This is a genomic window from Streptococcus sp. CL5.50, from assembly GCF_049738015.1.
Classification (GTDB): domain Bacteria; phylum Bacillota; class Bacilli; order Lactobacillales; family Streptococcaceae; genus Streptococcus; species Streptococcus mitis_CA.
Window position 1 is genome coordinate 1 of sequence record NZ_JBKOTR010000013.1, and the last position, 45,328, is coordinate 45,328.

46 protein-coding genes and 1 pseudogene are annotated in these 45,328 nt (G+C 39.0%); 7 read left to right on the plus strand and 40 right to left on the minus strand.

From position 1 onward, the window contains the following. Window positions 1-640: 640 nt before the first annotated feature. On the plus strand, window positions 641-1,711 hold the full coding sequence (gene xerS, locus ACLNCV_RS08150) for a tyrosine recombinase XerS (protein WP_084926368.1): 1,071 nt from the start codon (window positions 641-643) through the stop codon (window positions 1,709-1,711). A 207-nt stretch (window positions 1,712-1,918) separates the two neighbouring features. Here xerS and pdrM read toward each other — a convergent pair whose 3' ends face one another. The 11 genes from pdrM to dhaK form a co-directional block, all read right to left on the minus strand. Beyond that, window positions 1,919-3,277: a sodium-coupled multidrug efflux MATE transporter PdrM gene (gene pdrM / locus ACLNCV_RS08155; protein ID WP_424845077.1), complete on the minus strand. Its 1,359-nt coding sequence runs from the start codon at window positions 3,275-3,277 to the stop codon at window positions 1,919-1,921. Between the two features lie 41 nt (window positions 3,278-3,318). Next, the gene (locus tag ACLNCV_RS08160; protein WP_424845078.1) at window positions 3,319-4,587 is read right to left on the minus strand and encodes a dihydroorotase; all 1,269 of its coding nucleotides are present in this window, start codon (window positions 4,585-4,587) and stop codon (window positions 3,319-3,321) included. Window positions 4,588-4,599: 12 nt separating this feature from the next. Then, window positions 4,600-5,064 carry an NUDIX hydrolase gene (locus ACLNCV_RS08165; protein ID WP_001135768.1) on the minus strand — a complete coding sequence of 155 codons (465 nt, stop codon included), beginning with the start codon at window positions 5,062-5,064 and terminating at the stop codon, window positions 4,600-4,602. Window positions 5,065-5,073: 9 nt separating this feature from the next. After that, window positions 5,074-5,727: a uracil-DNA glycosylase gene (locus ACLNCV_RS08170; RefSeq protein ID WP_153210383.1), complete on the minus strand. Its 654-nt coding sequence runs from the start codon at window positions 5,725-5,727 to the stop codon at window positions 5,074-5,076. A gap of 61 nt (window positions 5,728-5,788) precedes the next feature. Beyond that, the gene (locus ACLNCV_RS08175) at window positions 5,789-6,481 is read right to left on the minus strand and encodes a YjjG family noncanonical pyrimidine nucleotidase (protein ID WP_049544589.1); all 693 of its coding nucleotides are present in this window, start codon (window positions 6,479-6,481) and stop codon (window positions 5,789-5,791) included. Between the two features lie 124 nt (window positions 6,482-6,605). Further along, complete coding sequence (locus ACLNCV_RS08180; protein WP_084888092.1) at window positions 6,606-6,824, minus strand: hypothetical protein; 219 nt, start codon at window positions 6,822-6,824, stop codon at window positions 6,606-6,608. Between the two features lie 59 nt (window positions 6,825-6,883). After that, entirely contained in the window at window positions 6,884-7,096 is a 213-nt protein-coding gene (locus tag ACLNCV_RS08185; protein WP_033628842.1) for a hypothetical protein, read from the minus strand. Window positions 7,097-7,605: 509 nt separating this feature from the next. After that, complete coding sequence (locus ACLNCV_RS08190) at window positions 7,606-8,337, minus strand: hypothetical protein (RefSeq protein WP_261117362.1); 732 nt, start codon at window positions 8,335-8,337, stop codon at window positions 7,606-7,608. Window positions 8,338-9,087: 750 nt separating this feature from the next. Then, entirely contained in the window at window positions 9,088-9,462 is a 375-nt protein-coding gene (gene dhaM / locus ACLNCV_RS08195) for a dihydroxyacetone kinase phosphoryl donor subunit DhaM (protein WP_045611539.1), read from the minus strand. Then, on the minus strand, window positions 9,462-10,037 hold the full coding sequence (gene dhaL / locus ACLNCV_RS08200; RefSeq protein ID WP_045611538.1) for a dihydroxyacetone kinase subunit DhaL: 576 nt from the start codon (window positions 10,035-10,037) through the stop codon (window positions 9,462-9,464). Before dhaL ends, dhaM begins: the two co-directional genes overlap by 1 nt. Before the next feature lie 21 nt (window positions 10,038-10,058). Beyond that, a complete protein-coding gene (gene dhaK, locus ACLNCV_RS08205) occupies window positions 10,059-11,048 on the minus strand; it encodes a dihydroxyacetone kinase subunit DhaK (RefSeq protein ID WP_261126507.1) in 990 nt (329 codons plus the stop codon). 153 nt (window positions 11,049-11,201) lie between these two features. Here dhaK and dhaS point away from each other — a divergent pair, with 153 nt between their 5' ends. Next, on the plus strand, window positions 11,202-11,732 hold the full coding sequence (gene dhaS / locus ACLNCV_RS08210; RefSeq protein WP_000168606.1) for a dihydroxyacetone kinase transcriptional activator DhaS: 531 nt from the start codon (window positions 11,202-11,204) through the stop codon (window positions 11,730-11,732). Then, window positions 11,729-12,718: a DhaKLM operon coactivator DhaQ gene (dhaQ, locus tag ACLNCV_RS08215; RefSeq protein WP_261126506.1), complete on the plus strand. Its 990-nt coding sequence runs from the start codon at window positions 11,729-11,731 to the stop codon at window positions 12,716-12,718. Before dhaS ends, dhaQ begins: the two co-directional genes overlap by 4 nt. 159 nt (window positions 12,719-12,877) lie before the next feature. Here the strand turns inward: dhaQ and ACLNCV_RS08220 are convergent. The 5 genes and pseudogenes from ACLNCV_RS08220 to ACLNCV_RS08240 form a co-directional block, all read right to left on the minus strand. Then, window positions 12,878-13,225 (minus strand): annotated as a pseudogene (locus ACLNCV_RS08220) (hypothetical protein); the annotation flags it as partial. A 63-nt stretch (window positions 13,226-13,288) separates the two neighbouring features. Then, on the minus strand, window positions 13,289-15,040 hold the full coding sequence (locus tag ACLNCV_RS08225; protein WP_424845079.1) for an LPXTG cell wall anchor domain-containing protein: 1,752 nt from the start codon (window positions 15,038-15,040) through the stop codon (window positions 13,289-13,291). Window positions 15,041-15,245: 205 nt separating this feature from the next. After that, complete coding sequence (locus ACLNCV_RS08230; protein WP_004254496.1) at window positions 15,246-15,743, minus strand: YkgJ family cysteine cluster protein; 498 nt, start codon at window positions 15,741-15,743, stop codon at window positions 15,246-15,248. Window positions 15,744-15,875: 132 nt separating this feature from the next. Further along, window positions 15,876-17,609 (minus strand): phosphoenolpyruvate--protein phosphotransferase, encoded by a 1,734-nt coding sequence (ptsP, locus tag ACLNCV_RS08235; RefSeq protein WP_025171156.1) that lies wholly within the window; start codon window positions 17,607-17,609, stop codon window positions 15,876-15,878. Window positions 17,610-17,614: 5 nt separating this feature from the next. After that, window positions 17,615-17,878 carry a phosphocarrier protein HPr gene (locus ACLNCV_RS08240; RefSeq protein ID WP_000146947.1) on the minus strand — a complete coding sequence of 88 codons (264 nt, stop codon included), beginning with the start codon at window positions 17,876-17,878 and terminating at the stop codon, window positions 17,615-17,617. A 350-nt stretch (window positions 17,879-18,228) separates the two neighbouring features. Between ACLNCV_RS08240 and nrdH the strand changes: the two genes are divergently transcribed. The 4 genes from nrdH to ACLNCV_RS08260 all read left to right on the plus strand — a co-directional run bounded on the left by nrdH (window position 18,229) and on the right by ACLNCV_RS08260 (window position 22,753). Beyond that, window positions 18,229-18,447 (plus strand): glutaredoxin-like protein NrdH, encoded by a 219-nt coding sequence (gene nrdH / locus ACLNCV_RS08245; RefSeq protein ID WP_000259240.1) that lies wholly within the window; start codon window positions 18,229-18,231, stop codon window positions 18,445-18,447. Window positions 18,448-18,527: 80 nt separating this feature from the next. Next, window positions 18,528-20,687: a class 1b ribonucleoside-diphosphate reductase subunit alpha gene (nrdE, locus tag ACLNCV_RS08250; RefSeq protein WP_261126504.1), complete on the plus strand. Its 2,160-nt coding sequence runs from the start codon at window positions 18,528-18,530 to the stop codon at window positions 20,685-20,687. A 192-nt stretch (window positions 20,688-20,879) separates the two neighbouring features. Continuing rightward, entirely contained in the window at window positions 20,880-21,842 is a 963-nt protein-coding gene (nrdF, locus tag ACLNCV_RS08255; RefSeq protein WP_000451364.1) for a class 1b ribonucleoside-diphosphate reductase subunit beta, read from the plus strand. A 143-nt stretch (window positions 21,843-21,985) separates the two neighbouring features. Then, the gene (locus ACLNCV_RS08260; RefSeq protein WP_261126503.1) at window positions 21,986-22,753 is read left to right on the plus strand and encodes a DeoR/GlpR family DNA-binding transcription regulator; all 768 of its coding nucleotides are present in this window, start codon (window positions 21,986-21,988) and stop codon (window positions 22,751-22,753) included. Window positions 22,754-22,857: 104 nt separating this feature from the next. Here the strand turns inward: ACLNCV_RS08260 and ACLNCV_RS08265 are convergent, their stop codons facing one another. The 24 genes from ACLNCV_RS08265 to ACLNCV_RS08380 form a co-directional block, all read right to left on the minus strand. Beyond that, entirely contained in the window at window positions 22,858-23,115 is a 258-nt protein-coding gene (locus ACLNCV_RS08265; RefSeq protein ID WP_424845080.1) for a DUF3884 family protein, read from the minus strand. Between the two features lie 41 nt (window positions 23,116-23,156). Continuing rightward, a complete protein-coding gene (lacG, locus tag ACLNCV_RS08270) occupies window positions 23,157-24,563 on the minus strand; it encodes a 6-phospho-beta-galactosidase (protein WP_261126501.1) in 1,407 nt (468 codons plus the stop codon). Between the two features lie 338 nt (window positions 24,564-24,901). After that, a complete protein-coding gene (locus tag ACLNCV_RS08275; RefSeq protein WP_261126497.1) occupies window positions 24,902-26,593 on the minus strand; it encodes a lactose-specific PTS transporter subunit EIIC in 1,692 nt (563 codons plus the stop codon). Next, window positions 26,593-26,910, minus strand: a complete 318-nt coding sequence (locus ACLNCV_RS08280; protein ID WP_001078331.1) for a PTS lactose/cellobiose transporter subunit IIA — start codon at window positions 26,908-26,910, stop codon at window positions 26,593-26,595. The genes ACLNCV_RS08275 and ACLNCV_RS08280 overlap by 1 nt, the downstream gene beginning before the upstream one ends. Before the next feature lie 34 nt (window positions 26,911-26,944). Further along, on the minus strand, window positions 26,945-27,781 hold the full coding sequence (locus ACLNCV_RS08285) for a transcription antiterminator (RefSeq protein WP_261029195.1): 837 nt from the start codon (window positions 27,779-27,781) through the stop codon (window positions 26,945-26,947). A gap of 233 nt (window positions 27,782-28,014) precedes the next feature. Then, window positions 28,015-28,995: a tagatose-bisphosphate aldolase gene (gene lacD / locus ACLNCV_RS08290; RefSeq protein WP_001229114.1), complete on the minus strand. Its 981-nt coding sequence runs from the start codon at window positions 28,993-28,995 to the stop codon at window positions 28,015-28,017. A gap of 1 nt (window position 28,996) precedes the next feature. Then, window positions 28,997-29,926, minus strand: a complete 930-nt coding sequence (locus ACLNCV_RS08295) for a tagatose-6-phosphate kinase (protein WP_261126495.1) — start codon at window positions 29,924-29,926, stop codon at window positions 28,997-28,999. 10 nt (window positions 29,927-29,936) lie between these two features. Beyond that, window positions 29,937-30,452 carry a galactose-6-phosphate isomerase subunit LacB gene (gene lacB, locus ACLNCV_RS08300; protein ID WP_001216913.1) on the minus strand — a complete coding sequence of 172 codons (516 nt, stop codon included), beginning with the start codon at window positions 30,450-30,452 and terminating at the stop codon, window positions 29,937-29,939. A 30-nt stretch (window positions 30,453-30,482) separates the two neighbouring features. Next, on the minus strand, window positions 30,483-30,908 hold the full coding sequence (lacA, locus tag ACLNCV_RS08305; protein ID WP_000029277.1) for a galactose-6-phosphate isomerase subunit LacA: 426 nt from the start codon (window positions 30,906-30,908) through the stop codon (window positions 30,483-30,485). A 283-nt stretch (window positions 30,909-31,191) separates the two neighbouring features. Beyond that, a complete protein-coding gene (locus tag ACLNCV_RS08310; protein WP_084926385.1) occupies window positions 31,192-32,088 on the minus strand; it encodes an aldose 1-epimerase family protein in 897 nt (298 codons plus the stop codon). A gap of 101 nt (window positions 32,089-32,189) precedes the next feature. Continuing rightward, complete coding sequence (locus ACLNCV_RS08315) at window positions 32,190-33,665, minus strand: PTS galactitol transporter subunit IIC (RefSeq protein WP_000382513.1); 1,476 nt, start codon at window positions 33,663-33,665, stop codon at window positions 32,190-32,192. A 47-nt stretch (window positions 33,666-33,712) separates the two neighbouring features. After that, window positions 33,713-34,018, minus strand: coding sequence for a PTS sugar transporter subunit IIB (locus ACLNCV_RS08320; protein WP_000590547.1), 306 nt, complete (start codon window positions 34,016-34,018; stop codon window positions 33,713-33,715). A gap of 38 nt (window positions 34,019-34,056) precedes the next feature. Continuing rightward, window positions 34,057-34,533, minus strand: a complete 477-nt coding sequence (locus ACLNCV_RS08325) for a PTS sugar transporter subunit IIA (RefSeq protein ID WP_000521976.1) — start codon at window positions 34,531-34,533, stop codon at window positions 34,057-34,059. A gap of 262 nt (window positions 34,534-34,795) precedes the next feature. After that, window positions 34,796-36,619: a translation elongation factor 4 gene (gene lepA / locus ACLNCV_RS08330; RefSeq protein WP_084926386.1), complete on the minus strand. Its 1,824-nt coding sequence runs from the start codon at window positions 36,617-36,619 to the stop codon at window positions 34,796-34,798. Window positions 36,620-36,697: 78 nt separating this feature from the next. After that, entirely contained in the window at window positions 36,698-37,426 is a 729-nt protein-coding gene (locus tag ACLNCV_RS08335) for a metallophosphoesterase family protein (protein WP_024057651.1), read from the minus strand. Window position 37,427: 1 nt separating this feature from the next. Beyond that, entirely contained in the window at window positions 37,428-39,095 is a 1,668-nt protein-coding gene (gene recN / locus ACLNCV_RS08340; RefSeq protein ID WP_424845081.1) for a DNA repair protein RecN, read from the minus strand. Between the two features lie 6 nt (window positions 39,096-39,101). Beyond that, on the minus strand, window positions 39,102-39,533 hold the full coding sequence (locus ACLNCV_RS08345) for an arginine repressor (protein WP_020900686.1): 432 nt from the start codon (window positions 39,531-39,533) through the stop codon (window positions 39,102-39,104). Continuing rightward, window positions 39,526-40,341, minus strand: coding sequence for a TlyA family RNA methyltransferase (locus tag ACLNCV_RS08350; protein ID WP_261010884.1), 816 nt, complete (start codon window positions 40,339-40,341; stop codon window positions 39,526-39,528). The genes ACLNCV_RS08345 and ACLNCV_RS08350 overlap by 8 nt, the downstream gene beginning before the upstream one ends. Next, window positions 40,334-41,209 (minus strand): polyprenyl synthetase family protein, encoded by an 876-nt coding sequence (locus ACLNCV_RS08355; protein ID WP_049516658.1) that lies wholly within the window; start codon window positions 41,207-41,209, stop codon window positions 40,334-40,336. The genes ACLNCV_RS08350 and ACLNCV_RS08355 overlap by 8 nt, the downstream gene beginning before the upstream one ends. Next, complete coding sequence (locus ACLNCV_RS08360; protein WP_000043226.1) at window positions 41,206-41,418, minus strand: exodeoxyribonuclease VII small subunit; 213 nt, start codon at window positions 41,416-41,418, stop codon at window positions 41,206-41,208. The genes ACLNCV_RS08355 and ACLNCV_RS08360 overlap by 4 nt, the downstream gene beginning before the upstream one ends. Further along, on the minus strand, window positions 41,396-42,736 hold the full coding sequence (gene xseA, locus ACLNCV_RS08365; protein ID WP_424845082.1) for an exodeoxyribonuclease VII large subunit: 1,341 nt from the start codon (window positions 42,734-42,736) through the stop codon (window positions 41,396-41,398). Before xseA ends, ACLNCV_RS08360 begins: the two co-directional genes overlap by 23 nt. Window positions 42,737-42,862: 126 nt before the next feature. Continuing rightward, the gene (gene udk / locus ACLNCV_RS08370) at window positions 42,863-43,501 is read right to left on the minus strand and encodes a uridine kinase (protein WP_001181377.1); all 639 of its coding nucleotides are present in this window, start codon (window positions 43,499-43,501) and stop codon (window positions 42,863-42,865) included. Between the two features lie 112 nt (window positions 43,502-43,613). Then, the gene (gene truB / locus ACLNCV_RS08375) at window positions 43,614-44,492 is read right to left on the minus strand and encodes a tRNA pseudouridine(55) synthase TruB (protein ID WP_045606735.1); all 879 of its coding nucleotides are present in this window, start codon (window positions 44,490-44,492) and stop codon (window positions 43,614-43,616) included. A 73-nt stretch (window positions 44,493-44,565) separates the two neighbouring features. Further along, window positions 44,566-45,328: hypothetical protein (locus ACLNCV_RS08380; RefSeq protein ID WP_424845083.1), on the minus strand; the 763-nt coding region annotated here is incomplete at its 5' end.

The window sequence follows — 45,328 nt, forward strand, 5'->3', positions numbered from 1 at the left end:
ATAATATTGAGACTTTTTTGTAGTTATAGAGTATAGATGCAATATCTACATTTTCAGTGTTAGTGGAATGTTTTTTCTTTTTCACATACAGAATCATTTCTATCAAAATATACAAATGAAGAAATTTCAGTCCTCACTCTAATAGTGTACATTTTAAGTGGAAGTTTTGAAAACTGGAAATTTTTGTACTTTTCCTTAGACAGTGGATAAACCTTTGATGCGACTGAGTTTAAGACGTAATGTACACTCTTTGAAAAATGTACTTTATAATTGAAATGTACTTTATTTTAAGGCAAGATAAAGTACATTTTTTGATTCAGTAGCTTAGATGCGTAATGTACAAAATCAGCCCCTTTTAAACCCCTTGCAAGCCTAAAAACATTGATTTAATAAGGTTTTGAATTTCACTTTTGTTACAGTGTACATTTGAAAAAATTCCAGTTTTTACTTTGATAAGGTACATTTTAGGCAATTTTGAACGAAAAAAATTTTTAGTTATGTTTTGGTTATTAAAACTTTTATAAAAAAGTTGGACTACTGTTTTAAGTTTCTTGCTACATCTTTCCGAAAAACTATAATTTTCTTGAAAAATAAATAAGTCTATGCTATACTACTAGTAGACTTATTTATGGAGAAATACATGAAACGTGAGATTTTACTGGAACGAATCGACAAACTAAAACAAATCATGCCCTGGTATGTTCTTGAATACTACCAATCTAAGCTTGCTGTTCCTTACAGTTTTACAACCTTGTACGAATACCTCAAGGAATATGATCGATTTTTCAGCTGGGTTTTAGAGTCTGGTATCTCAAATGCCGATAAAATATCTGATATTTCTTTATCTGTCTTGGAAAATATGTCTAAGAAAGACATGGAATCCTTTATCCTTTACCTACGTGAACGTCCTTTGCTGAATGCTAATACAACCAAGCAAGGAGTTTCTCAGACAACCATCAATCGGACTTTGTCAGCACTTTCTAGTCTTTACAAATATCTGACCGAGGAGGTTGAAAACGATCAGGGAGAGCCTTATTTTTATCGTAATGTAATGAAGAAAGTTTCAACAAAGAAAAAGAAAGAAACACTTGCTGCCAGAGCTGAAAACATCAAGCAAAAACTTTTTTTAGGTGATGAAACAGAAAGTTTTCTAACTTATATTGACCAAGAGTATCCACAACAACTTTCAAATCGCGCCCTATCTTCATTTAATAAAAATAAAGAACGTGATTTGGCCATTATCGCCCTTCTCTTGGCGTCTGGTGTTCGCTTGTCTGAAGCAGTTAATTTAGATCTAAGAGATCTCAATCTAAAAATGATGGTTATCGATGTCACTCGAAAAGGGGGGAAACGTGACTCTGTCAATGTCGCTGCCTTTGCAAAACCTTATTTAGAAAATTATCTAGCCATTCGAAATCAACGCTATAAGACGGAAAAAACAGATACAGCCCTCTTTCTAACCTTGTATAGAGGTGTTCCAAATCGTATCGATGCTTCCAGCGTTGAAAAAATGGTTGCTAAGTATTCTGAGGACTTCAAAGTCCGTGTAACACCTCATAAACTACGACATACCCTAGCAACTAGGCTCTATGATGCCACTAAATCGCAAGTTTTGGTCAGTCACCAGCTAGGACATGCCAGCACACAAGTCACTGACCTCTATACCCATATCGTCAATGATGAACAAAAAAATGCCTTGGATAGTTTATGATTTTACGTAATATAACTTATGTAAAATATATGTCAAGAAAAGAGGCAGCTAAAAATAAGCAACTTCTTTTTCTTTATATCGGATACCAGTAAAGTAGCGTGGAATATCAATTGTTTCTATATTTTTGAAATTCTCATTTGCCTACTACTAATTTAACCATAGCAAAAATAATGCAGATAAGGAAGGATATTTTTGCTTGCAGGAATTCTAAAAATCAAGCTTTCTGGATTCAAATCTCTTCATAATCACAGTTAAACGCCAACGGTAGAGAACCCCACTCACAATTAGACTAATAATCAAGCCGATCCAGTAAGAATAAGCTCCAAAATCTGTTAGAGAATCAAATAGCATAGCCACTGGGATTGCTACGCCCCAATAGCCAACCAAACCAAGGTAAAAAGGAATAACTGTATCCTTATAACCCCGCAAAATTCCCTGAAGAGGTGCCGCAAATGTATCTGCTAACTGGAAGAAAAGACTATAAGTCAAAAAACGCGCTGTCAAATCGATAAATTCTGAGTCGTTACCATAAAGACTAGCCACATTTCCTCGAAAAATGTAAAGGAAAGATAAGGTGAAGCCTGCAAAAATAAGTGCTGTCCATCTTCCTAGACCAATATAGGTTTTCGCATCATCAAATCGCTTGGCTCCCACTTCATAGGAAACAACAATAGCCATAGCCGATGAGATACTCATAGGAAAGGCGTACATAAGACTTGAAAAGTTCATAGCTGACTGGTGACTAGCAATAATCAAGGACGAGAACTTAGCCATAATCAAGCCAACCACGGAAAAGATAGCCACTTCCGCAAAGACAGTTCCCCCAATAGGCAGACCTAAGCGAACTCCTTCCTTGATTTTATCCATATTAAGCGGAATGCGTTTCTCAAAATGCAAGGCTTTGAGCTTCTCCTGTTTAAATAGAACCAAAACAGAAATCCCCATCAAGACCCAGTAGGCCAAGGATGTTCCTAAACCAGCACCAGCACCTCCCAGTTCTGGAACACCAAAGGCCCCGTAAATCAAGAGATAGTTAAATCCACTATTGAGAGGAAGTAACAAAAGCATGAGGTACATGGACAGTTTGGTCAATCCCAGTGCATCCAGCAAGGAACGAATGACACTAAAGAGCAACAAGGGGATAATCCCGATAGATAAAAGCCAAAGATAGCGAATCGCTACTGCCGCCACCGGTGCTTCTAAGCCAATATGATTCAAGATTGGTGGTGCCAAGAAAAGTACCATCCCCAGCAAGAACACAGATAGACCCAAGGCCAGATAGATGAACTGGTAAAAATCAGACGCAACCTCTTCCTTTTTGCCTCGCCCAAGATGGTGACCAATGATGGGCACCAAGGCTGACACAATACCTGTTAGGAATGTAAAGAAGGGATTCCAAATACTAGTTGCCATAGATACACCAGCCAAGTCCATGGTATTGTATTGACCTGTCATAGTCGTATCAACAAAGGATGCAGAATAATTGGCAAATTGATAAATCAGGATAGGGAAAAATATCTTTAAAAATAAGATAAACTTGTCTTTAAAATGATGGGTTTGGTACATATAGGCTCTCTATTCTTTTTGTTTACAGAGCAGACTCCTACCTAGTTTTGATAGACAATTTGTCCCTTACAGATGGTATATTTAACCTGCCCTTTTAAGGTTTCACCGATGAATGGTGAATTAGCTGCTTTTGAAGCAAAATGGGAGTCCACAAGGCGGTCAGCCTTAGCATCAAAAATAGTGATATCTGCTGGGCCATTCTCAGCCAAGTAACCTGCTTCAAAGTTGTAAAGCTTGGATGGGTTGTATGTCATTTTTTCAAGTAATTCCATCAAGCTTAACTCACCAGCTTCGACCAAATAGGTCAAGCCAAGAGATAGGGATGTTTCCAAACCTGTCATACCAGATGGCGCTTTGGTAATATCCTCGACATTTTTTTCATCCGCATGGTGAGGCGCGTGGTCTGTCGCGATAACTGTGATAACACCTGACTTGAGACCTTCGATAACGGCACGACGGTCTGATTCCAAACGAAGTGGCGGATTCATCTTAGCATTGCTTCCTTGTGTCAAAAGGAGCGCTTCGGTCTTAGAAAAATGCTGTGGTGCTACTTCTGCTGTGACCTGCGCACCTAGCCCCTGAGCAAACTCAACTACTTTAACACTTTCTTCCTTAGACAAATGCTGGATGTGAACATGGGCCTTGGTTGCATAGGCAATCATGACATCACGCGCCATCATAGCATACTCAGCCACCCCAGTAGCACCGCAGATATGGAAATGTTCTTTAGCGATATTTTCATTAAAGCCAAGAATCCCATTCAAACCTGGATCTTCCTCATGGAGACTAATAAAGGTATTAAGCTTTTTGGCTTCCTCCATGGCTTCCTTGACAACTTTACTACTTTCAAGCGGAATACCGTCATCAGAAAAACCAACCGCACCAGCTTCTAAGAGTGCCTTGAAGTCAGTCAAGTCTTGGCCATTAAAGTTCTTAGTAATGGTCGCAACCGTCTTAACATTAATCTTCTCTTTGGCAGCTGAATGGAGAACTTCTTGCAAGGTCTCTACATCCGAGATGGTTGGACTAGTATTAGCCATCATGACAACAGTTGTAAAACCACCTGCCGCAGCTGCTAGTGCCCCAGTATGGATGTCTTCCTTGTGTGTTTGACCAGGTTCACGGAAATGAACATGAATATCGACCAAGCCAGGAGCAACTACAAGACCAGTAGCATCAATTATCTCTGCTCCTTCTTCTTTAATCTCAGGCGCAATTTTGATAATTTTCCCATCTTGAACTAAGACATCACACACTTGATCCAAATCAGACTTGGGATCCATTACACGACCATTTTTAATTAGTAGCATCTGCTTTCTCCTTTATTCATAGAAATCGACTTGGGTATCCAACAATTTATCCCCATCATAAACAAACTTGGCTGAAAAGAAGGGTTTATCCTCTAAAAGCCACTCAACAAAGGTATGGTCACCTTCCCAAGTTGGCTTGCTCAAAACCTCATCATAGGGAACCCATTCTAGCGTTCCCTCGTTGCAGTCAATCAAGTCACCCTCGAACTCCGTCACCTTAAAAACATAGGTGTACCAGTCTAAATCTGGCGTAAATTCAGGAAAAGTGATAACACCTTTTAGAACTGGCTTGGCTTTCAGTCCCGTCTCTTCGAGGATTTCACGCGCCGCGCATTCCTGAGGGGTCTCTCCTCTCTCTAGCTTACCACCCACACCAATCCATTTCCCTTCATGAACATCATTTGGCTTCTTATTACGATGGAGCATGAGCAATTCTTTCCCGTTATCAATGTAGCAAATCGTCGCTAACTGAGGCATATTTTCTCCTTATCTAAGCCAATCGATTGGCTCTTGTCCTGTTTCTTTTAAGAATGCATTGGCCTTGGAAAAAGGCTTGGAACCCCAAAATCCTCTATAAACTGACAAAGGACTAGGATGGGCTGATTCGATAATCAAGTGATGAGGATTGGTAACTAAGGCCTTCTTCTTACGTGCATAAGCTCCCCAGAGTACAAAAACGACTGGTCTATCTAGATGATTGACCACCTGAATCACAGCATCCGTAAAAGGCTCCCATATCTGACCAGCATGACCATTGGCCTGTCCAGCAGGAACTGTCAAACAAGCATTAAGAAGCAAGACTCCTTGCTCAGCCCAAGCTGTCAAATCATGAGATTTCTTAACCCCGATATCATCTGACAATTCTTTCAAGATATTTTGCAAGGATGGTGGAGCTGGGATAGAGTTCGGTACAGAAAAACTCAAGCCCTGCGCTTGACCTGGCCCGTGATAGGGATCCTGTCCCAGAATCACCACCTTAACGTTTTCTAGGGGTGTGGTCAAGAGAGCCTGAAAAACCTTTTCCTTGGGTGGATAAACAGTCCCCTGACCATAAACCTGCTCCATAAACTGATTGATTTTCCCAAAATAACCCTCAGGTAATTGTGCCTTAATCAAAGCATGCCAAGACGAGTGTTCCATAGCCAACTCCTTCGTTTTTACTGCCTCTATTATAGCAAAAAGTGGCTATGGAAACCACTTTTTACAGTTTATCTAAACAATCCAGCAAGTCTTGGTAAGAATGGACTTCGTAAGTCGGTTGGGCTTGTGTGTGATTTTCGAGGTGATGAGGGTTGTACCAGATAGTGTCAATCCCCGCATTATTACCACCTTGAATGTCGGCAGTTAGGGAATCTCCAATCATCAGCGTCTTTTCTTTGCTAAAACCTACAATCTGCTGCCCCATTTTTTCATAAAAGAGGGCATCAGGCTTTTGTGTTTGCAACTGTTCAGAGATAAAGACTTGATTGAAATAAGGTGCTAGACCAGATTGAGCTAAACGCCCTGTCTGAATGGCAGTTATTCCATTTGTCGCAGCATACAAGTCATAATCACGCTCGATGAGGCTATCTAAAAGTTCATGAGCACCTGAAAAAGTTTGCCCCTGTTGGGCGAGGTAAAATTGGTAACGCTGGGCTAGAAAACTACCGTCTTTTTCCTCTCCAAAATGAGCAAATAAACAAGAAAAGCGCGTGTTAACCAGCTCTTGTTTACTGATTTTCTTTTGCTCCAAGTCCTTCCAGAGAGCCTTGTTCATAGGAACATAATAGTCTTTATAAGCCTGAATATCTGCAACCCCTTCTTCTTTTAGAAGTTGCGTTAAAGCCACATCCTCAGCAGCATCAAAATCAAGCAAGGTGTGGTCGAGGTCGAAGAGTAGAAATTTGTAGGACAATTTGGTGTTTTCCTTTCTAAGATAAACAACTTTCACTTCAGCCAGCTGTTTAATGTAAAAACTTAAAAGTGGTATAGTATCACAAAGAATAATCGTTCCAATTGATTAACTAATCCATACTATTCTAGTCAAGTTTATTTTTATTATAGAAAAATCTTCTATAAATTCGAGCAATAGTTAAAATACATACAAATATGACTCCCAAAATAGATAATACTATTTTCACAAAACTCATTTCAGAGCCTATTACATAGATATGAAAAAGAGGGGCTAGTCCTACACATAGAGACAATAGATAATTACTAAATCTTATCTCACCAATTCCTGCAAAAAAATGTTTCATTTTAAATATCCCCATTTTACCTTTCATCTTTATAATCCACTAACAAGCTACTAACAACTCTATTGACTTCTCTTTTTTTTGAAAAATCTTGACAGCAAATTTACTCCACTTAATGCCACTAAAACTTCAATGGGCAAAAAATAGTAATCCCATATCAAATGAGAAATCAGCAATGTTAGAAATAGTATACAGTCAATATAACTATTCTGAAAATACTCTGTAATTACATAATACAGATATACCACAACCATCAAAATTAAAACAACCATCATAATACTATTATCCTGTCCTTCTCACTAACGCTATTTCCAAAATTTAATTTTTTTATGACTTAGTAACGTAATTCCAATTAGCAATACACCTAATATAAATAAAAGTATTTCCCAAAATTTATTCTCAGTTTTAATAAAAGGTATAAGATACATACTAACCAATAGGGAACTTACTCCTAAAAGAGCAAAGACCACTCTGACTTTATCACTTAGTTTAAACATATTTAATTCCCCATAAAATAAGCAGTAGCTACGTTTACTGTAACATTCCCCGTCTTTATGTAGAGATAATCTCCCATCAAGACACCTCATCTCTTCTTACTCAATAGCAGCATAATTATTTGGTGATACGAGTTTCATAAGATTTCTCCTCTTTAACGTTGCATGGTTAGGATAGTTCTCCAATAAGTAATCGTCGACTGCGTTTAAAGCACTTTGTTACCTAGATAAGATATCCTTTCTCTACCTGATTTGATTTTAAAGAGAAATAAGATTTAACCATATCTATCTCATTTCTTATTTTTAAATAGTTCATACTCTTTTTCTCTGATAAAGGGAAGTGAGAAATTAGAAAAAATTAGTAGAATTGAAAACAGATATCCGTCTTTTTGCATTACTAAAACATAACCTAAAAATATATAAATCATCAAATCTAGTGTGAAAAGAGAAAATATCCTCCTTTTCATTACCTTACTTTTCTTAAAGATTCTATTTAATAGAACCTTTATCGTAGTATCTACACAAATTTTTATCAAAAAGATAAGAGCAAATACACGATTAGCAACTGTACCATGAAGAATAAATGGAAATATAGTTAATATAAAACTAGAAATCTCTAAATATTTTATCCAAAGAGATTGAGACATCTTACTTTTAAACTGACTGATTTTCCTATACTCGCTAGCTAATCTAGTATCAAAATCTCTACCAATTTTATTAAAGATTAAGAACTCCAGGATAAAAATACTTATTAATACGATATAAGTAGAAACCTTTCCTGGGAAATATTTATTGATTAAAATTGGAAAACTCATTAACAGAATCGAATTTATAGCCAAACAAATAGATACTATTTTATTCTTCACAGAGTATATAGGTAGCGATACTATTGAATAGAGAAACGCTAAAAAAATAAGCACGAAATACTCTGTGCTGCTAATTAGCGGCGCCCTTAATGATAAAAATAGATAGGCACCCCACACGATGATATGCGCTTTACGAATTGACTCTAGATTACTCATCTACCTACTCCTAATATTTAAAGGGAATCCATTTTTAGTTTACATTCTCTTTCAAACAAGTCATAAGCATTTTATGATATTTCCTTCTTCTACATTAGGTAAAGTTGAAATACATTTTTTGCAAGTGAAAATATTATTATTATTTGAAACCCCCAAATATCTATCCCTTTTCTAGACCTAAACCAAGTCAGATTAAAGATACAAATATAATGATAAGGCTTTCTTTTACTTTAGACTACCATAAAACAAGGAATCTTTCAACAAAATTCATTGGCAAACTACTATTCTAGAAGATTGACAGCTCAAATCTTTCAGAATAGAACAATCCTAACTATCGAATATCCTAACTTCATAAATATCCATGTAATTCTAGACTTAGAATTCCTATAAATTAAATGTTTTCGCACTCTTCTAAGTAATTGATTGCCTTAAATTTTAATTTTTGAAGGATTCTAAAGCTAGAATAGTCCCATCACAATCAGTTTTGAATTATTATACTCAATGAAAATCAAAGAGCAAACTAGGAAACTAGCCGCAGGCTGTACTTGAGTACGGCAAGGCGACGTTGACGTGGTTTGAATTTGATTTTCGAAGAGTATTAACAATTTAGAAACGCTATGATTCCACTCCTTTTACATTAAAAAGGAACTGCCCAAAGCAATCCCTTTCTGATTTTGAAATTATTTACTTAAAATTTGATAGTTGAGATAATCAATAGCCCACCTATAAAAAGAGTTATAGTAAGATTCCTTATTTATTGATTTCAAGCTCCGCCAACTGTGTTTGAATAACTGACAGTTCTGCACCAGCCTGAAGAAGAGCTGCTGCAGTATAGGCACCTTCTACAATTGGAACCCTATTGATCATGATACTTTTATCACTGAAATCAGCCACCATTTCTAAGTTCATTTTAGCAGAACCTAGGTCAAAAAAAGCTAATAAAGTATCTGCTGGATTTTCGGAAACAACCCTATCTACTTGATCAAAACTCGTTCCAATTCCTCCATCTTCGGTTCCTCCTACATAAGTAATCGGAACATCTTTAGCTACTTCACTAATCAGTTCAACAACACCTTGTGCAATGTGTTTGGAATGTGAAACGATAACAAGACCAATACTTCCCATTAAACCACCCCAGTTTCTAAAAGAGAAGTAAAGAGTAATCCTGATGAGAATGATCCAGGATCAATATGTCCAAGAGAACGTTCTCCTACATAAGATGCCCTTCCTTTAGTTGCAAGTAAATCTTTGGTAGCATTCACTACCTGATCAATAACCTCTTGAGTCAATTGACCAGCAGACAAGGCAGCAATAACAGGAGTCCAAACATCAACCATTGTCTTTTCTCCAACTTCTGCTTTCCCACGTTTGACAATCATATCCAAACCGCTTTGTAAGATTTCCTCTATTTTCGAATTAGAATCAGCCTTGGCCATGCCCATAAAAGCAGAGCCATACAAGGGACCAGAAGCACCGCCTACCTTACTCAGTAGTTGCATTGAGACAAGCTTAAACACATCACTGCTGGTCTCAAATTGCTTTCCTTCTAAGTTTTCCATAACTGCAGCCATGCCACGCGCCATATTTCCACCGTGGTCTCCATCTCCTATAGGGGTGTCTAGCTCACTAAGGTAATCTTTCTGTTCTTGAACCTTTTCATTAAAAAGCTTCATCCATTCAAGAGCTTGTTCAGCATTCATTTGACATTTCCTCCTTGAGTTTTACCAAGCTGGTGTAGTAACAGGTGCATTTAGAGCATCCAACCACTCATCATCTGCCAATCGAATCAATGTTAATGACAAGCCAGCCATATCAATTGAGGTCATATAGTTTCCAATTTTCTTAAATGCCAACTCAACACCTTTTTCATGGAGTAATTTAGCCACATCATTTGCAAATACGTATTGTTCCATAAGAGGAGTGCTTCCTAAACCATTGATGAGAAGACCATAGCGTTCACCAGCCTTAAGCTGGAAACCTTCAGATAGTTTTTCAACCAATTCTGAGGCCAATTGTGCTGAAGGTTGCATTTTCTCTTTTTTATATCCTGGCTCACCGTGGATACCAACTCCATATTCAAATTCATCATCTTCTAGAACAAAACCTGGTTTCCCAACTTCTGGAACAGTTGCTCCAGACAAGGCCAGCCCAATTGTTTTAATTTCTAAGACAAGTTTATCGGCCAAGTCCTTCATTTCAGATAATGATTTACCAGAACGAGCTGCAGCACCCAAAATTTTATGGACTAATATAGTACCTGCAACACCTCGACGCCCTTGGGTATAGAGACTATTTTCAACAGCGATATCATCATCAACCACAACGCTTGCTACATCAATGCCTTCCATTTCAGCAAGTTCTTGTGCAATTTCAAAGTTCATAATGTCCCCAGAATAGTTCTTGATGACCATGAAAACTCCAGCACCTTCATCAGCCGCCTTAATGGCTTCTAAAATTTGGTCCGGAGTAGGTGAAGTGAAGACTGCTCCACAAATGGCAGCAGACAACATTCCATCTCCTACAAATCCAGCATGACTTGGTTCATGCCCTGAACCTCCACCTGAAATGAGACCAACTTTTCCTGTCTTTTCTGCCTTTCTAACGATGACATCAAAACCATCTAAGCGTTGAACCAAGTCATCATGCATGAATGACAATCCTTGCAACATTTCATCAACAACTTGTGTCGGTTTATTTATAATTTTTTTCATGAGAAACTCCTTTCGGTATGTACCTTTGTTTTCGCTTTCATTATATATTTTTTATTGCTGGATGATAAGGGACAGATTCTATTATTTGTCCCCTTTTAAACCCGTTTAAAACATTTTTTTGGTAAAATGAAGTAAGTAAAAGAAAGGCTTCCTATGGCATCATCACTTATTACAAAAAAACGGATTGCCAAGGCATTTAGAGACCTATTAGCTACTAGAGAATTTGACAAAATCTCCATTGTAGATATCATGGAATCAGCTGGCATTCGTAGACAGACCTTTTATAATCACTTTCTTGACAAATATGAACTGCTAGACTGGATATTTGAAAATGACTTAACCGAGTATATCACCAATAACTTGGACTTCATTTCAGGCCAAAAACTATTACAAGAATTATTTTTTTATTTCGAACAAGAGCGTGACTTTTATATTCAACTTTTTGATATTCAAGGACAAAATAACTTTTATGACCACTTTATCAGCTACTGTCGCTTGCTTGTATCAAAAATTTTAAGAGAATACGGTCAGATTGATATCGATTCATCTGCTTATACTTGTTTTTTGTTAGACTATCATTCACATGCTCTAGCAGAAATCGTGAAGGCTTACGTCAATAAAAAAAGTCCAGTTCCACAACCAGACTTTCTAATCATGACAATTATTGGAAAGAGACCACAATGACATTTATTTCAAATCATAAACAGAAAATTATTTCAAGTTACATTTCGGCAACTGTCAGCAGTCATCCTGAATTAGAAAAACACCCTACCTTACCATTAGTCTATCAAAAAAATCGCAATCCTCATCAGGTTCCAATATTGTCGGGTGGAGGTTCCGGTCACGAACCTGCGCATATTGGATATGTGGGAGAAGGAATGCTTACCGCTGCTATCTATGGCCAATTATTTACTCCTCCTACAAGAACTGAAATCTTAGAGTCCATTCGTTTTTTAAACAATGGTCACGGTGTCTTCATCATTGTAAAAAATTTCGAAGCAGACATCAAAGAATTTAGCTGGGCCATTAATACTGCTAGACAAGAAGGAATTAAGGTCGGCTATAGTCTAGCACACGACGATATTTCTATTGAACCTCACAATAGATTTCAAATTAGAGGAAGAGGGCTTGCAGGGACAATCTTACTTCATAAAATCCTAGGATTTGCATCTCAAAATGGTGCCGACATAGAACAACTAACCGATTTAGGTCATCAGCTTGCTCCCGAAATCGCAACAATTGGCTTTGCAACGAAATCTGCTAGTCTCCCCCAAGCCACCCGTCCACTATTTAACTTAGAAGAAGGAAATATTTCTTATGGTATTGGGATACATGGAGAAGAAGGCTATCGTATCGTCCCATTCCAATCATCGGAAATTCTTGCAAATGAAATTATAAGTAAATTAAGATTGCACTATCATTGGAAAAAAGGAGATCAATTCATATTACTTATAAATAATCTAGGTACTAGTACCAACCTAGAAATGGGCATATTTGTCAATGATCTCCTTCAACTCTTAGAAATTGAAGGAGTCACTATTACCTTTATAAAATCAGGAACATTTATGACCAGTCTAGATATGGCAGGTATATCCGTAACTCTTTGCCCTGTAAAAAATAAGCAATGGCTAGAAGCCCTCAATGCTACAACGACAGCTTTTGCATGGTAATTTGCTTGTATAACTCAAAAGGGCTACATCACTTGATAGCCTTTTGCTTTTATCTTACGTTTAAAAGAACTCATTCTTGCCATTTCAAATAGTCCATCTATACCTTACAATTCTTCTATCAAAAAACTGGCTGTTCCTCAACAACCAGTTTCTTCATTTTTAAACTAATTTCTTACTGTTCCTCTTCTGAAGGGAAAGCGATGCTATAGCCAAAATAGTAAAGGCTAGACCAACATACCAGTAGGGTTGATCTAGTGTCGTTGAACGACCTGATAGGTGGACGATTCCACGAAAGAGCATTCCTGCTGTTAGTACTGCAACTGCCGAGTTCCACAAGTTTAGACTGAGTCGCCCTAAGTTTGGGATGGTTTTCAACAATAATACCAGAATGATACCCCCTACTAGAGGAACCACAAAGAGATAGTGCATATGAAGGGAGCTCTCCCCAAAACTAAAGGACTCGTAGATACGGCTAAATGCTAAAAAGAAAATAGTGAGTAGACTATAGAAATATAGGGGACTACACTAAAAAGCCATCCAATTTGGATGACTTTTTTTAAAACTATTTACTTAGTTCTCTGATTTTTTACTTTTTTTGAAAAGTGAAATACCAAAGATTCCAGCTAAAATAGCAAGAAGATTCATAGTTAATGGCGAATCAGAAGTTCCTGTATTTGGTAACTGAGCTTTTTCTGGATCTGATTTTTGCTCAGTAGATTGAACATTTTCTGGTTGAACAGGTTTTGGAGCTGGCTCTGGATTCGGTATTGGTTTTGGATCCGGAGTTGGCTCTGGATTTGGTGTTGGCTCTGGATCTGGTGTTGGTTTTGGATCCGGACTTGGTTTTGGATCCGGAGTTGGTTTTGGATCCGGAGTTGGTTTTGGATCCGGAGTTGGTTTTGGATCCGGAGTTGGCTCTGGATCTGGTGTTGGTTTTGGATCTGGTTCTTTCTCATACTCATAGATAACATGAGTTGTACCTTCTTTTAACTGACCTGTTTCAGGTGCAGATGTTGAAGAAACACCAACTAGATTGTATTTTTTACCATCTACAGTGATAGAAGACGGACGCTCATCTGCGTTTTCAGCAGCATTATAAGTCACAAGATTTCCGTCAGATCCATAAATAGAAGTTAATGGTGTGTCTTTATAAGTCTCCTTAATAGATTGATTTGTTCCTTTAATCACATAGTCTACCACTACATCTCCATAATGAAGCGTAGAAACATCCTGATCAGCCATATCTTCAAATTCTGAAGCATAATATTTAACAGAAGGATTGTATTTCGAGTTAAAAATTTTAACATAATTAAAGAAGGTCTCAGGATTAATATTAACATCATGAGGAATAGTTTTCCAGTCACCGTTATTTGGTGTGATATAAGTATTTTGGTTTGAAACTGACCTAATTAGATGATCATTCTGAACATAAGTATCATCTACTAAGCTTGGATTAGCTAGAGCACCATAAGTATTTTTTCCATTACTGTCTTTATAATATGGGCGAGTTTGAGGATAATCTTCTAGAATTTGGCAACCTTCTTCATATGAACCAAGCCTACTTTCAGAAGAACATTTCCAACCAAATCTAGCGTCAATTGGTAAGTACTTGATCTTCTTAGCTTCCTCCAAGGGTACGGTCACAGATACACGAAAAGCAGTTGATCTCAATGTTTGTGAACTAACAGCATATATATTAACTTTATCATTGAAAGATTCACGTTCACTGTCATAATAATCATTCATATTAACAATGGAAGGTTTCTTACCAGCCGCTAGTTCTTCTGCAGTTGGAACAATCTCCTTTCCATCAGTTGATTCCATATCTTTATTATACGAAAACTCTTTCATAGGAACATTGACATCTACAGGATTTTCATTAGCATCACGTGTTCCGATCAAAGTGAAATCAACTTTAGAACCAACTATTTCTGGTATACGAACACGAACGCCTTCGACTGTTTCGCCATGAGTACTTGAGTGCATTCCTTTAAAGGCTACGGTGTAATTGTAGACGACACTTTTACCATCTTCACTAAAATGTGCTGGAAGCCCTTCAACATTGACGTAACCGCCTTCATCAATGATATTGCTACCATCTGGTTCGTCTGATTTTCGTGAGGTGTCACTAGTAGGGTCTGGTGCAACCCTATTGTCTACTGAAGAAGTGTTCTCAGCATCAGTTGAATTAGTAATACCTAGTGTCTCTGAAACATTTGCTGGTTCGCTATTAGTTCCTTCAGCTTGAACTACTGACTGAGAAACTAAATTTAGAGCAAAGACAGACATTGTAATGATGCCAAACTTAGTAAGTTTTTTCATACAGTTTTTCCCCTTAAATGGAAGGAATCATGCATTAGCAAAATCCCATATATTAATAACATTTCTACAAACATTATACCATATAAACGCTTAATTCACAAACAATCATTTAATAAGTTTAACAATATTACATGTTATTTGGGGAAGGAGAATAATTATTTGATATTACATCATAAAGTACATAAAAAATTGAATAAAGATTCCTTCATTCGATTTTTTCTTTTAACTTTTCAACAAAGAGATAGGCTGCTGGACAGGTCAAAGTATTCTTAATCGTTAAATGATTGATTTGATGAATTTTTTTACGGTCCGTATGGGGAAATTCTCGACAGGCCTTTGGACGAACTTCATAGATGGAACAGAGATTATCTCCTCCTAGAAAGGGACAAGGCATGGATTTAAAAACCTTATCACCATCTTCATCTACCTGCAGAAACTCCGCTTCAAAAGCTGGTAATTTCATCTTAAAGTACTTAGCAATACGAGTGATGTCTGCTTCCTTGAAGTCAGGTCCCAATGTCTTGCAACAGTTAGCACAGGCGGTACAATCAATCTCTGCAAAGACTTCTTGATGAATCTGCTGGACAATTTTATCCAAGTTCTTAGGTGGCTTTTTCTTTAAATTTGCTAAAACTTTTCGATGCTCCTTCTGCTTTTGCAAGGCTAGCTGGTGGTAATACTCAATATCAATTTCTTTAGACATGATTTCTCTCTTATTCTATTTGTTTCTCCTATTATATCATGCCTCTTCATCATTGAAAAGTGGACTTCACAAGACTATACTATTCCCGAATGTATCAAAAAACCTTGCAACTAAGTTACAAGGTTAATGACATTAATCGAAGTTAACGTATTCTTTTTGAAGTTCAAGAACTTCTTCCATTGTTGAACACTCTGTAAGGGCACGATTAGCGTACTCCTCCATCTTAGCAGTGTCCAATTTCTTCATCAAGCTACGTGTACGAAGGACCGATGTGGCTGACATAGAGAACTCATCCAAGCCCATTCCGACAAGAAGTGGAACAGCTTTTTGATCGCCAGCCATCTCACCACACATACCAGCCCATTTACCTTCAGCGTGAGCTGCCTTGATAACGTTGTTGATCAGGCGAAGGATTGATGGGTTATATGGTTGGTAAAGGTATGAAACTTGCTCGTTCATACGGTCTGCTGCCATTGTGTATTGGATCAAGTCGTTTGTACCAATTGAGAAGAAGTCAACTTCTTTAGCAAATTGGTCTGCAAGCATCGCTGCTGCAGGGATTTCAATCATGATACCAACTTGGATATCATCCGCAACTGCAACTCCTTCAGCAAGAAGGTTTGCTTTTTCTTCATCAAAGACTGCTTTAGCTGCACGGAATTCTTTCAATAGGGCAACCATTGGGAACATGATACGCAATTGACCATGAACAGAAGCACGAAGAAGAGCGCGGATCTGTGTGCGGAACATAGCATCTCCAGTTTCAGAAATAGAGATACGAAGGGCACGGAATCCAAGGAATGGGTTCATTTCATGTGGCATATCGAAGTAAGGAAGTTCCTTATCTCCACCGATATCCATTGTACGAACAACCACTGGTTTACCATTCATTCCTTCAAGAACAGCTTTGTATGCTTCATACTGCTCATCTTCTGTTGGGAAGTCTTGAGAATCCATGTACAAGAACTCTGTACGGTAAAGTCCAACAGCTTCTGCACCGTTGTTGTTAACACCTTCAACGTCTTTTGGAGTACCGATGTTAGCTGCCAACTCGAAGTGTTTACCGTCAGCAGTCACTGTTTGAGCATCTTTCAAAAGTGCCCATTCAGCTTTTTGTTTAGCATAAGCTTCACCAGCTGCTTTAAATTCTGCCGCTTGTTCATCTGTTGGGTTGATAATCACTTCACCAGTAATTCCGTTAACGGCAAGGATATCGCCGTCTTTCACTACTTCAGTGATGTTATTTGTTCCCAATACAGCTGCAATTTCAAGTGTACGTGCCATGATAGCTGAGTGGCTTGTACGTCCACCGATGTTTGTTACAAAAGCTTTTACAAAGTTTTTGTCCAATTGAGCTGTATCAGATGGTGTCAAGTCATGCGCAATTACGATTACTTCTTCATTGATAGAAGCTGGGTTTGGCAATTTTTTACCAAGAAGGTTTGCCAATACACGTTTTGTCACGTCGCGGATATCCGCTGCACGTTCTTGCATGTATGGGTTATCTTCCATGCCTTCAAAGATCGTGATGAACATGTCAGTCACTTCTTTAAGACCTGCTTCAGCATTGACTTTCTTAGCACGGATTGTTTCTTTAATCTGACCAATCAATTCTGGGTCAGCAAGAACCATCAAATGAGCGTCAAAAACTTGAGCCGCTTCTTCACCAAGCGTACCTACAGCTTTCTCACGGATAAGAGAAAGCTCGTTTTGAGAAGCTTCAAGAGCTACATCCAAACGAGCCTCTTCTGCGTTTGTATCTTCGACTGAAACAGTATCGAATGACAAATCCGGTTGAACGAGTAGATATGCTTTTGCAACGGCAACACCGTCAGATGCTGCGATTCCTTTAAGCATTTCTGTCATCTTCCTTATGCCAATCCTTCTTTTTCCATTGTTTCTGAGATTGCAGCGATAGCATCATCTGCATCTGCACCTTCAGCTGAGATAGTTACGTCAGCACCTTGGCCAACACCAAGACTCATAACACCCATGATTGATTTAAGGTTAACTGATTTACCTTTGTACTCAAGAGTGATATCTGAAGCAAATTTGCTTGCAGTTTGTACCAACAATGTTGCTGGACGTGCGTGAATACCTGTTTCTGCCACTACGTGGAAATCTTTAGAAGCCATAGTTTGACTCTCCTTTTGTTCTTTCTTTTTTGAGTTATATGTGATAACCCTTACAATTTGGTATTATATCATCTTCTAGGATTTTTTTCAAGTATTTTATGGGATTTATTCGATTTCCTTTCAGATAACTTGCTGAAAATCTTCTATTCTAGATAACAAAACACAGGATATAGTTTTCCAAAAAACTACTTCTAGGATAATTATCACTATTTCATAAAACAAACACTACATATTGTGTTTTGTAACCTTGAGTAGAAAAATAGACCACTATATTTAGTTTTAAATCATTGACAAAAATTTATTTTCTGATATACTAAGAAAGTAATCTATTTTGAAAGAGGAGTTACACAATGGTAACCGTTTATTCTAAAAACAACTGTGTCCAATGTAAGATGACCAAACGTTTCTTGGACAGTAATAATGTCGCTTATCGTGAAATCAATCTTGATGAGCAACCTGAGTACATCGATCAAGTTAAAGAGCTCGGTTTCAGCGCAGCTCCTGTTATCCAAACACCAACTGAAGTCTTTTCAGGTTTCCAACCAGGAAAGTTGAAACAATTAGCATAATCTTAGTACATCATCCAGAAGAAACTGCTTCTAGGGCTAACTTAGAAGCCTTTCTTTTGTAATTAGATAAGGGAAATTTTATGGGATTAAAACATCTTGAGGACGTGACTTACTTCCGTCTCAATAACGAAATCAACCGTCCTGTCAATGGACAAATCATGCTTCATAAAGATAAGGAAGCCTTGGATGCTTTCTTTAAAGAAAATGTAGTTCCAAACACTATGGTTTTTGATTCAATCAAAGATAAAATCAAATACCTCATTGAACACAACTACATCGAAACAGCCTTTATCAAGAAATACCGTCCAGAGTTTTTGGAAGAATTGTCTCAATTTATCAAAGAACAAAACTTCCAATTCAAGTCTTTCATGGCAGCTTATAAATTTTACAATCAATATGCCTTGAAGACAAACGACGGTGAATATTATCTTGAAAGTATGGAAGACCGCGTCTTCTTTAACGCCCTTTATTTCGCTGATGGCAATGAAGCTGTTGCCATCGATATTGCCAATGAAATCATCCACCAACGCTACCAACCTGCTACTCCTTCCTTCTTGAATGCTGGACGTGCTCGTCGTGGTGAATTGGTATCATGTTTCCTGATCCAAGTAACTGATGATATGAACTCTATCGGACGTTCTATCAACTCAGCTCTTCAACTTTCACGTATCGGTGGTGGTGTGGGAATTACTCTCAGCAACCTTCGTGAAGCTGGTGCACCTATCAAAGGCTATGAAGGAGCAGCTTCTGGGGTCGTTCCAGTTATGAAACTTTTCGAAGATAGCTTCTCTTACTCAAACCAATTGGGTCAACGTCAAGGTGCTGGTGTTGTCTACCTCAACGTCTTCCACCCAGATATTATCGCCTTCCTTTCAACTAAGAAAGAAAACGCCGATGAAAAAGTTCGTGTAAAGACCCTTTCACTTGGTGTTGTAGTACCCGATAAATTCTACGAATTGGCTCGTAAAAATGAAGAAATGTATCTCTTCAGCCCATACTCAGTAGAGCTTGAATACGGTGTGCCATTTAACTACATCGACATCACTGAAAAATACGATGAATTGGTCGCAAATCCAAATATCCGCAAGACAAAAATCAAGGCGCGTGATTTGGAAACTGAAATCTCTAAATTGCAACAAGAGTCTGGTTACCCTTATGTCGTCAACATTGATACGGCTAACCGTGCAAATCCTGTTGATGGTAAGATTATCATGAGTAACTTGTGTTCTGAGATTCTTCAAGTCCAAGAACCAAGCTTGATCAACGATGCTCAAGAATTCCTTCAAATGGGAACGGACGTTTCATGTAACCTTGGTTCAACCAACGTGGTTAACATGATGACTTCCCCTGACTTTGGTCGTTCTATCCGTGCTATGGTTCGTGCCCTTACTTTCGTTACAGATAGTTCACACATCGTAGCTGTACCAACGATTGACCATGGAAATAGCCAAGCCCACACCTTTGGTCTTGGTGCCATGGGACTTCACAGCTACCTTGCCCAACAACTGATTGAGTATGGATCACCTGAGTCTGTTGAATTCACCAGCATCTACTTCATGCTTATGAACTACTGGACCTTGGTAGAGTCAAACAATATCTCGCGTGAACGTGGTATTACCTTCCACAACTTTGAAAAATCAGACTATGCTAACGGAAGCTACTTCGACAAGTATGTAACTGGCGAATTTGTTCCAAAATCAGACCGTGTTAAAGAACTTTTCAAAGATGTCTTTATCCCAAGTGCTGCTGACTGGGCTGAACTGCGCGACAAGGTTCAAGCAGATGGACTTTACCACCAGAACCGCCTTGCTGTAGCTCCAAATGGTTCTATCAGTTACATCAACGATGTTTCTGCTTCTATCCACCCGATTACGCAACGTATCGAAGAACGTCAAGAAAAGAAAATCGGTAAAATCTACTATCCTGCTGCTGGCTTGTCAACAGAAACCATTCCTTACTACACTTCTGCTTACGACATGGATATGCGTAAGGTGATTGATGTCTACGCTGCTGCAACTGAGCACGTGGACCAAGGACTTTCACTCACACTCTTTATGCGTAGTGACATTCCAAAAGGACTTTACGAATGGAAGAAAGAAAACAAACAAACGACACGTGACTTGTCAATCCTTCGTAACTATGCCTTTAACAAGGGTATCAAGTCTATCTACTACGTCCGTACCTTTACAGATGATGGTGGAGAAGTCGGTGCTAACCAATGTGAAAGCTGTGTGATTTAATCTTTGCTTGAGGAAACTACATTTTCTCAGATAAGTATTCATTCACCCTGCTAAACTAAACTGGAATAAGCATCTATACTATGAAAAACTAAAAAGTCGGTCCTCCGACTTTTTGTGCGATACTCCTCTAGAATTATGATAAAATAGAAATAATTGTGAGTTCGCAATACTAAACACAGAAAGAGATTTCAAATGGAAACTTACTACAAAGCCATTAACTGGAATGCCATCGAAGATGTCATCGACAAATCAACTTGGGAAAAACTGACGGAGCAATTCTGGCTTGATACACGTATTCCCTTGTCAAATGACCTAGACGACTGGAGAAAACTATCAAACAAGGAAAAAGACTTAGTTGGAAAAGTCTTTGGTGGTTTAACCCTTCTCGACACTATGCAATCTGAAACAGGGGTTCAAGCCCTTCGCGCAGACATCCGTACACCACATGAGGAAGCTGTTTTCAATAACATCCAATTTATGGAATCTGTCCACGCAAAATCTTACTCATCAATCTTTTCAACCTTGAATACAAAGGCTGAGATTGAAGAAATTTTCGAATGGACCAATACCAATCCTTACCTACAAAAGAAGGCTGAGATTGTCAACGAAATCTACCTAAACGGTAGCCCACTTGAAAAGAAAGTTGCCAGCGTCTTCCTTGAAACTTTCCTCTTCTACTCTGGTTTCTTCACTCCCCTCTACTATCTCGGTAACAACAAGCTAGCCAACGTTGCGGAAATCATCAAATTAATTATTCGTGATGAGTCTGTTCACGGAACTTACATTGGTTACAAATTCCAACTTGGTTTCAATGAATTACCTGAAGAAGAGCAAGAAAAACTCAAAGAATGGATGTACGACCTGCTCTACACTCTTTATGAAAATGAAGAAGGCTACACAGAAAGCCTCTATGACGGTGTTGGCTGGACGGAAGAAGTCAAGACCTTCCTTCGCTACAATGCTAACAAGGCTCTCATGAACCTGGGACAAGATCCACTCTTCCCAGATTCAGCTGATGATGTCAACCCAATCGTTATGAACGGTATTTCAACAGGAACATCTAACCACGACTTCTTCTCTCAAGTCGGAAATGGTTACCTTCTTGGCGAAGTTGAAGCCATGCAAGACGATGACTACAACTACGGTTTGGACTAAGGTCATCTATTTTATAAGTGATAAAAACATCATGGTTTGTTTAAAACAACCATGATATTTTTGTTTTTTGTTTTCTTTTGTTTTTTAAATTGATTGATTGAATACTTTATGATAAAATAGTAATAGAAATAGAGGTGATAACGATGTTAAAGCAGGAAAAACTAGATAATATTCTAGAAACGGTAAATACAAAGGGAACTATTACTGTAAAAGAAATCATGAGTCGCTTGGATGTATCAGATATGACTGCTAGACGCTACTTGCAAGAGTTAGCAGACAAGGATTTACTTGTTCGGGTGCACGGTGGAGCTGAAAAAATTCGCACAGGTTCCATTTTAAATAATGAACGTTCCAATATTGAAAAACAAAGCTTACAGATTGCAGAAAAACAAGAAATCAGCCGTTTTGCAGGCCATTTAATTGATGAAGGAGAAACCATTTTTATTGGACCAGGTACAACCTTGGAATCTTTTGCCCGTGAACTCCCAATCGATAATATTCGTGTTGTAACAAACAGTTTACCAGTCTTTCTCATCCTAAACGAACGAAAACTAACAGATTTGATTTTAATTGGTGGAAATTATCGCTCTATCACTGGAGCCTTTGTTGGAACGCTAACCTTGCAAAATCTAGCCAATCTCCAATTTTCTAAAGCCTTCGTTAGCTGTAATGGTATTAAGGACAATTCGATTGCAACCTTTAGTGAAGAGGAAGGTGAATCTCAACGCATCGCCCTCAATAATTCCAATAAAAAATACTTACTAGCTGACCATAGTAAGTTCAATAAATTTGATTTCTATACCTTCTACAATATCTCTGATATTGATACCATCGTTTCAGATTCTAAACTGAGCAAAGAAACGTTTGAACAACTTTCAAAACAAACAAAAATTATTCTTTCTAAACCATAAAACTGAGGATTGATAAAATATAAAATGCGTCATATCAAGATTCTTATTTTCTTGATATGACGCATTTTTTGATGAAGATTTTTACAAAGAGTTTCCTAGATTCTTTATGATTGTTGAAACGGCATAAAATCTGAATCAAAGGAGATATTATCCCATTCTTCAGGACTGATACAATTTAAAAAGATATTTTTAAATTCTTCTAGCTCATAGTCTGAATGGCAAATCCATTCTTTACCGGTACAGACATACCATTTCCCAAGTTTTTTCAGCTCCTCATTAGTCAAACAAGGTATTTGAGAACATTTATCAAAATTGATAATATAAACTTTTTCATAAATAGATTGGATAAAATCTTTGAACATCTTTTACCTCACTAGAATTCTATATCTAATTACTAATTCTACTAGTCTATAATCTGACTTTCTGCAACTTTCTTGTACCAGTGAGCTGATTTCTTAGGATAACGTTCTTGAGTTTCAAAATCTACATAGAAGAGACCGTAACGTTTTTCATAACCGTTTGACCATGAGAAGACGTCCATCAATGACCAGATGAAGTATCCTTTGACGTTTGCACCATCAGCAATCGCATCAGATAAGACCTCTAAGTGTTGTTTGACATAATCAATACGGCCATCATCGTAAACAGTATTATCGACGAACTCATCTTTATAACCAAGTCCATTTTCAGTGATGTAAATCTTCTTGTAGTTAGAATAATCTTTCTTCACACGCATGATTTGGTCATACAAACCTTGAGGGTAGATAATCCAATCCCAATCCGTACGTGGTACATAGTCAGGAGCTACACGACGACCAACACCTTTGATTTGGTATTTAGAGCTTCCTTTCTCACCCTTACCATTATGGATAATTTCAGTTTCTCCATCAAATGCTTCCATCCAGTCACTCATATAGTAATTGATTCCAAGGAAGTCATTCAAGTCTTTTGCAGCTTCTAATGCTGTGAAATCTTCTTCACGAAGATCTAAGCTACCACCATTGACTGATAAGATATGGTTGACACCTTCGATCGTTTCAGCTGAATAACGACCTAGATAAGTTGCATCCAAGATAAATTTATTGTGAATAATATCTTCCAACTCTGCTGCACGAACATCTGCTGGATTTTTAGGATCTAAAGGATACTTGGTTGGCAGAGCATGAACAACCCCAATTTCACCTTTATAGCCTTTCTCTTTGTACAATTTTACCGCACGTGCATGAGACACCATCATATTGTGGTGCGATTGGAAGACTTTGGCAAGATCGTACTGAATACCTGGAGGGAATTTACCAACCAAGTATTGACCATCACCAATTGGCCCAATTTCATTAAAGGTTGTCCAATAGTTTACTTCTGGAAATTCTTCAAAACAGAAAGCCGCGTAGTCTACAAAGTGTTCAATATTTTCACGGTTTAAGAAATCTCCATTTGAGTGGAGAACTTCTGGTGTGTCAAAGTGATGAAGAGTTACAAAGGGCTCAACGTGACGTTTGTGACACTCTGCAAATAGATTATGATAATACTCAACACCCTTTTGATTTACTTGACCGTAGCCTGTTGGGAAAATACGTGACCAAGCAATGGAAATTCGAATACCATTGACACCATACTCTTCTGCCAACTTGAGGTCAACTGGGTATCGATTGTAAAAATCACTGGCTGGTTCTGCAGTGTACCAGTAGTTATCTTCAAGATATTTATCCCACGCTACTGGTCCTTTACCATCAGTATGTGTAGCACCTTCTGCTTGATAGGCAGCTGTTGCGCCACCAAAAATAAAGTCTTTTGGTAATGTTTTTGTCATTTTTTTCACCTATTTCTTGATTTAAATAAAGTAAAAGTGAGAGGAGAGGAGTCAGTGAGCCATCCTTCTCCATCTCACTTCTTGTACCGAGTCACCAAATTGTGACATGAGGAGGTAAAAACGATATCTTTTTACCGACGAATTAATAAGGCGATTAGGAAATTCGCCATAGCGATTTCCGTAACGATAGGAGACTATTTCAGAGTCCCTATTATTAATCGAATTGTGACATGAGGAGGTAAAAACGATATCTTTTTACCAACGAATTAACAAGGCGATTAGGAAATTCGCCATAGCGATTTCCGTAACTATAGGAGACTGTTTCACAGTCCCTATCGTTAATCGAATTGAGCTTGTACAAATGCAAGAGCACCTTTTCCATCACGAGTTAATTTGATGTATTGAGCTCCCTCTGTTTTCGCAAGTTTAATATCGAGTTTATCTGTTTCTGCTTTCATGTCTTCAAAGTTTGAAGCAACTTGAGGGGCTAGGATAACCAAATCAAACTCTGGTAACATTTCACGGTGAGCACCATAACCACCTGCTGCTGCTTTCACAGGAACATTGTACTCTGCTGCTGCCTTATTCAAAGCATTTGCAAGAAGTCCACTTGTTCCTCCACCGGCACAAAGAACCAAGACATTTGTTTCTTTTGTAATTGTATTCTGACCTGCTTCTACACCCGCTTTTTCAAGAATAGCATCCGCTTTTGCAGTGTTGAAGTTTGCAGCAACTTTATCTTTCAATTCATCATTAGATTTACCTGAACGCTCTTCTTCAAGAATTTGTTCATCATATACTTTAAGGAATGGGTAGTAAATGACTACGTCAACCACGATTAGAAGAGCAGCAAGAATGAATGATAGAACTTGGAAGTTCGTACCAAGAACTAGACCTAGTGGAGCTGGGGTTGTCCATGGTAGATTAGCAGTAAATGAGTTCATTCCAAGTGTTTCAATAAAGAATTTGAAGATCCAAACGTTTGCGATTGGAGCAAATATAAATGGAATGAAGAAGATTGGGTTCAATACAAGTGGTGCACCAAACAAGATTGGTTCATTTACACCAAAGAATGTTGGAACTACTGAAGCACGACCGATTGCACGGTTACGTTTTGATTTTGTTAACCACATGAACATGAATGGAACAACCAGTGTCGCACCAGTACCACCCATGGTAACGATAAACATTTGTGTACCAGAAGTAAGAATCTTGTCAGCGTGCATACCTTGTTGGAGAAGGTTCAAGTTTACTTCGGCATTTGCATATGTAATAGCTGCGATAGCAGGCTCAACGATAGATGGACCATGGATACCAACAAACCAGAAGAAGGCAAAGGCACCAAAGATAATGGTGATACCTAGATAACCATCAGCAGCAGAGAATAATGGTGCAAAGAATTTACCGATTGATTCTGCCACACTTGCACCAACAAAATGACGTGCTAATAAGTCAAGAGCATAAAGAGAAACAACAGATAGAGTGAATGGAATCACATCTTTAAAGACTTGTGAGATATTTGGCGGAACTTCGTCAGGCATACGAATAGTGACGTTGTTCTTAACACAAACCTTATAGATGGCTACAGTAACAAAGGCAGCAAGGAAGGCTGAAAGCAAACCTTTTGTCCCCAAGAATCCAGTAGCTAGACCATTTTCGATAGGATCAGCTGCCAACATCAACAAACCAACAATTGCTGCCAACAATGTTGACATATAGTTGATTTGATTGGTTTTCTCCATGCTACGGTTTACTGAGTCGGTCAATGACTTAGCTGTTGTACCAGCTACCAAGAGAGCCAGAATACCCATAGAATAGCTATAAGGTTTCATCAGAAAGGATACAACTTCATCAGACCATTTAAAGCCCCATGAGTTTGGTACAAAAGCAATCAAGATAAAGATACTTGAGAAGAGAATAACAGGCATACCTGCAATGAAACCATCACGAATAGCACGAAGATAGATATTACGAGATAATTTCTCAAAGAAAGGTTTTCCTTTCTCAATAAATGCAATTAATTTATTCATTATTTAACTCCTCTCTTGTACAGTTCAATTAAATGGTGCATCAAATCTTTTAACAAAATAGTTGTCATCAAGTGATCTTGACCGTGCATCATGGTCACACTATACGCTAAGTCCTCACCAGAAGCTTCCTTAGTCAATAGACTTGTTTGCGCGTGGTGAGCCTCTGCAATACAGCTACCAGCTTCCTCTACCAGAGCGTCCGCTTTTTCAAAATCACCAGCTTCAGCAGCTTTCAAGGCTTCCAATAGTTTTGAACGAGCATCGCCGGCATAAGCTACGATTTCAAAACCTAACAATGTTACTTCTTCTCTATTCATGATAGAATTCTCCTTATATAATTTTAAATAAATTTTATGACAATAAACGTTGGATATGTAGAACTAGATAAACTCGTTCACTCTTATACAAATCAAGACCCGTATGTTGCGTAATCACATCATAGATCTTAGAACCAATCTCAAACGCTCTGGGATAGGATTGTTTGATATGGTCTTCCATATCCAGAAGCGATTGGTTATCATCTCTAGAGCGGTCTAAATAATCCAGGAAATAATTCAAATGAATCATAAAGCGATCATAGAAATGATTATTCTCTTTGGTTCGTTGAATTGCATAGTCCTTTAGCACTTCTTCAACATTCCTGAGAATTTCTTTCCTCTTATCAATCGACTCAACTACTTGGACTTCATTCTCACCCTCAGCATTGATGAAATGATAAGCAATCCGAATAATTTCGTCCTCAGGAAAATGATACGCTAACTTCTGACGGTAAATTTCAAATGCTTCATTTGCGATTTGAAAAGCGACAGGATACTTAGTGGAAATATCTGGCAGATTACTATCCTTGTACCTTCCTTGTGCTAGAGCTTGGTAGGAACAGTAAATATGATCTGTCAAGGTTACGTAGAGATACTCTTGAATCGGATAATGATATTTCTTTGATAGCTTATCAATGATTTCATAAGTCACTGTGATAAAATCAAGCGGAACATCTTTGAGGAGAGCCATAAAGTTTTCCCTGGACTCTTCGGTCTTCATCCGAAAGATTTTCTCAACCTGATGTTCAGCAATCAAATCCCCTTTCTTCTTTCCAAATGTAATCCCCTTACCAATCACAATCACTTCTTCTCCTTTATCATTTCTGACAAGCGAGACATTGTGATTCATTGGATTTAGAATTCGATACATGTCAACCTCCTTTTATATCTTAAAGGTATATGAGTACAAAAAATGACCACAAATGAACTAGAAAATCAGCCGATTTCTAATTCACCTGTGATCATGCCTAATATTACTTAGTAACACTCACCTTGTATTAACTTGTGATTTAAGTATAGCACAAGTAAGTTATTTTGTAAACCTTTACATAAAACTTTTTTAAAATTTTTTTAGATTCATGTTCCTAACCTAGGAGGACTTGCTTACACGCGTTCTTTCCATGAAGTCGCTGTTGTTTGAAGAACTTTATTGAGCTCATCAATGTTTTCAAAACCAGTTGTGCGAAGCCATTCGCGAGCTGCTGCTTCACCATCTTTGATGTATGCTTCAACTGATCCAGCCCATGTAGCACGGCCACAAAGAACTCCGTTAAAGTTTGCACCTGATTCATGAGCAAATACAAGAGTATCTTGGAAAAGTTTAGCTGATACACCAGCACTCAAGTAGATGTAAGGCAAGTTAGTTGCTTCATCTTGAGCTTTGAAGAAGGCTGCTGCTTCTTCACGTGTATAAACCACTTCACCTTCAGCGAAGCCTTCAACATATTTAATGTTAACAGGAACTTCTACTTTCAAGACATCAATGTTAAAGCGTGGGTCTGAAAAGACTTTCATAGCACCGATAACTTTGTGTGGTTTTACTTTCGCGTATTCTACAGAACCTGCGTCAGCAATTTTTTCATCGTAAGCAAGAATTTCAAGGAAGAATGGGATATCTTCAGCCACACACTCAGAACCGATACGTTCGATGTAAGCTTGTTTTTCTTGGTTAAGTTCGTCTGAGCTATCTACATCATAGTAAAGCAAGAATTTAACTGCATCTGCACCTTCTTCTTTAATACGTTTTGCAGACCAAACATCCAAGCAGTCTGGCAAACGTTTTGTACTTGTTGTGTCATAACCTGTTTTTTCATAAGCAAGGAGAAGACCAGCTTTTTCATCAAGAGCTTTAGTTGCTGGAAGTCCATATTCAGGGTCAAGAAGCATAGATGAAGCGTATTTAGTCAATTCATCTGCTACCAAGACTTTAAGTTCTTCCATTTGAGCCACTGTTGGTTCTTCTGTTTGGTGTTGAGCCATGAGGCGTTTCAAAGCACCACGTTGGTCAAATGCAAGAGCTGAGATGATTCCATTTTCATCAGAAAGTTTTTCTAAGCGTGCACGTTTTTGTTCTGTTAAAGCCATTTTATACCTCTTTTACTATTAATTGTTCATATAGAGCTTGATAGTTGGACATGTTGACATGACCAGTCATTTTTTCTTGAGCATTGAGCATACCAAGAACATTTGCCTTGATGAGTAATTCTGCATCCGATTCTTTATGAAGAAGTCCTGAAGAAATCCCTGCCACAGTAGAGTCTCCAGATCCGACAGGGTTGACCACCTGAATTCTAGGAATATCTACCTTGTAGAAAGTGTTACCATGTTTGGCAAAAGCACCGTTAGCACCAAGTGAAACGATAATCCATTCAATACCTGCAAACAAAGGTTCTTGAAGGACTTCTTTTAATTCATCCAAATCCTCAGAAACTTCTCTTCCTAGAAGCTGGGACAATTCCTCATTATTTGGTTTGATGACTGTTGGTTTATGTGGTGATTCAAGAACCGCCTGAAGTGCTGTACCAGAGCAGTCCAAAACAACAGGCTTGCCAGCTTGGTTAGCAAGTTCTACCAAGCTCGCATAGTAATCAACTGGAAGTCCAGCTGGCAGACTACCTGAGATAGCTACTACTTCAACTGACTCCAAGAGTTTTTTGAAATGTTCCAAAAAGTCTTGACCTTCCTGTTCCAATACTTCAGGACCTTTTTCAAGAACTTCTGTTTGGTTATCTCCGTGAAGAATAGCGATACAGTTACGAGTTTCTCCCTGAATTGAGAAGAAATCTTTCTTAACATTATCATCAATATTTTCAACCAAAAACTCACCAAGTTTGCCACCCACTAAACCGGTAGCAAGAACAGAATCCCCAAATTCTGAAAGTACTCGGGTAACATTGAGCCCCTTACCACCAGCCGTTTTGGTTACATCCACCACACGATTGACAGTATCAATCTTTAACTCATCCAAGGGATAGGAAATATCAATGGATGGGTTCATTGTGACTGTTAAAATCATAGGTCACCTCTTAGTCGTGGTATTCTCCGCGATCCCATTTTTCAAGGAATTCAGTGAAGAAGTTTGCGTCTGTTTGTTGAGCATTGTGACTTTCAACGTGTTCAATTTTCGCAATCAATTTTTTGTTTTCTTCAGATGGTTTGTATTCAGCATGGATGAAAGCTTCGATGATATCACACATGAGCAATTCACCAGTAATCTTACCACCAAATCCGATAACGTTGGCATTCAATTGTTCTTTAGCATAAAGGGCTGTTGTCATATCACGAACCAAGGCAGAACGAACACCTGGAACTTTATTTACAGCGTTGTTGATACCAACACCAGTACCACAGATACATACCCCAAGATCAGCTTGACCGCTAGTTACAGCTTCCCCTACTTTTTTACCAAAGATTGGGTAGTGAGTACGTGTATGGTCATATGTACCAAAGTCAATGACTTCATATCCTTTTGATTTCAAAAATTCTGAAACCGCCATTTTTTCATCTGTTACGATGTGGTCACATCCAATTGCAATTCTCATTTTTAACTTACCTTTCTTACTGTAATCTAATTAGCACATTTTGTTCAACATGTCGACACGAATTTGGTGACGTCCACCATCGTATTTTCCGTTAACAAATCCTTTAGCAATGTTTTTAGCCAATTCATCACCAACAAGTTGTGCACCCATAGTGATCATACGTGAGTTGTTGTGACCACGAGTCATATAAGCTGAACGTTCGTCAGATACTTCTGCAGCAACCATTCCTTTGATCTTAGTTGCGACCATAAATGGACCAGCTCCATAAGCATCAATCACGATACCAAGGTTTTGTTCTTCTTTGTTTACTTCTGCAGCAACAGCAAGAGTCACATCAACAAAGTCTTGACCTTCAGCTGTAACATCCACAACGTGGAAGTTTTCTTTTTCCAAGAAGTCTTTCACAACTTCTTTCAATCTCAAACCTGCAGCATCTGCACCGATAACAATAGACATATTGTATACTCCTTTTTATTTTTCTAGGCTAGTAAAGACTTTTATAGTTAGCAGTTTACCTACAAAAAGCTTTCTAGCAGTTTATTGACAAATTGGATTGAATGAGATGAATGACACCTTATTCAAGTTTAGGAAATCAATTTCCTAGAATAATCTCTCTTTCAAAGAGAATATAACAATTGATTATTTGTTTGTTACAAACATCATTTGTTGCTTACAAACATAATATACTCCTATTTGTCGAAAAAGTCAACAGTTAATGTTTGTTTTTGTGTTTTTTTATCTAAAATATTTCGATATCAAAACCAATTTGATCCACTTGTCCTGGCTCTAAGAGGCGAACATTCTTCTTATCTTCTAGATGATCTCCTTCTTCAAGAGATGTTGACAAGCCTGACCATGGTTCAAAAGCAATTAAAGGGCCCTTATTCAAAGTTGACCAGATAATAAGGTTTGGAAACTCTGCAAAGTGTACTTTCAACCCTTTATCATGTTTACGAGAACGAAGCGCAATTGTTCTAGATTGCAATTCATCTAAGGTAACTGCATCTGTACTAAACAAATCATAGCTGAGATCTACTTCTTTTTGACCTTCTAGCCATGGACTTCTATCTTGGAAATCCAACATACCTGTTTCTGGGAAAGGGTGTGGAACAGAGCAAGTCTCTTCTTTCTCAAACTCTAAATAGTAATCTTCATAGACTTCATCATCAAGTAGAGGACAATTAAATCCTGGATGGCCACCAATAAAGTAAGGCATGACCTTGCTAGTTTCTTTATTGAAAATCTTGTATTGAGTTCGTACTGTCTTGCCAGTAAGGCTATAAGTGATTTCTAGGCGGAAATAATAAGGGTAGTTCTGATAGCTATTCTCATCGTCTTCAATTGCAAAAGTTACACTATTATCTGTCTGTTCAACTAATTCAAATTCTTTCTTACGAACCAAACCATGACGAGGAATCTTTCCTTTGCTTTCTTGCCCCTTCTCATCTATATAGAGGGCTGTATCCTCTCTCAAAGAACCACAAATGGGGAAGAGAACAGGAGCTTGTCCACTCCAATAAGTGGCATCCCCTTGCCACAAATACTCCAGTCCCTCAGTATCTTTTATAGAAGAAAGAGCCCCACCAAAACTGTTAAATTCAACTCTTAATTGTTCTGATTTTAATTCAATTACCATTATTTTCTCCGATTTCTTGATAGTTTATAAAAAACTAGGCTGTCACTCCTATCAGGAAAATGACAACCTAGCTTTAACAATTTACATTTTATAGGAGCGCATTATTTTGCTTTTGCTGCGTACTCTTCGTTACGTTTGATCATTTGTTTTCTGTACCATGCAAAGATACCGATATAGAATACAAGGAAGACTACAGCACCAAGGATTGCTTTGATATCACCTGTTGTAGTGTTACCAATTGTCCAACCAAGAAGTTTTTCGATTGGTCCTTCAAGAGTTGAGTGAGTGATCAATTGAGTTTCGCTCACACCTGCTGGGAAGGCACCTACACCTTTAGCAAGTTCTGTTGCAAATGGTGCGATAAGTGTACCTGAAAGAAGGAAGAGTGGCAACAAGAGTGTTCCGAAGATAATCATACGGAGCAATTTACCACGTGTTACAACCAAGAGAGCTGGAGTAACACCCATAGCGATGATACCTGCAAGTGGCAAGATACCATTTCCGACTTTTGAAAGAAGCACAGCTTCGATCAACATGATTGGTGCAAGTACGTTGGCACAAGCCCAGATTTCAGCACGACCAGCGATGAATGGCCAGTCAAGACCGATATTAAATTTACGTCCTTGAAGACGTTTAGTAGCAACGTTTGTAATACCTTGTGAAAGTGGTTCTACGGCAGCGATGAACCATGAACCGATGAGTGAGAAGAGTTCCAAAGATACACCGGCTGTCAAACCAAGAGACAACCAACCTTTAATAACTAATTGCCAGTTTGCTGCATCTTCTACGCCAGCAACTGGATGTGGAGTACCCATCAAACCGATAACGATACCAAGGATGAAACCGATGAAGAATTTAGATCCCCAGAAACCGATTTTCTTGTTCAATTTAGCAGCATCAAAGTCATATTTATCAAGACCTGGGAAGAATTTTTCAAAAATCTTATCCAAAACCATGATAACTGGGTTCATCATGTAGTTCATGTGAGTTGAAGTCATTGGTGATGAACTTGGTGCGTTAAGAAGGTCATCAAATGTAGGTTTCATCAAATCAGAGTTGATGATTTTAAGAACACCTACAAGGACAACTGCTGCAGTGGCGATGAAGAGTGAAACCCCTTGGCTTACACCGTTGTTGTCTGCATACCATTTAATCAAAAGACCTGTGATAGACAAGTGCCAGATATCGAAGATATCAACGTCAAGTGTATCAGTTTTCTTCATAGCAAGCATCACTACGTTGACAATCAACATGATGAGCAAGAAGTAAAGTGTCCAAGCAGATCCCCAAGTGATTGTAGCAAGTGGTGCCCAACCAACGTCAGTGATGTTCAATTGAATACCAGTATTTTCAACGAATTTTGCAAGTGATGCTGAGAAAGCACCATTCAGCATACCGATGATAGCACCGATACCAGTAAGAGCGATGGCAAGTTTGATACCACCTTCAAGTGCTTTGGAGAATTTCACTCCAAAAAGTAGAGCCAATACTGTCAAAATGATCAGCATGATGATTGGCCCACCCATATCCAAGATAGGTTTGAACAGCTTATTGGCTAGTTCGATAATGACATCCATAATAGTTCCTCCCTTTTTATAGTTATATGAATGTTAACAAATTAAAATTAGCTTAACCCGTGTTCTTTGATAGCTGCTTCAATATTATCAAATACTGGAGCACTCATTGCTGGGATACGGAATAAGATTGGTCCAGCTTCGATAACTGGAATACCTGGGTCAAAACCAAGATCTGTTGCAGCAATTGGTGTAAAAATGTCATAACCTTTGATAAGGTCTTCATTAACGTCTTTTACCATAACTGCATCACAGTGAACATCAAAACCGCGGTTTGAAAGTTCTTCTTCAAGAGCACTTTTAATTTGGTGGCTTGAGTTAACACCTGCACCGCAGGCAGCAAGAATTTTAATCATATGGATTTCCTCCGATTTAATATTTTTAATAGACAAAATTAAGCAATTGCTTCAGCAATATAAGCATAGAGGGCTTCTGGTTCAGAAATTTTTGATAGGTCTTCAAGATGACTATTTCCAGTAAAGAAGTCCATCAACTGAGCAAGAATGTTCGTTTGACTTGAACTTGAGTTATTAATGATAAAGAAGAGCAAGGATACTTCTACTTCCTTATCTGGCGCAATCATATTGTGGAAAGTCACTGGTTTTTCTAATCGAACGACCACAACTTTTTCGGCTAGATTATGAACAATATCTGTGTGAGGAATAGCCACATTCGGCAAATCCTTACCCAAAAATTCCATATCTAGGCCAGTTGGAAATGACTTTTCACGCGTGATCAAGGCTTCACGATAAGTTGGAGTTACGATTTCTCGTTCTTCCAATAAAGTTGCTACCTGATCAAAGAGATGTTCTTGATTATCCGCTTCTAAGCAAAACACAAGGTTTTTGTCAAAGAAATGATCTAATCCCATAAGGTTTTCCCTTCTTTCCATTAACTTTATGCTATAAGTATAACACTATATGAAATCGTTGTCAATAATTTTTTGTTGTTTTTTGTCCTTTTTTTGATTATTTTGTTTATTTTTTATCTTTACAATCAAAACAAACATTCGAAACAAACATTTTAAACGATTTAATCCTATTCTAAATCCAAAAAAACAGGCCTATTTAAGCCTGCTTTACGATAGATTCTTATGTAAATTTCCTGTGAACAAGAAAAACAATTATGATAACTTATTCTTCATCCATGCTCAAAACGCTGAGGAAAGCTTCTTGTGGAACTTCTACTGATCCGATGGCTTTCATACGTTTTTTACCAGCTTTTTGTTTTTCAAGGAGTTTGCGTTTACGAGAAACGTCACCACCATAACATTTAGCAAGTACGTTCTTACGAAGGGCCTTGATATCAGTACGAGCGACAATCTTGTGTCCAATTGCTGCTTGGATTGGAACCTCAAATTGTTGACGAGGAATAATTTTCTTAAGTTTATCAACGATGAGTTTCCCACGTTCGTAGGCAAAGTCCTTGTGAACGATAAAGCTGAGGGCATCCACCTTGTCTCCGTTGAGAAGGATATCCATTTTCACTAGCTTAGATGGGCGGTACTCTGACAATTCATAGTCAAAGCTTGCATAACCGCGAGTTGAAGACTTAAGCTTATCAAAGAAGTCAAAGACGATTTCAGCCAGTGGAATTTGATAGATAACATTGACACGGTTATCATCGATATAATCCATAGTCACAAAGTCCCCACGCTTGCGCTGAGCTAGCTCCATCACTGCTCCGACGAACTCCTGTGGTACCATGATCTGCGCCTTAACATAAGGCTCTTCAATGGTCGCAATCTTAGTTGGGTCTGGAAACTCAGATGGGTTAGACACATCCATAGACTCACCGTCGGTCAAATTAACTTTGTAAATAACAGACGGAGCTGTCATGATGAGGTCAATATTGAACTCACGCTCTAAACGTTCCTGGATAACATCCATATGAAGAAGTCCAAGGAAACCACAACGGAAACCAAATCCAAGTGCCTGAGATGTTTCTGGTTCAAATTGGAGACTAGCATCATTCAGCTGCAATTTTTCAAGCGCTTCACGTAGGTCATTGTACTTGTTTGATTCGATTGGATAGAGACCCGCAAAAACCATAGGATTCATCTGTTTGTAACCATGTAATGGCTCTGCTGCAGGATTGGTTGCCAAGGTAACGGTATCACCCACACGAGTGTCCTGAACCGTCTTGATAGAAGCTGCAATATAACCAACGTCCCCAGTCGCAAGGAAATCACGACCAACTGCTTTCGGAGTAAAAATACCAACTTCCGTAACATCAAAGGTCTTGCCATTGCTCATGAGCTGAATCTTATCACCAGGTTTAACAACTCCATCCATGACACGCACTTGGAGAATAACCCCACGGTATGCATCGTAAACAGAGTCGAAAATCAAAGCCTTAAGAGGCGACGTCACATCACCCGTTGGTGCTGGTACTTTTTCTACAATTTGCTCGAGGATTTCTTCAATACCGATTCCAGCCTTGGCAGAAGCCAAAACTGCTTCACTGGCATCCAAACCAATCACATCTTCAATCTCTGTACGCACGCGCTCTGGATCTGCAGCAGGCAGGTCAATTTTGTTAATGACAGGCATGATTTCCAAATCATTGTCCAAGGCCAGATATACATTGGCAAGGGTTTGAGCCTCAATCCCTTGGGCAGCATCGACCACCAAAATCGCTCCCTCACAGGCAGCGAGCGAACGTGAAACTTCATAGGTAAAGTCAACGTGCCCCGGCGTGTCAATCAAGTGAAAAATATAAGTTTCCCCATCTTTTGCGGTATAATTCAGCTCAATGGCATTCAACTTAATAGTAATCCCACGTTCTCGTTCTAAATCCATGCTATCCAAAAGCTGGGCTTGCATTTCACGGCTTGAAACCGTCTCTGTCTTTTCCAAAATGCGGTCTGCTAGAGTCGACTTCCCATGGTCAATATGAGCGATAATAGAAAAGTTACGGATCTTCTCCTGTCGTTTTTTCAATTCTTCCAAGTTCATGATTCTCTTCCTTTCAGGGTATCTATTTATTATAAATTGTTTTTGACATTTTGACAAGACCATACCCTGCTAGGAGTACTAATCTTCAGCAACAAAGCCGTCATTCTCAATAAAGTGGTGTTCTGTCATTCCTTGGTCAGTAAAGACAATCCCATGAAGGACACCACCATAAACAGCTCCTCCATCCATTCCAATCTTGCCATCTTCTGTAGTCCAAAGCTCAGCAGTACCACGCTCTTGCTTTAACAAACCATAGACCGGTGTATGGCCAAAGACAATGATTTTTCCAGTATGATTTTCTGCTTCGTGGAATGGTTTTCTAAGCCATACTTTCTTGTAATCTGTGGTTTCATGCCAGTCGTCTAAGGTCAAATCAATACCTGCGTGCACAAAGATATACTTGTCTGTCTCTACCACAAATGGCATTTGACGAATAAATTCGACCAAGTCTGCTGCTTCAGTAGCAACACGCTTGGCATCCTCAACTCCATCAACCGGTGCATCCAAAGGACGACCTAGGATAGAGTTAATGGTTGTATCTCCACCATTGCGACGATAGTGATCATAGCTTTCTTCTGGATCATCTAGCCATGTCAAAAACATATACTCATGATTTCCTGACAAACAGATAGCCCCTTGATTATCCACTAAGTCCTTAACCATCTCTAGAACACGGCGACTATCTTCACCACGGTCAATCAAATCCCCTAGAAAGAGTAACTGGGTCTGACCATCCCATGTTTTGAGAAGGTCTTCCAGCATCCCAGCTTTTCCGTGAACATCTCCAATTACATAATAGTCTGTCATCTTATTTCTCCCTGTTTCTCAACAATTCTCTGGCTTGCGTCAGGGCTGCTTCCGTCACATCATCACCTGCCAACATCTTAGCAACTTCTTCCACTCGCTCTTCAACCGTCAAGAGACGAACAGTCGAAACCGTTGAATGCTCATTGCTAATCTTCTCAATAAAGAATTGATAATCCGCAATCGCAATCACTTGTGGCAAATGGGAAATAGCCAGAACCTGACCATGCTGACCAATTTTATGAATTTTCTGTGCAATAGCCTGAGCTACACGACCTGAAACTCCCGTATCCACCTCATCAAAGACAATGCTGGTCTTGCCTTCTTTACGTGAAAAGGCAGACTTAATGGCTAGCATGAGACGAGATAATTCCCCACCAGATGCAACCTTAACCAAGGGTTTAAAATCTTCGCCAGGGTTGGTTGAAATATAAAACTCAACCATTTCATTTCCCTCACGACTGAATTTGCCCTTGCTAAAACGAACCTGAAACTGAGCTTTTTCCATATAGAGGTCTTGCAGTTCTTGTTTAATCTCTGCTTCTAGCTGCTGAGCCAAGTCATGACGAGCAGAGGCAAGCTGACCTGCCAAATCAATAAGATTGACTTCTAATTTCTTGAGCTCTGCTTCCATGTCCTCAGACGAAAGGTTATTTCCTGTCAAGAGATTGTATTCTTCCGTAATCTTGGCAAAATAAAGCAAGACATCATCAACAGTCCCACCGTACTTACGGGTAATAGTATGAAGGAGATCCAAACGATTCTCGATCTGCATGAGACGATTACCATCAAAATCAAGGTCCTCAATGATTGCTTCCAAACGTTTGCTAATGTCTTCTAAGACATAGTATGTCTCAGACAAAGAGCTTGAAATTTCACGGTATTCAGGGTCGTACTCTTCAACACTTTCCATGTCATTCATGGCTGAACGAACATTGGCCAGACTTGAAAAGTCTTCATTGTCCAACATACTGTACGCATTGGTCAGCGTATCCGCAATATTTTTATGATTGAGCAGTTTCTCTCTCTCTTGATTGAGAACCAGATCTTCTCCAGCTTGCAAGTTTGCTGCCTCAATCTCTGCCATTTGAAATTCCAACATTTCGATACGTGTCTTATGTTCTTGTTGGTTTTTCTTGACTTCCAAAACCTGCTTACGCATTTTACGGTAGGCATCAAAACTCGTCTGATAGGTTTCTTTTAGGTCCCAAAAAGCTACATCACCGAATTCATCCAACATTTGAATATGAAGTTGAGGACGCATTAACTCCTCTTGGTCATGCTGACCATGAATATCTACCAGATGTTGCCCAATAGCACGCAAAACAGACAGATTAACCATCTGGCCATTCACACGACTAATACTACGACCATTTTGCAAGATTTCTCGACGGATGATAATTTCATCACCCATTTCCAAACCTTGCTCATCAAAAATTTCCTGTAAAAGGCGACTATTCTCAACTGAGAAAAGCCCCTCAATCTCTGTCTTTGGCGCACCATGACGAATAACATCTGTCGTCGCACGAGCCCCCAACATCATATTCATGGCATCAATGATAATCGACTTCCCTGCACCCGTTTCACCAGTCAAGACAGTCATCCCCTTTTCAAAATTGAGGGAAATAGCCTCAATAATGGCAAAGTTTTTTATCGAAATTTCAAGTAACATATAGACCTACCAATTTTTTACTTGTTCAAAGATTTCCTCAGCTAGACTTTCACTTCTGGCAATGACTAAAATCGAGCTATCATCAGCTAAACAGCTAAAAATCTTGTCAGCAAAAGTCTCAATTAACTGAGCTTTTACAAAAGCTGTATTTCCTGGGATAACTTGGAGATTAATCATCTTGTCCATCAATTCAGCTGACTCAATATTGTCTTCAGCCAGTTGCAAACTTTTTACGATTGATTTTGGCAATTCGTAGACATAGGTGTTGTCTCTCAAAGGAATTTTGACAATGCCTAGCTCTTTGATATCCCGTGATACTGTTGCCTGAGTGGCAGTGATCCCTGCCTCTTTCAAATGTTCTACAATTTCTTCTTGTGTACCGATTTGATAATCTGTCACAAATCGTCTAATTTTTTCAAGTCTCTCTTTTTTATTCATTTTTAAATTGACTATGCGCCCTCTCTACTACTTCTTCAATTTCAGCAAGAACCTGATTGCTTGCTGACTCTTCTTTTTTCAAATACACTAAAAACTCAATATTTCCATGCCCACCTTGGATGGGAGAAAAGTCCAAACCAAGGACTGAAAAGCCTTCCTCTACTGCCATGGTTGTGACAGATTCAAGAACATTCTGATGGACCTTGGCATCGCGAATGATTCCATTTTTCCCAATCTGCTCACGACCTGCCTCAAACTGGGGCTTAACCAAAGCCACAACCTGACCTTGATCAGCCAACACACGATGCAAGGCTGGTAAGATCAGACTAAGGGAAATGAAACTTACATCAATACTGGCAAAACTTGGTTCCTGCTCAAAGTCAGTCCTTTCAGCATAGCGGAAATTAAACTGCTCCATGCTAACAACCCGAGAATCTTGGCGCAGTTTCCAGGCTAACTGATTGGTACCAACATCCACCGCGTAGACAAGCTCAGCACCATTCTGCAACATGACATCGGTAAAGCCACCAGTAGAAGCCCCAATATCAATCGTGGTCGCCCCATCCACTGACAAATCAAAGACCTGCAAGGCCTTTTCCAGTTTTAAACCGCCGCGGCTGACATACTTGAGTTTCTCACCCTTGAGTTTTAACTCAGTATCATCTGGGATTTTCTCTCCTGGCTTGTCAAAGCGTTCTCCATTAAGAACAGCCACAACAAGCCCAGCCATAACACCTCGCTTGGCTTGTTCTCTTGTCTCAAACAAGCCCTGTTTATAAGCTAGTACATCCACTCTTTCCTTAGCCATTGATTCTCAAACTTTCTACTACTTTTACAATCGATTCTGTTTCAAAGGGAACCTGCTGGGCAATTTCTTCTAATTTTGCATTAGCTTGATCCAGAGTTTGGTTACAAAAGGCAATAGCCTCTTCCAAGCCCAACAAAGCAGGATAGGTTGATTTTTCAGCCTTTAGGTCCTTTTGAGGAGTCTTGCCGATTTCCTCAAAACTAGCGGTCACATCCAGTACATCGTCTCGAACTTGAAAAGCAAGTCCGATTAATTCCCCAACAGTTTTCAGCTTCACCTGTATTTCAGGTGCCAATTCGGCTATAATAGCAGCTGCTTGGAAGGGATAAGCTAGTAATTTTCCAGTCTTATTAGCATGAATAGTCTGGAGTTCTTCCAAAGACAAATGCTGGTGTTCACCCTCCATGTCCAAAACCTGCCCTGCCACCATGCCCAGACTTCCTGAAGCTAGGGATAAGTTAGCAATCAAGTCCACCTTGATCTGACTTGGCAAATCTGCCTGCGCTATCAAGGCATAAGGATCTAGGAATAAAGCATCTCCAGCCAAAATGGCCATAGCTTCACCGAATTTCTTGTGATTGGTCAAGCGTCCCCGACGGTAATCATCATCATCCATAGCTGGAAGATCATCGTGAATCAAACTACCTGTATGAATCATTTCTAATGCTGCAGCCACCTGCGCATGAGCAGGTTTGATGGTAACTTGTAAGGCTTCCAGAACTTCTAACAAGAGAAAGGGTCGAATACGCTTGCCACCAGCATGAATGGAATAAAGAACAGACTCTCGCAAACTAGAGGCAAACTGCTGGTCTCCATAAAAATCTTCCAAGGCTGACTCGACAAGAGCTAATTTTTCTTGCTTTTTCATTCAAAATCACTTTCTGTTCCATCTTCTTGCATGACCTTAACTAAGGTCTTTTCAGCCTTGTCCAGCGTCGCTTGGAGTTCTTTTGACAAGACCATACCCTTTTGAAAGGCAGCAATCGCATCTTCCAGAGCAATTTCACCATTTTCCAAACTTTGAACAATGGTCTCCAGTTCTGCTAGATTTTCCTCAAATTTCTTTTGTTTTGACATCTTTAACCTCTAATTCTACTCGACCATCTCGCATCAAAAGCGTCACTTGGTCTGTTCTCTTTAAATTCTCAACCGAATCCACAACGGACTCTTCTTTTTTGACAATAGCATAACCACGCGCCACGATTCGACTGGTATCCAACATCAGCAAGGCTTCCGAAAGTCGTTTCACCTCAGCAACCTTGGCATCATAAACCAAAGCCATTTGACTACGGAGGAGCTTGTCCAACTGACCAAGACGATCTTGATAACGTTGTATTTTAGTAACAGGTGATAATTGTACCAGTCGATGCGTCCTTGCTTGGACGACTTGTTTGTTATCAGAAATCCGTGTTCGCAAACTTTGTTTTAAGCGCAGTTGCAGCTGATCCAAGCGTTGCAAATAGCCATCATACAAGCGCTCTGGCTGTCTAAAGATAACAGACTGACTGCATTTTTTCAAAGCTTCTTGTTTCTTAGATAGGACATTTCGGACTGCTGTTGCCATCCGTTTTTCCTGATTTTGCAAATGAGCTAATACATCCAACTTGGTCACAGGGGTTGCCAGTTCAGCAGCTGCCGTTGGTGTTGCAGCTCGACGATCCGCCACAAAATCTGCCAAGGTCACATCTGTCTCATGCCCCACACTAGAGATAACTGGCAAACGAGACTCAAAAATAGCTCGTACCACAATTTCTTCGTTAAATGCCCAGAGATCCTCAATGGAACCTCCTCCACGACCAATAATCAGCAAATCCAAATCGTCCCGTTGATTAGCACGCGCAATATTTCGAGCTATTTCCTCTGCTGCTCCATCTCCTTGAACCTTAGTTGGATAAAGTAGAATATCGACACCTGGAAATCGTCTGCTGACGGTCGTGATGATATCTCGAATAACGGCTCCACTGCGACTGGTTACTACACCAATTCTCTTAGAAAATTGGGGCAGAGGTTGCTTAAAGCGTTCTTGAAACAGGCCTTCTTCTGTCAATTTTTTCTTGAGTTGTTCAAACTGAATCGCAAGCGCCCCAACCCCATCGGGCTCAGCCTTTTCAATGATGATGGAGTAGCTACCACTTGGTTCGTAGACCTGTACACGCCCAATCACATTGATCTTCATCCCTTCTTCCAGGTCGAAGCCTAATTTCTGATAAACCCCAGACCAGATGGTCGCTTGAATAACTGCGTGGTCATCTTTTAGGGAGAAATATTGGTGAGTAGGTCGTTTACGAAAGTTGGAAACTTGACCAGTTAAATAGACCCGTTCCAAGTAAGGGTCTTTATCGAATTTCATTTTCAGATACTTGGTCAAAGTTGTTACCGATAAATACTTTTCCATCTCCACCTACTATTCATTTTCTTGCTCTTTCATGGGTATTATTATACCAAAAATATGCCTAAAAATCTCCATTTATGTACCATTATGAGGGAAAAATAAAAAAGGAGGCAAAGCCTCCACATCTGATTATTTGCTGTTTCGAGCTTCTTCCAAAATCTTTTCAATCTTGGTTGTCAACAGGTCAATAGCCACGGTATTGCTGACCCCTTCAGGAATGACGATATCAGCATAACGCTTGGTTGGTTCGATAAACTGATGATACATAGGTTTAACCACACCTAAGTACTGGTCAATGACGCTATCAAGGCTACGGCCACGCTCTTCCATATCACGCTTGATCCGACGAATAATGCGCACATCATCATCTGTATCCACAAAAATCTTAATATCCATCAAATCGCGCAGGCGCTTATCCTCCAAGACCAAAATCCCCTCAACGATAAAGACATCTTGAGGTTCTTGACGATAGGTCTTGCTACTTCGTGTATGCTCTGTATAGTCGTAAGTCGGAATGTCCACCGGACGCCCTGCCAACAATTCCTTAATCTGCTCGATCATCAAGTCTGTATCAAAGGCAAAAGGATGGTCGTAGTTGGTTTTGACACGCTCTTCAAAGGTCAAATGAGACTGATCCTTGTAGTATGAATCATGCTCAATCATGGAAATCTTTTCATCAGGAAAATGCGATAAAATGGCTCTTGAAACACTGGTCTTACCACCACCAGAACCACCTGTCACTCCGATAATGATTGGTCTATTTTGCATGCTATCCTCCGTTTTTTTATCCGTCGTCTATTCTATCACATTTTTTGCAAAATTTATAGTCTGGTTTGGATAATCTAGGGGAAACAATTCCAATTTCTACACTTCAATTATACTAACGAAAAACCTTCCTTGGCTTGTAGAGATTGTCCCGTTTTTCTAGAATGGCTAACAATTTATCTTCTTCAAAAGCAGCCAATTCTTGTTCTGTTTGTTCGAGCTCTATAAAACGACCAAAGCGTACTTCTGTAGCCTCTTCTGGAGTTAGTAAAACTTTGACGAGGTCTCCTGTCCCAATCTCTAGAGGATGGAGAAAGTCCAGTTGACCAGCCTCTACTTTTTCAGCAATTTCTTCCAATGTAAGAGCATCTTCAAGCTGTAGACCGGCAGCACTAGTCCGTGTCAAATGTGACATATGGGCCGCATAGCCAAGCTTCTCTCCCAAATCAACTGACAAGGTACGGATGTAAGTCCCCTTACTACATTTCACACGAAAGGTAAAACGTGCTAGATTCCCCTCATAAGAAATCGGACTTGTCCGCTCAAATTGATAAATGGTCACCTGACGTTCTGGACGCTCCACTTCCTGACCAGCACGCGCATACTCATAGAGCTTGCGACCATTAACCTTAACCGCAGAGTACATAGGCGGAATCTGGGTAATAGGCCCAGTCAAGCTAGCGATTGCTTCATCGACAAGATTTTCATCCAAGGGCGACAAAACGGATGTCTCAGCAACCACTTCCCCACTAGCATCCTCTGTCGTCGTGGAATAGCCCAGAGTGATTTCCCCCTCATAGACCTTTCCCTCATCCTGCATAAACTCGACCATGCGTGTTGCCTTGCCAACCGCAATGGGCAAAACACCCACCACATCCGGATCCAGAGTCCCACCATGACCAATCTTTTTGGTCCCCAAAATCTTACGCAGTTTAAAAACCGCATCATGCGAGGTCATCCCCTCTTCTTTTTTTAAGTTGATAATACCGTTCATTTTTGCTTTCTAATTCCCTTTTCACTTTACATCAACATATTCTATCTTAGACAGATTTTAAAACTATATCAGCTTATTTTTCTAAATACTTCCTAGCTTCCTGAACATAAAAGAGCTCTGGATTTTCATGGGCGATACTTTCAAACAAACTTCGGGCACGAGCTTCATCTCCTTTTAATTGGGCATTGAGAGCGCCATAATAAGAAAACATGATTCGAGCTAACTTACTTTCTGGTTCAGTAATGTCGAAGTAGTCGTTCACTTCTTTATTGAACACAATATCTTTTATGGCTTGGGCTTGAGCAACAAGTGTAGCTTTGCCTCCTTTAAAATCTGGTGCCTTGGACAATTGTTCCTCAAAGAAAGCAATACCTTGCGCATCTTGAAGATGAATGGAAACTGTTAATAGTTCAAAGCTTGATATTAAAAACGCTGGGGTTCTGAATCTCTTCCAAATTTTTTTCAAATCATATTTGGACATATTTTCCTTGGCAGCTTGAAAATCTCCTTTTAAATAAGCCACTCGACCTTGGATAATTTGGTAATTCTCACGATATGTTGCCCTAAAGGGCTTAATAGATTTTTCTGATTGAACTCTTAACATGTCTACATAGAGCTTAAGATTAATAGAATCGTGTAACACTAGAACAATAACTTTTCTAGATACAAATCTTAAATAAAATACAAAGACGAGAACTAAAAAGTCAATAACTAATAATATGAGTCCCAATATTTCCAAATTGCTTTGAAATATTAAAAATACTGCCATCACATAAATAACCAAGACTAAAAATAAGCAAATTAGAATAACCCTATCAAGTTGTAAAAGAGTGTTT

Excerpts from the sequence above, each read along its gene's own strand:
- xerS (WP_084926368.1), top strand. The coding sequence starts at position 641 with ATGAAACGTGAGATTTTACTGGAACGAATCGACAAACTAAAACAAATC.
- pdrM (WP_424845077.1), bottom strand. The coding sequence starts at position 3,277 with ATGTACCAAACCCATCATTTTAAAGACAAGTTTATCTTATTTTTAAAG.
- ACLNCV_RS08160 (WP_424845078.1), bottom strand. The coding sequence starts at position 4,587 with ATGCTACTAATTAAAAATGGTCGTGTAATGGATCCCAAGTCTGATTTG.
- ACLNCV_RS08165 (WP_001135768.1), bottom strand. The coding sequence starts at position 5,064 with ATGCCTCAGTTAGCGACGATTTGCTACATTGATAACGGGAAAGAATTG.
- ACLNCV_RS08170 (WP_153210383.1), bottom strand. The coding sequence starts at position 5,727 with ATGGAACACTCGTCTTGGCATGCTTTGATTAAGGCACAATTACCTGAG.
- ACLNCV_RS08180 (WP_084888092.1), bottom strand. The coding sequence starts at position 6,824 with ATGAAACATTTTTTTGCAGGAATTGGTGAGATAAGATTTAGTAATTAT.
- ACLNCV_RS08185 (WP_033628842.1), bottom strand. The coding sequence starts at position 7,096 with ATGATGGTTGTTTTAATTTTGATGGTTGTGGTATATCTGTATTATGTA.
- ACLNCV_RS08190 (WP_261117362.1), bottom strand. The coding sequence starts at position 8,337 with ATGAGTAATCTAGAGTCAATTCGTAAAGCGCATATCATCGTGTGGGGT.
- dhaM (WP_045611539.1), bottom strand. The coding sequence starts at position 9,462 with ATGGGAAGTATTGGTCTTGTTATCGTTTCACATTCCAAACACATTGCA.
- dhaL (WP_045611538.1), bottom strand. The coding sequence starts at position 10,037 with ATGAATGCTGAACAAGCTCTTGAATGGATGAAGCTTTTTAATGAAAAG.
- dhaK (WP_261126507.1), bottom strand. The coding sequence starts at position 11,048 with ATGAAAAAAATTATAAATAAACCGACACAAGTTGTTGATGAAATGTTG.
- dhaS (WP_000168606.1), top strand. The coding sequence starts at position 11,202 with ATGGCATCATCACTTATTACAAAAAAACGGATTGCCAAGGCATTTAGA.
- dhaQ (WP_261126506.1), top strand. The coding sequence starts at position 11,729 with ATGACATTTATTTCAAATCATAAACAGAAAATTATTTCAAGTTACATT.
- ACLNCV_RS08225 (WP_424845079.1), bottom strand. The coding sequence starts at position 15,040 with ATGAAAAAACTTACTAAGTTTGGCATCATTACAATGTCTGTCTTTGCT.
- ACLNCV_RS08230 (WP_004254496.1), bottom strand. The coding sequence starts at position 15,743 with ATGTCTAAAGAAATTGATATTGAGTATTACCACCAGCTAGCCTTGCAA.
- ptsP (WP_025171156.1), bottom strand. The coding sequence starts at position 17,609 with ATGACAGAAATGCTTAAAGGAATCGCAGCATCTGACGGTGTTGCCGTT.
- ACLNCV_RS08240 (WP_000146947.1), bottom strand. The coding sequence starts at position 17,878 with ATGGCTTCTAAAGATTTCCACGTAGTGGCAGAAACAGGTATTCACGCA.
- nrdH (WP_000259240.1), top strand. The coding sequence starts at position 18,229 with ATGGTAACCGTTTATTCTAAAAACAACTGTGTCCAATGTAAGATGACC.
- nrdE (WP_261126504.1), top strand. The coding sequence starts at position 18,528 with ATGGGATTAAAACATCTTGAGGACGTGACTTACTTCCGTCTCAATAAC.
- nrdF (WP_000451364.1), top strand. The coding sequence starts at position 20,880 with ATGGAAACTTACTACAAAGCCATTAACTGGAATGCCATCGAAGATGTC.
- ACLNCV_RS08260 (WP_261126503.1), top strand. The coding sequence starts at position 21,986 with ATGTTAAAGCAGGAAAAACTAGATAATATTCTAGAAACGGTAAATACA.
- ACLNCV_RS08265 (WP_424845080.1), bottom strand. The coding sequence starts at position 23,115 with ATGTTCAAAGATTTTATCCAATCTATTTATGAAAAAGTTTATATTATC.
- lacG (WP_261126501.1), bottom strand. The coding sequence starts at position 24,563 with ATGACAAAAACATTACCAAAAGACTTTATTTTTGGTGGCGCAACAGCT.
- ACLNCV_RS08275 (WP_261126497.1), bottom strand. The coding sequence starts at position 26,593 with ATGAATAAATTAATTGCATTTATTGAGAAAGGAAAACCTTTCTTTGAG.
- ACLNCV_RS08280 (WP_001078331.1), bottom strand. The coding sequence starts at position 26,910 with ATGAATAGAGAAGAAGTAACATTGTTAGGTTTTGAAATCGTAGCTTAT.
- ACLNCV_RS08285 (WP_261029195.1), bottom strand. The coding sequence starts at position 27,781 with ATGTATCGAATTCTAAATCCAATGAATCACAATGTCTCGCTTGTCAGA.
- lacD (WP_001229114.1), bottom strand. The coding sequence starts at position 28,995 with ATGGCTTTAACAGAACAAAAACGTGCACGCTTAGAAAAACTTTCTGAT.
- ACLNCV_RS08295 (WP_261126495.1), bottom strand. The coding sequence starts at position 29,926 with ATGATTTTAACAGTCACAATGAACCCATCCATTGATATTTCCTATCCC.
- lacB (WP_001216913.1), bottom strand. The coding sequence starts at position 30,452 with ATGAGAATTGCAATTGGATGTGACCACATCGTAACAGATGAAAAAATG.
- lacA (WP_000029277.1), bottom strand. The coding sequence starts at position 30,908 with ATGTCTATTGTTATCGGTGCAGATGCTGCAGGTTTGAGATTGAAAGAA.
- ACLNCV_RS08310 (WP_084926385.1), bottom strand. The coding sequence starts at position 32,088 with ATGGTAATTGAATTAAAATCAGAACAATTAAGAGTTGAATTTAACAGT.
- ACLNCV_RS08315 (WP_000382513.1), bottom strand. The coding sequence starts at position 33,665 with ATGGATGTCATTATCGAACTAGCCAATAAGCTGTTCAAACCTATCTTG.
- ACLNCV_RS08320 (WP_000590547.1), bottom strand. The coding sequence starts at position 34,018 with ATGATTAAAATTCTTGCTGCCTGCGGTGCAGGTGTTAACTCAAGCCAC.
- ACLNCV_RS08325 (WP_000521976.1), bottom strand. The coding sequence starts at position 34,533 with ATGGGATTAGATCATTTCTTTGACAAAAACCTTGTGTTTTGCTTAGAA.
- lepA (WP_084926386.1), bottom strand. The coding sequence starts at position 36,619 with ATGAACTTGGAAGAATTGAAAAAACGACAGGAGAAGATCCGTAACTTT.
- ACLNCV_RS08335 (WP_024057651.1), bottom strand. The coding sequence starts at position 37,426 with ATGACAGACTATTATGTAATTGGAGATGTTCACGGAAAAGCTGGGATG.
- recN (WP_424845081.1), bottom strand. The coding sequence starts at position 39,095 with ATGTTACTTGAAATTTCGATAAAAAACTTTGCCATTATTGAGGCTATT.
- ACLNCV_RS08345 (WP_020900686.1), bottom strand. The coding sequence starts at position 39,533 with ATGAATAAAAAAGAGAGACTTGAAAAAATTAGACGATTTGTGACAGAT.
- ACLNCV_RS08350 (WP_261010884.1), bottom strand. The coding sequence starts at position 40,341 with ATGGCTAAGGAAAGAGTGGATGTACTAGCTTATAAACAGGGCTTGTTT.
- ACLNCV_RS08355 (WP_049516658.1), bottom strand. The coding sequence starts at position 41,209 with ATGAAAAAGCAAGAAAAATTAGCTCTTGTCGAGTCAGCCTTGGAAGAT.
- ACLNCV_RS08360 (WP_000043226.1), bottom strand. The coding sequence starts at position 41,418 with ATGTCAAAACAAAAGAAATTTGAGGAAAATCTAGCAGAACTGGAGACC.
- xseA (WP_424845082.1), bottom strand. The coding sequence starts at position 42,736 with ATGGAAAAGTATTTATCGGTAACAACTTTGACCAAGTATCTGAAAATG.
- udk (WP_001181377.1), bottom strand. The coding sequence starts at position 43,501 with ATGCAAAATAGACCAATCATTATCGGAGTGACAGGTGGTTCTGGTGGT.
- truB (WP_045606735.1), bottom strand. The coding sequence starts at position 44,492 with ATGAACGGTATTATCAACTTAAAAAAAGAAGAGGGGATGACCTCGCAT.